Origin of the sequence: Lelliottia sp. F153 (assembly GCF_002870005.1) — a bacterium.
GTDB lineage: Bacteria > Pseudomonadota > Gammaproteobacteria > Enterobacterales > Enterobacteriaceae > Enterobacter > Enterobacter nimipressuralis.
On record NZ_PKFT01000001.1, the window covers coordinates 401,744 to 458,149 of the forward strand.

Sequence of the window (56,406 nt, forward strand, 5' to 3'; positions counted from 1 at the left end):
ATCAGTTTGGGATCTGTCGCCGCCCGCGCCATTTTAGGTAACGCGCGGGTGATTTGTTTTTCTGCGCTGTAAATATCAGAAAGGTCATGAATGAATAAATCTTCGAGAGTCTTGATTGTCATTAAATACTCCTCTCACAATTCGACTTGTGAAAAAGTGATGCGCATCATTCACGCAGTCTTTAAGGGTAGCTGATATTTAGGGCCGGGGCGCAGAGAAAGGATTTAGCAATAAAATGAGAAACTTCCTGGCGGAGGCGTAAATTCAAAAACAGGAGAATGTTAAATATATTATATGCTAACGTTTGAGGGGGAAATACCTCGGATGAAATGACAATCTCTACCGGGATAATAAAGGCTGAATTAACAATCACTCAGAGGCTATCGACAGTGATAAATAAAACGTAAGCGCTGAAGTCACATCAATTTGCTGGATCACGAGCATGTGTTTTTAAGGCCATCACCATGAGCAGACGCATAATGACGGCGTTATCCCCGCAAGTCTCATCAAGCCGGGCAGCGTTGCTTACCCCACCTGGCCTGATTTTGCCAGCAGCGCTAAAACTCTCTCCGTCACTTTATCTTCATATCCTTCCTGCTCGGGATGGTTGAACTTGACCAGTGGTGCCGAGCTTTTTTCCTCCTCGTAAGAAGTTGAAAGAAGGCCAGGATTGCCACTCATGTTATTAATTACCGAGGATAAAACAGTGATGGCAATCTTTGATGCGTGAAGGTCTATTTGTAGCTCATTAATTGTCTGTTCAAGGGTTTCAACGCGTTCGTTTAAGTCAGTCATTTGATCTCCTGATTATCGAGAAGGCCGGTGTTCAATTGAATGTGCGCATACACATTCAATTTTAGCCTAAGCGGAGAAAGAGACAGCCAATGTCTGATATCTATTAAAACCAACAATAAAAGGCGTGTTAATCCGCATCCAGTGCCTGCAGTAATTCACTGAGATGACGCACTATATCGCCGAAATCAAAAATTAATGCCATCCACAGACAGGTTAGCAAAATCAGAGCAGCCAATGTTAAGCGGGTAAGCACGGAAGAAATCCTTTCACGTGGATAGGGATAAGGCTCAGTATACGGTGATTTCCTTAAACTTCCCCTTTACGACGCCATCATAAAAGCGACCTTTTGACACGACCTGCAAAAAATCGTTATAGACACGTACCGGAACCTGCTGATACCGCAGCGTCCGACGATCGAGAAAGCGGATTTCCAGCGTGGCGCTGCGTTCATCATAGCCAATGGAGGCGATACGTGAAGACCTTACAGGATGATGGACCATGATGATTTGTCCCTTACAGCATAAAACAGGAGATTTATCATCTAACAGCAGGGGCGAGCGTGCAAGTGGGTGACGCGTAACACGGGGTGGAAAAATAATCACAATGAATGTAATTCATTGAACTATATAAATTAAAAATTATTCTTTCCTGTTAGTTGAGGGTAAACTTTAAGCCGTTATATGCCTTTATGATTCTTCATCCGTTAATGCACTGAGAGTGTTTTACTGAGCTATCATCCAGAATTGACAGGATATGCCCGGAGCTGACGCTCCGGGCTTTTTTTTATCACTCGCTGGTCGATTTCTCGCCTTTTCCTGCCATCTGCGCCAGGAAGTCATAGCGTTTTTGCAGATCGGCCGCCGCGTCCTTCCACAGTTGCTCGGCCACTTCTGGCTGCTGGGCATTGAGACGACGGAAGCGTTGCTCCTGCATCAACGTTTCTGCCAGCGCATCAGACGGTGGACGTGAGTCCAGCGCCAGCGGCAGTTTCCCTTCATCGGCACGACGCGGATCGAAGCGATACAGCGGCCAGAACCCGGTCGCCGTCAGCTGGCGCATCTGATCGTGGCTCAGCGCCAGATCGTAACCGTGCTCTTCGCAAGGGCTGTAAGCGATGATCAGAGACGGCCCTGGATAGGCTTCCGCTTCCTGTATCGCTTTCACCGTCTGGTTGAGCTGCGCGCCAAGCGAAATCTGTGCGACATACACATGACCGTACATCATCATGCTGACGCCCAGGTCTTTACGCGCTTTGCGTTTACCGTGCTCACCAAACTTGGTGACGGCACCCAGCGGGGTGGCTTTGGACGCCTGACCGCCGGTGTTGGAATAACACTGAGTATCGAGCACCAGAATGTTCACGTTTTCCGTCAGGCTAAGAACATGATCCAGCCCGCCGAAACCAATGTCGTATGCCCAGCCGTCACCGCCAATCAGCCAGATCGATTTTTCGACCAGCGCGTCGGCGTCGGTTAACAGCTGCTGTGCACCTTCCACGCCCTGAAGATGCTGACGCAGTTCTGCCACCTGCTCACGACGCACCTCTGGTGTGGCGTCGCTGTGCAGCGCTGTATTTAATTCAGCCGGAAGTTTATCGGCAAACTGTTCAAGCAGACGCATCACGCGGGCGCGATGCTGATCGACCGTCAGACGGAAGCCAAGCCCAAACTCGGCGTTATCTTCAAACAGAGAGTTTGCCCAAGCCGGGCCACGGCCATTGGCATCGGTGGTATACGGCGTAGAAGGCAGGTTACCGCCGTAGATAGACGAACAGCCGGTGGCGTTCGCGATCAGCATGCGGTCGCCGTACAGCTGAGTGAGCAGCTTGATGTAAGGCGTTTCGCCGCAGCCGGAGCAGGCGCCCGAGTATTCAAAGAGCGGCGTAATCAGCTGGGAAGTGCGGATATCGATACGTTCGAGTTTGCTGCGATCGATTTCCGGCAGGCCGAGGAAGAAGTCGTAATTCACTTTCTCTTCTTCCACGTGTTCCAGGCGCGACATCATATTGATGGCTTTGATTTCCGGATTCTGGCGATCTTTCGCCGGGCATACTTCCACGCACAGATTACAACCTGTGCAGTCTTCCGGCGCGACCTGCAGCACGTATTTCTGCCCACGCATATCGCGGGATTTCACATCCAGCGAGTGCAGGCTGGCAGGGGCATTTTCCATCTCTTCCGGAGAAACCACTTTTGCGCGGATGGCCGAGTGTGGACAGGCCGCAACGCAGTGGTTGCACTGCGTACAGAGATCTTCCTTCCAGATAGGGATCTCTTCGGCGATGTTGCGTTTTTCCCAGCGGGTGGTGCCTACCGGCCAGGTGCCGTCCGGCGGCAGGGCGGAGACGGGCAGGGCATCGCCCAGACCCGCCAGCATCGCGGCGGTCACGGTTTTAACAAAATCAGGCGCGGCGTCAGACACCACTGGCGGCCGGTTTGCACTGGCGGTATTCACCGGCTGAAGCGGGATCTCAGAAATAGATTCACGGGCCAGAGCCAGCGCTTGCCAGTTGCGCTCGACCAGATCCTGCCCTTTGCTGCTGTAGCTTTTGGCAATGGCGCCCTGCAACGCGGTCAGCGCGCTGTCGCCCGGCAGAATATCCGTCAGGTGGAAGAAGGCCATCTGCATGACGGTATTAATGCGTGCTGCCAGGCCGCATTCACGGGCAATTTTCGCCGCGTTGACGGTAAACAGACGGGCTTGTTTCTGATTCAGCACCGCCTGCACTTCCTGCGGCAGTCGCGACCACACTTCGTCAGCATTGTACGGCGTGTTAATCAGGAAAATTCCGCCCGGTTTCAGGCGTTCGGCCATCTGATATTTGTCGATAAACTGCAGCTGGTGGCAGCCAACAAAATCGGCCTGCTCAACCAGATAGGCGGAACGAATCGGTTTTTCGCTGACGCGCAGGTGCGAGACGGTCAGGCCGCCCGCCTTTTTGGAGTCATAGACGAAATAGCCCTGGGCATACCACGGCGTGGAGTTACCGATGATTTTGATATTGTTTTTGGTGGCAGAGACGCTACCGTCACTGCCCAGACCGTAAAACAGCGCTTCCAGCTTCGACGTCGACGGCAGGGTGTTTTCTGGTAGCAGCAGTGACAGGTTAGTCACATCGTCATAAATACCGACCGTAAAGCGCGGTTTCGGTTTTGCGGCGCTCAGCTCATTAAACACTGCCAGCACGCAGTCAGGCCCGAACTCTTTCGACGACAAACCGTAGCGTCCGCCGATGACGCGCGGCAGCGTTTCGCGCTCACCGCTGTTGAAGGCTTCGGCTAGGGCCGTCATCACATCCAGATAGAGGGGTTCTGCGTGCGCGCCCGGCTCTTTGGTGCGATCGAGTACCGCAACGGAACGGACGCTTTCCGGCAACACGGACAGCAGATGCTTCGCAGAGAAGGGACGGTACAGGCGCACTTTCAGTACACCGACCTTTTCGCCGCGAGAAAGCAGCTCGTCGACGACCTCTTCACAGGTGCCAATCGCAGAGCCCATCAGCACGATAACGCGCTCCGCCTGCGGGTGGCCATAGTATTCAAACGGCTTATATTCACGCCCGGTGGCAGCCGAGAAATCACTCATCGCCTGCTCAACGTGATCGTAAACCGCGTTGTACCAGGGGTTGGTGGCTTCACGGGACTGGAAATAGGTGTCGGGGTTCGCGGAAGTGCCGCGAATAACCGGATGCTCAGGATTCAGCGCGCGTGCGCGGTGGGCATCGATCTCGTCCTGCGGCATCAGCTCCAGAATCGTGTTGTCCGACAGCGGGACGATTTTATTGATTTCGTGAGAGGTGCGGAAACCATCGAAGAAATGAATAAATGGCACCCGGCTTTTCAGCGTCGCGATGTGGGAAATCAGCGCAAAGTCCTGGGCTTCCTGCACATTACTGGCACACAGCATGGCGCAGCCCGTCTGACGGACCGCCATCACATCCGAGTGGTCACCGAAAATCGACAGAGCATGGGTGGCAACGGTACGCGCTGCCACATGCAACACGAACGGCGTTAACTGCCCGGCGAGCTTATACAGCGTGGGAATCATCAGCAGCAGACCCTGCGATGAGGTGAACGACGTCGAGAGCGCACCTGTTTGCAGTGCGCCGTGAACCGCGCCGATAGCACCGGCTTCCGACTGCATCTCGACGACCCGGGGAACATCGCCCCAGACGTTTTTTAGCCCGTTGCCCGCCCAGGCATCAGCCTGTTCCGCCATGGTCGAACTTGGTGTAATGGGGTAGATGGCGATAACTTCGCTGGTGCGGAACGCGACGGACGCGGCCGCGCCATTACCGTCAATAGTGATCATGTGACACCCTTACATTGCGCAAAAAAGAGGGACCCGTGAAACGTCGACGAGTCCTGATAGTTATCCTAATAGTATAGGATGTGCGGGTATTCCATTGAAGTTATAAGGCTTTCGAGTGCACAAATTGATCCACAAAAACAATAAGTGGTATCGATGACAATTGACTGTAGTTACTAATTTTAATGGTTTTTTTACATGTTAAGGGTGACATTCTCGGCAACAGATTGGACTTTCCAGACTCCGCCTTCCTGAACCATGCAATCTATAACTGTATGTTTTTTGTTAAAACCAAACGTTACGTAGACTTGGGTACAAACAGCATCGAAATCTGAAGCAACTACTGTGACTTGTTGCCAGTCTTCGTCAAAATCTTGTGATTTAATAAACATATCTGCGTCAGGAATATCAGCTTCATTTGGATCTGCTGAATACAGTGCCTTGAGTGATTTTATCGTCCTGGCGGTTACATAGCGTTTTAGGCCGACATAATTATGAAGTGGTTCTTTATTCCTTAACAGCTGGCTTACGTACCATTTATTAAATTGAAGCGATGCTGATTCCGCCTCTGATGGAGGAAATGATGCGATAGCGAGAGATGGAAATAATACTAAAAAAATGAAGTTTTTTTTCATGGTTAATCCCGTCTGTATATAGCGTAAGTGGATTGCAGTTCTCTGTAACGGCTTCCAGGGTACATACTCCTCTGCTGAAAATCAGAATACCAGGTTCCGGAACCATCATAGATACAAGCATGTCCATGGGGATGCCCAGGGATGGGTTGGATAACAGCTACGTCGCCCTCCTGAGGTTCTCCATAGACTCTTTTGAACCCAACAGCGATAAGATTTGAACCCATATCTCTTGCCTCTGGCGTGTTTCGGATATCTGCTCCACCAGCACGAATAGCATTTGAAACATAATGTGCGCATTTGCTCTGGCTATTGGTGCCAGCATGTTGACGCGCGTAAGTGACTGCTTTGTGTTTATCCCATGACATTCGCTTGTTCCTATTTCAATTAAAAAAATAAAAACATATTTTGCACCTGCCGCTTTAGTAATTTTGTAATTATTCATGAGCGTAAGTTAACCAATATAACTAAAGTAAATGAAAGATAGAGTTGTATTTATGAGTGTCATGATTGCTGGAGTAATTTCTCTGAGTCAGTTCAGCAGTGTCAGCGAGCTAAGGAAGGCTATAGAGACCTATATCCATTATTACAACAACAATTAAGCCTGAAATTAAAAGAACTGAGTCAGGTAGAATACCGAACCCAGGCTCTGAAAACTGCTTAACATGAACTGTTCAACTTTATGGGGTCAGTCCACATTCGTCTGGCGTATAATTAGTTGGCTGGGCACGGAAATTCTTGCGTCAGCGCCAGAACAACAGGAAGTACAGGTGCAATCGTACGTGATTTAGGATGTGTTTTATAATACTCCCCTACGGTATCGAAGGCCTGACTGAATGCAAAGTTGTCATCCACACAAATTTTCTTATCGATAATGAGCATTGCTGTTACTCCTCGCACAAACCCCATATACCCAAAGGCATCATAACTGTTGTATTCTCGATTGTAATCTTTATAGCCTTTGTACAAGTAATTACCATCAAATTCGGCAAGAACGAACGAGGGGGACGCTAAGAGCAGGATTGTCGCTAAGGCTTTTAGTTTCTTCATATATAAATACCTGTATTTTTATCTGTCGCAAGAGTCCAAATCTGTCAAGCTTGCGTAGATTCTGTGTTCAGTAGGGCGGAGCATAAATTTTTTGTCATTGATTCATACTTTGAATGATTCATTAATTCTGATTTAAAAAATCAATACATTTGTTAGGGCCAGACTTCGACTAATAATTTATAAACTCTGATGATATGAAACCTTGCGAAAACGCAAAATTTCACATCGTAAATAAAAATGTTGATGAAAGAGTATTTGAGAAAATGAGTCCTTTAATTTTTCGTGGTTGATTCATGAAGTTTTCTTAAAGATAAACCTCCTTAGGGTAATAACCTTTCCATAAATACGTTTTTGTCATGGCAGGCCAGATGAAGGGGATGATTTCTGCAGAGAAAGCCAAAATCACAACAGACTCTTAGCATCGCTAGCCTTCCCAAACTCACCACATGGATCACCATTCGCAAAAAAATCGCAAGAATTTGTTTCTCAGGTGCATAAATACGCAGTTCCGCTCTCGACGGGGCGGCGCAGGGTGCCTATTATGCTTAGGTTTCGCAATTTGTATGGGGAAGAGAGAATGCGTTCAGCGTTTTGGGTAGGGTGTGCGGCGTTACTGTTGTCTGCGTGCAGCAATGAGCCGGTTCAGCAGGCGACGGCGGCACATGTTTCACCGGGAATGAAAGCGGCAATGTCCAGCTCCGGGCAGGCCAGTTGCGCAATGGTGGGCGGATCGTTGTCTGTCGCTCGCCAGCTTGATGGCTCGGCTGTCGGGATGTGTGCGTTGCCTAATGGCAAACGCTGCAGTGAGCAGTCGCTTGCCGTAGGGTCATGCGGTAATTACTGATTAGGTCATGCGGTAATTACTGATTAGTCTGCGCGTTTAAACATCAGCGTTTTATCTGCTGTCGCCAGCGTCAACTGATTTTCCGTCAGATCGACCTGCGCGCCTTTGCGCAGCATATCGCCTATTGTTGCATCCAGCTCGTTAAGCTGCTGATCGGTGCAGAGTTTGCGCGTCATCGCCATGGCTTTGACCTTCAGCTCGCCTTCCGATAATTTGCCTTCGCCGCTAAAGCGGTTACACATCACGCCGGAAACAGCCATTTTATCGCCAAAGCGTAATTCCGGTGGCACCGCAGTGGGTTTGACCGCCGCGCCGTTTACGCTCTCCAGCACAAAACGGTGCCCTTCGAGTTGGCCTGCCTGAACAGACGCCTTTCCGGGATTAACACAACCTGCCAGCGCCAGGGTCACCAGGCTTAACGCCACGAGCTTTTTCATATTGCTTCTCAAACTATAAATCCGATAAATATATGTGAATATCTTTAACGATACCCTCCCGTTTGTCATGGGTGTTTATCTGAAAGTGCCGAAAGCCGGGCAGGGATATCCACCCGGCTATCAAAACGTTAGTGCGATTTAAAGCCTGCGGCAGTCATCAGGATGCGGAAGAACATCCCCACAGCAGCCAGTGCCAGCACGCTGCCTCCCCAAATAATGACTAACCACATCAGGCGTTTCCAGACCGGCTGTCGCATCAGTGATACCCCTCCCCATGTTGCACTTTTCCGCGAAACACGTAGTAGCTCCAGAACGTATAGACCAGAATAATCGGGATGATCAGCAGGGCGCCGACCAGCATAAAGCCCTGGCTTTGTGGCGGTGCCGCGGCCTGCCAGAGCGTGATGGACGGCGGAATAATGTACGGCCAGATGCTGATCCCAAGCCCGCTAAATCCGAGGAAAATCAGCCCCAGCGTCAGAACGAACGGTGCATTGTGGCTGTCGCTATCGTTCAGTTTTTTCCATGCCCAACCGCTCAGTGCGAGGACCAGCAAAGGCACCGGCAGCAGGAACCACAGATTGGGCAGGGTAAACCAGCGCTCGGCGATTGCCGGATGTGCCAGCGGCGTCCACAGGCTGATGACCGCGATGACCATTAACAGCGTCAGCAGCAGCTTTTTAGATACCCCGCGCATTTTTGCCTGAAGCGGATTTTCACTTTTCATCACCAGCCAGGTCGCGCCGAGCAGGGCGTAAGCAACCGTCAGACCCACGCCACAGAACAGATTAAAGAGCGTAAACCAGTCAAATGGGCCGCCGCTGTAGGCGCGCTCGGTCACCGAAAAACCGTTAATCACCGCGCCAACCACCACACCCTGGCTGAAGGTGGCAAGAATGGAGCCGCCAATAAAAGCTTTGTCCCAGAAAGGCCGGTGTGCGGGCGTCGCTTTAAAACGAAATTCAAAGGCCACGCCGCGGAAAATCAGGCCGATCAGCATCAACGTGAGTGGGATGGTGAGGGCATCGATAATCACTGCGTAAGCCAGCGGAAACGCACCGAAAAGCGCGGCCCCTCCGAGTACCAGCCAGGTTTCATTCCCGTCCCAGACCGGGGCGACGCTGTTAACCATCACGTCGCGATCGTCTGCGTCGCGGGTGGTCGGAAACAGAATGCCGATGCCTAAATCGAAGCCGTCCATGACGATATACATCAGCGTGGCGAATACGATAATCACAAACCAGATAATGGAAAGATCGATGCCCATTATGGTTTCTCCTTAATCACAAATTCAGTGCTGGCGGCAGAGAGCGGGCGAGCCGGACGGCCATTGTTTTCGGTCGGGAAGGATTCGTGTTCCTGCGGACCTTTTTTGATAAGTCGCACCATGTAGCTGTAACCAACGCCGAACACCGAGGTATAGACGACAATAAAGGCCAACAGGCTTACGCTCATATGCAGATCGCCATGGGCAGATACCGCATCTGACGTGCGTTGCAGACCATAAACGACCCATGGCTGACGACCCACTTCGGTGGTGACCCAACCGGCAAGGATGGCGATCAGGCCGGACGGTCCCATCAGCAGAGCGAACCACAGGAAAGGACGCGAGGTATAAACGCGCTGCCTGTAGCGCAGCCAGACGGCGACAACGCCTAGCAGCAGCATCAGCATTCCCAGCCCCGCCATGATGCGGAATGACCAGAAGACGATGGTTGAGTTCGGGCGATCCTCTTTCGGGAAATCTTTCAGCGCTGGCACCTGTTTATCCAGGCTGTGCGTCAGAATCAGGCTGCCGAGCGCCGGGATTTCCAGCCCATAGCGGGTGCGCTCTTGCTCCATATCTGGCCAGCCAAATAACAACAATGGTGTCGGTTCACCGGGCGGATTCTCCCAGTGGCCTTCAATCGCCGCAATTTTGGCGGGCTGATGTTTTAACGTATTCAGGCCGTGCATATCACCGACCATCGCCTGAATTGGCGCAACAATCAGCGTCATCCACAGCGCCATGGAGAACATGTGACGAATAGCGGGCGTGTTGTTACCGCGCAGAAGATGCCAGGCCGCAGATGCACCCACAAACAGGGCGCTGCTCAGGAATGCCGCAATGGACATATGGAACAGGCGATAGGGGAAGGAGGGGTTAAATACCACCGCGAACCAGTCGACCGGGACCACTACGCCGTTGACGATCTCATACCCCTGAGGGGTCTGCATCCAGCTGTTGGACGCCAGGATCCAGAAGGTCGAAATAATGGTGCCCAGCGCCACCATGCAGGTGGAAAAGAAGTGCAGCCCCGGCCCAACTTTGTTCCAGCCAAACAGCATCACCCCGAGGAAACCGGCTTCTAGGAAGAAGGCGGTCAGCACTTCGTAGGTCAGCAGTGGGCCGGTAATGCTCCCCGCGAACTGCGAAAATCCGCTCCAGTTGGTCCCGAACTGGTAGGCCATCACCAGCCCGGACACCACGCCCATGCCAAAGTTGACGGCGAAAATTTTGGACCAGAAATGGTACAGCGAGCGCCAGATGGGGTTTTTGGTCTTCAGCCAAAGCCCTTCCAGCACCGCCAGATAGCTGGCGAGACCAATGGTGATCGCCGGGAAAATAATGTGGAAGGATACGGTAAAGGCAAACTGTATCCGCGCCAGATGAAAAGCATCTAAACCAAACATGCACAGCCTCAATGTCAATCGGTGTGGTGTTATGGTATAGGGGGCGGAATCGAACTATCAGAGGCAGAAATTTGAAATTTATGTATAACAGTTTGCGAAATAATTGGGCTTTAGTCATCTGATATAGTGAACAGTTAAGCGCGACTAACGCATAAAGCCGTTAAACGTTCAGAGCATAAGAATTTTATTTTTATGATTTTTCTTCATTAAAGGGGTTGTTTTGTTCTCTCAGTCATGCGTTAATGGCTCCTCGGTTTGATACCCAAAAAAATATCTGACGTCGTTTCAAAGCATTTCTCATCACGTTGTGCCTCTCCGCAGCCTCTTGGGTCTTCTCTTTACACTCTGACACTCCGATTAGTTTTGTCTCAGACCATCATTGCCTTGAAAGGCCCAATTTGTTATTCACGTATTTACGTGTTCTGGAGATTCATATGGTTTCTTATATCCATTTTCGCTGCCCATGCTGTCATGGCTCGCAATACCGCACATCCGTTTTTGATGTGTCTGAAAAAAACCCACACGGTGCGAAATGCATTTTCTGCAAATCGTCCATGATGACCTTTGACCATCTGGCAACGTCCGCGCCATCTGAGCGTGCACATCTCAGTCATCGTCCGTCATAACACCGCATAAGCTATAACAGTTCATTAAAACTGCCAATTTTCTCCTGCTGATATACTATGGTGTGAAGCAAGGAGAGAACGATGAAAAAATACCAGCGCCTGGCGCAGCAAATCATTTCGCAAATCGAACTTGGCGTGTGGTTGCCGGGAGATAAACTACCGTCGTTGCGTGAGCAAGTTGCCAGCAGCGGCATGAGTTTCATGACCGTTGGTCATGCCTATCAAACGCTGGAAAGTCAGGGGCGAATCGTTGCTCGCCCACAGTCGGGATACTACGTTGCTCCACGCCCGATAAAGCAGCAGCCTGCGCCACCGGCGCAGGTAATGCGCGACGAAGTGGTCGACATCAATACCTATATTTTTGATGTCCTGCAGGCCAGCCGCGACCCCTCTGTTTTACCCTTTGCCTCCGCATTCCCCGATCCTCGGCTTTTCCCACTTCAGCAGTTGAACCGCTCCCTTGCCAACGTCAGCAAAACCGCAACCGCCATGAGCGTGATTGAAAACCTGCCGCCGGGTAACGTCGATCTCCGCCACGCCATCGCCCGCCGCTACGCGCAGCAGGGGATGAATATTTCGCCGGAAGAGATTGTGATCACCGCCGGTGCGCTGGAAGCTCTCAATCTGAGTCTTCAGGCCGTGACCGAACCCGGTGACTGGGTGATTGTCGAAAACCCCTGTTTCTACGGTGCACTTCAGGCGCTGGAAAGGTTAAAGCTCAAGGCGCTGTCGATCGCCACCGACGTGCGCGAAGGGATCGATCTCAACGCCCTCGAGCAGGCGCTGAACGACTATCCGGTGAAAGCCTGCTGGCTGATGACTAACAGCCAAAATCCGCTGGGCTTTACCCTCAGCGCCGAGAAAAAATCCCATCTGGTGGCGCTGCTGACGAAACATAACGTCACCTTGATCGAAGATGACGTCTACAGCGAGCTCTATTTTGGGCGCGAAAAACCGCTGCCCGCAAAAGCCTGGGACCGCCAGGATATGACTTTGCACTGCTCATCTTTCTCGAAATGTCTGGTCGCTGGTTTTCGTATCGGCTGGGTCGCAGCGGGCAAACATGCGCGCCGCATCCAGCAATTACAATTGATGAGCACCCTTTCGACCAGCTCCCCGATGCAGCTTGCTCTGGTGGATTATCTTGCCACCAAACGCTATGACGCCCATCTTCGCCGCCTGCGCCGCACGCTGGCCGAGCGTAAGCAGCAGGCGTGGCAATCGTTAATGCGCCATCTGCCGGCGGAAGTGAAAATTCACCACAACGACAGCGGCTATTTTTTGTGGCTGGAACTGCCTGCACAGCTGGACGCCGGGCTGCTCAGCGAGCAGGCGCTGGCGCACCATATCAGCATCGCGCCGGGCAAAATGTTTTCTACTTCCGACGTCTGGACGCCGTTCTTTCGCTTTAATACCTCCTGGGCGTGGGGGGAGCGGGAAGAACAGGCTGTAATCCAGCTGGCGAAATTAATAAGCGTCATGCTGAAATAAGCGAAAAGGCTTATTTACCGCAGGCGTAATATCCTCGTATAAATAAACAATGCTTATCCTGTGACCGGCGCCGGGTTTATTCCCGGATGTCAGTCATAGGAAATCTGCATACCGCCGCTCGCCGCTAACTCCTTGTCTATAATCCACTTAACAGGGAATGCGCCCTCTGTCACAACCTGATGAAATTTCCAAAGCCCGCAGGGTGCGGCGCATTTGCGCAGTCTACGTTTATTAAGGGAGATATTTTTACGGCACGGCTGCCGCCAAATTTCATTGCGACAGGAGTAAATCAAATGAGCAAAAAATTTGCCCGCAGCAGCCTGTGCGCGCTCGGCATGACCATCATGACCGCGCAAGCCGCAGAGCCGCCGAAAGAGATCGGCAAAGGCGAGGGAAGGCTTGATATCATCGCCTGGCCGGGATACATCGAACGCGGCCAGACGGATAAAAATTACGACTGGGTCACCCAGTTTGAAAAAGAGACCGGCTGTGCGGTGAACGTCAAAACCGCAGCTACCTCCGATGAGATGGTCAGCCTGATGGCAAAAGGGGGCTATGACCTGGTCACCGCTTCCGGCGATGCCTCGTTACGTTTGATTATGGGGAAACGCGTTCAGCCCATTAACCCGGATCTGATCCCCAACTGGAAAACCATTGATTCGCGCATCGTGAAAGGCGAATGGTTCAACGTTGGCGGCAAAGTCTACGGCACGCCGTATCAGTGGGGACCGAACCTGCTGATGTACAACACGAAAACCTTCCCGACACCGCCGGACAGCTGGGCGGTGGTCTTTAAAGAGCAAAATCTCCCGGACGGCAAAACCAACAAAGGCCGTGTGCAGGCCTACGATGGCCCGATCTACATTGCGGATGCCGCGCTGTTCGTCAAAGCCACGCAGCCGCAGCTCGGCATTACTGACCCGTACCAGCTCACCGAAGCGCAATACGCAGCCGTACTGAAAGTGCTACGTGACCAGCACGCGCTTATTCACCGTTACTGGCACGACACCACCGTTCAGATGAGCGACTTCAAAAACGAAGGCGTGGTGGCATCAAGCGCATGGCCTTATCAGGCTAACGCCCTGAAAGGTGAAAACCAGCCTATCGCGACTGTCTTCCCGAAAGAGGGGGTAACCGGCTGGGCAGACACCACCATGCTGCACGCTGAAGCCAAACATCCGATGTGCGCCTACAAGTGGATGAACTGGTCGCTGACACCAAAACTGCAGGGCGATCTGGCGGCGTGGTTCGGCTCTCTGCCGGTGGTGGCTGAAGGCTGTAAAGCCAGCACGCTGCTCGGCGAAAAAGGCTGCGAAACCAACGGCTATAACGAATTCGACAAAATCATGTTCTGGAAAACCCCAATTGCAGAAGGCGGAAAATATGTCCCGTACAGCCGCTGGACGCAGGATTACATCGCCATCATGGGTGGCCGTTAATCGCCCGGGAGCAGACCATGACGTACGCAGTTGAGTTTAACGACGTCTCCCGTCTGTACGGCGACGTACGGGCGGTGGATGGCGTCACCATTGGCATTCGCGACGGCGAATTTTTCTCCATGCTGGGGCCTTCTGGCTCCGGCAAAACCACCTGTCTGCGGCTGATTGCCGGCTTCGAGCAGTTGAGCGGCGGGGCGATCAAAATCTTCGGCAAAGAGGCGAGTGAGCTACCGCCGTGGGAGCGCGATGTGAACACCGTGTTCCAGGATTACGCCCTGTTCCCGCATATGTCGATCATTGAAAACGTCGCCTACGGTCTGATGGTGAAAGGTGTCGATAAAAAGAAACGTCAGGCGCAGGCGCGTGACGCGCTGGAGAAAGTGGGATTAGGGTTTGCGGAAAAGCGTAAGCCGTCTCAGCTTTCCGGCGGGCAGCGCCAGCGTGTGGCTATCGCCCGCGCGCTGGTCAATGAGCCGCGTGTGCTCTTGCTCGACGAACCGCTCGGTGCGCTGGATCTGAAGCTGCGCGAGCAGATGCAGTTCGAGTTGAAAAAACTGCAGCAGGAGCTGGGGATCACCTTTATTTTCGTTACCCACGATCAGGGCGAAGCGCTGTCGATGTCCGATCGCGTCGCTGTGTTTAACAACGGGCGAATTGAACAGGTCGATACGCCGCGCGAACTCTATATGCGCCCACGCACGCCGTTTGTCGCCAGCTTTGTCGGCACATCCAACGTGTTTGATGCATCCGTTGCAAAACAGGTTTGCGGCATGGAGGGCGTTTATTCGCTGCGCCCGGAACATATTCGCCTCAATCAGAGCGGCGATGTTCAGGTACAGGGCGTGGTGCAGGCGGTGCAATATCAGGGCGCGGCTACCCGGTTTGAGCTTCGTCTCGCCGATGGCGCAAAATTGCTGGTGAGCCAGGCCAATCTGAGCGGCGCGAATATCCCTGTGGATGTTGCCCCAGGGCAGCAGGTGCTGGCCTCCTGGTCGCGCGAGGCAATGGTGCCGCTGCATGAGGAAAGGTGAGATGGACATGAGCGTTTCTCCTGCACCGTCCTCCCGTGGCCCGGTCAGCCGGATCACGACGCTGCTCTGGCGTAAACCGTCGCTCGGGCTGTTCCTGCTCCTGCTTGGGCCACTGATGTGGTTCGGGATTGTCTATCTCGGCTCGCTGCTGACCCTGCTGTGGCAAGGTTTCTACACCTTCGACGATTTCACCATGTCGGTGACGCCGGATCTGACCTTTGCGAACATACTGGCGCTTTTCAACCCTGCCAATTACGACATCATCCTGCGCACCTTGTTGATGGCCATTGCCGTCACGATTGCCAGCGCGATTCTGGCCTTTCCGATGGCGTGGTACATGGCGCGCTACACGCGCGGAAAATGGAAAGCTTTTTTCTATATCGCGGTGATGCTGCCGATGTGGGCGAGCTACATCGTTAAGGCCTACGCGTGGACGCTATTGCTGGCAAAAGATGGCGTCGCGCAGTGGTTTCTCGGTTATATGGGGCTGGAGCCGCTGCTGATGTCAGTGCTGACGCTGCCAGCGATTGGCGGTAACACGCTGTCGACGTCCGGCCTGGGGCGCTTCCTCGTCTTTGTCTATATCTGGTTGCCGTTTATGATCCTGCCCGTCCAGGCGGCGCTGGAACGCCTGCCGCCCTCGCTGTTACAGGCGTCAGCCGATCTGGGCGCGCGCCCGCGCCAGACTTTCCGCTACGTGGTGCTGCCGCTGGCTATTCCTGGCATTGCGGCCGGTTCGATTTTTACCTTCTCGCTAACGCTGGGCGATTTTATCGTGCCGCAGCTGGTCGGCCCGCCGGGTTATTTCATTGGCAACATGGTCTATGCGCAGCAGGGGGCGATCGGCAACATGCCGATGGCGGCGGCGTTCACCTTAGTGCCGATTGTGCTTATCTCACTCTATCTGGCGTTCGTGAAACGTCTGGGAGCGTTCGATGCACTCTGAACGCGCGAACGTGTTCCTGAAACTGGCGGCCTGGGGCGGGGTGATCTTCCTCCACTTCCCACTTCTGATTATCGCCATCTATGCTTTTAATACGGAAGATGCGGCGTTCAGCTTCCCGCCGAAAGGGCTGACTCTGAAGTGGTTTAGCGTGGCGGCATCAAGAAGCGATATTATCGATTCAGTGACGTTGTCACTTCAGATCGCGTCGCTCTCCACGGCCATTGCGCTGGTGCTGGGGATCCTTGCGGCGGCGGCACTCTGGCGCAGCGAGTTTTTCGGCAAAAACGCCATCTCGCTGCTGCTTCTGTTGCCGATTGCGCTTCCGGGGATCATCACCGGTCTGGCGCTACTGACGGCGTTTAAAACCATCAATCTCGAGCCGGGCTTTTTCACCATCGTTACCGGCCACGCGACCTTCTGCGTGGTGGTGGTGTTCAACAACGTCATCGCTCGCTTCCGGCGCACCTCGTGGAGCCTGGTCGAAGCGTCGATGGATTTAGGTGCCGACGGCTGGCAAACCTTCCGCTACGTCGTGTTGCCGAATTTAAGCTCTGCACTGCTGGCGGGAGGAATGCTGGCGTTTGCACTGTCGTTCGACGAAATCATCGTCACGACATTTACGGCGGGACATGAGCGTACGTTACCGCTGTGGTTACTCAATCAGCTTGGACGCCCGCGTGATGTGCCCGTCACCAACGTGGTCGCGCTGCTGGTGATGCTGGTAACGACCATTCCGATTCTGGGGGCCTGGTGGCTAACCCGCGACAACGAAAATGTTGTCGAAAGCGGGAAATAACGTTGATTTCAACAGGACAATGCTATGCAAACTCAACTGCTGATTAATGGTGAACTGGTCACCGGCGAAGGCGAAAACCAGCCGGTTTACAATCCTGCCACGGGCGAGGTACTGCTGGAGATCGCCGAAGCGTCCGCTGCACAGGTCGATGCTGCCGTGCGAGCCGCTGACCGCGCCTTTTCACAATGGGGCCGAACCACGCCGAAAGCGCGTTCCGAATGCCTGCTGAAACTGGCCGATATGATTGAGGAACATGCCGACACATTCGCGCGCCTCGAATCGCAAAACTGTGGCAAGCCGCTGCACTGTGTCATCAACGACGAAATCCCCGCAGTCGTGGATGTGTTCCGTTTCTTTGCCGGTGCCGCTCGTACGCTGAATGGACTGGCGGCGGGAGAGTACCTCGACGGTCATACTTCCATGATTCGCCGCGATCCGGTGGGCGTAGTGGCGTCCATCGCGCCGTGGAACTATCCCCTGATGATGGCGGCGTGGAAGCTGGCTCCGGCGCTGGCCGCCGGAAACTGCGTGGTGATCAAACCTTCAGAAATCACGCCGCTGACCGCGCTCAAGCTGGGGGAACTGGCGAAAGGGATCTTCCCGGCAGGGGTATTAAATGTATTGTTCGGTCGCGGCAAAACCGTTGGCGACCCGCTGACGGGGCATGAAAAAGTACGCATGGTCTCCCTGACCGGTTCGATTGCCACCGGCGAGCACATAATCGGCCACACGGCATCGTCGATTAAACGCACCCACATGGAGCTGGGCGGTAAAGCGCCTGTCATCGTCTTTGACGATGCTGACCTCGACGCGGTTGTCGAGGGCGTGCGGACCTTCGGTTTCTATAACGCGGGCCAGGACTGTACCGCCGCATGTCGGATATACGCGCAAAAAGGCATTTACAACGCTCTTGTCGAAAAGCTCGGTGCGGCAGTGGCCACGCTGAAAACCGGCGCGCCGGATGATGAATCCACCGAACTGGGGCCGCTCAGTTCTGCGGCGCATCTGGCGCGGGTTTGCCAGGCGGTGGATGCAGCCAAAGCGCTTGGGCACGTCAACGTGGTGACCGGGGGCAATAAAGTGGACGGCGCAGGGTATTACTTCCAGCCCACGCTGCTGGCGGGAGCAAAACAGGAAGACGCCATCGTCCAGCGCGAAGTGTTTGGCCCAGTGGTCAGCATGACGGAGTTCAGCGATGAAGAGGAAGTTCTGGCCTGGGCCAATGACTCGCAGTATGGTCTGGCGTCATCGGTCTGGACGAAAGACGTGGGCCGCGCGCATCGACTCAGCGCTCAGCTGCAATACGGCTGCACCTGGGTGAATACCCATTTCATGCTGGTCAGTGAAATGCCGCACGGCGGCATGAAACTATCCGGTTACGGCAAAGATATGTCGGTGTATGGCCTGGAGGATTACACCGTGGTCAGGCACGTCATGATTAAACACTAGCGCTGCTTAACGCCCGGTAGCGCTGCGCTTACCGGGCTAAAATCGTTGCCGGGTCAGGCGTTACCGCCACCCGGCAGTGTCTACCAGCCACAGACATCATGCTCATTTTCCGTGTCATAAGCGCGCACGGTATTGACCAAATCTTTCACAACATCGGCGGCGACATCGGGAATTAACAGCTCCATTGGGGCCTGTGTCTCGTAATCGACCGATACGCCGTTGCTGTTATTCGTGACGGTGACGGTATACGTTGCCTTGCCCATCTTCTTACCCCTTATGTGTATTAACGACTTTTCCCAGGCCCGCGCCTTCAAGATTTGCCTGCGGATCGGCGAAGAAATCAATACTGAAGTAGGTATCGTCGGACAGAAGCTCAATGCGGTGCCATTTTTGCGGTGGCGAAATGCCAAAAGAACCCGCTTCGATAATCAGTTCAAGATCGGGTTCAGTGGCTTGCGCATCCGGGAATCCAAAATATTTCACCGCGCCCTGCATAACAGACAGGCGGCCATACACACCCGCTTTGGTGTTGTGATGGGTGAACAGGGCCTTCGGTGCGGAGTCTTTGTTCCAGAATGGAGTGGCGCGGGTGTGAACAAAATTTTCAGGAATACGTAGCATAATAAGTTCCTTACGGGCGTTTAAATGCTCAAAGAGATTTCAAAACTTCCGGTTCAACAAAGAAATCGACGTTAAAAATCGTATCGTCAGTCATCGTTTCAATGTGATGCCATTTTTCAGGCGGAAACACGCCGAAATGGCCAGCCTTGATGATGAGTTCGCTGTCAGGGACCGGCGTGAACTCGTCGGCATAACCTAAGTAACGTATCGCTCCCTGACTTACCGACAAACGGGGATAAACGCCCGGTCGCGTGCCTTTATCAAGATGGCGCTGGAAAATGCCAGCAGGGGCGGTGTCCTTGTTCCAGAAAGGGGTGGAACGGGTATGAATACAACTCTGCGGAATGCGTAACATAGTTTCTCCCTCTTAAGCCTGCTGTTATTACACCACTTATCGGGCACAATCATTGTGCAAAATGTGCATACAAGATGCAACTTTAAAGGGGTAGGAAAAGGGGTAACTCAGGCGGGGAATTAACGTCTACGAAATACTTCATTATTATTAACCATGTGATTTTAGTGGTTAATCTGTAACATTAAAACTTGATCTGTATCAATATATGACGCATATTGCGCGCGGTTATTTTATAGATCGAGTGCACAGAATGACGCTATATCAAAAGATGTTGGTGTTTTACGCAGTCATGGCAGCGATTTGCGCCCTGATTACCTGGTTCCTGTCGAAAGACCGTAAACGCATTCGGTTTCTGAGCGCGTTTCTGGTGGGGTCGACCTGGCCGATGAGCTTTCCTGTGGCACTGTTAATCTCACTTTTCTGAAGCACGCTTCCAAAATTTAAAGACAAAATAGCATTCCGCTACAGGTGACTGTATAAATACACAGTGCATCAACAAAGGAGTGCTTATGAACAGTTTTTACTCGCAGCAAGCCTGCTGCAATGTGCGCTGGCAGGACCTCCCTGGTTCTGGCGATCCCGTGGTCTTTATTCACGGCCTCGGCTGCGCCTCTTCGTATGAATATCCCCGCGTCGTCTGCGACCCGCAGTTTGGTGCGCGTCGGGCCATTCTTATCGACCTTCCCGGCAGTGGCTATAGCGACAAACCTGAACACTTTCTCTATCGCACCAGCGATCAGGCGAAGGTCGTTGTCGAACTTCTGAACCATCTCAATATTGACGCATTCTGGCTCTATGGCCATAGCATGGGCGGCAGCATCGCTATCGAAACCGCCTGTCTTACCGAAAACCGAATTCGCGGGCTGATTGTCTCTGAACCCAATTTCCATGCGGGAGGAGGCATGTTTAGTCGCGGGATTGCCGCGCAGAGTGAGGCCTCATTTATTGAACGTGGCTATCACACTATGCTTGCCGCCGAAGCGTCTGCGTGGGCGGGGTGTCTGCGCAGTAATGCACCTTATGCCGTCTGGCGCGGTGCCGCGTCTCTGGTTGCGGGCGTTACCCCTGACTGGAGCGCACGCTTCTTGGCGCTGAAATGTCCGGTCACGCTGCTGTTTGGCGAGCTCTCGCTGCCAGACGCCGAGGCCGAAGAGATGCGTCAGCAGGGTGTCCAGATTCTGATGATCCCTGCCGCCGGGCATTCCATGTCGTGGGAAAATCCTTCCGCGCTGGCGCGCGCGCTTTCGGATTGTGTCTCAGAAGAGTGACAGCCCGCGCCTTTGCAGGCTGTCATTAGGGTTAACGCAATATCGATTGTAACGCCTGACGTGCGGCTGGCTGGATATCATGCGGGTGCTGATAGCCAATGTTCTCAATCGCGCGGGTATAAAGCGCGACCAGCCAGTCGTACACGTACACCGTGGCGGCGTGAACCGGCTGCTCACCCAGTTGCGTCAGTCTTGGCGTTGCGCTGCTGACGACAGGCGTCACGAAGATGGCCTGGCCTTTACGCACGCGGCTTGCGGGGCGAGTCGCCGCAGGTGTTTCAGCGTAGCCCAGCCAGCCGATGAAGTTACCGATGGCCGCATGCAGCTGTGCGGCACTGCTTTTATCGGCTTCTACGATGCGCTGTAACTGTTGCGGCAGATTCAGGCGGTAGCTACTGATCACCAGCGTATCGGCAATCTGGGGGAGTGCAGCAACGTCAAGCCCCAGCCTGTTCGCGGCGGCTTCGTTACGGCTCCACTGGCGCAGATGGTTGATCCAGACACGATGCGCCAGACGCGCTTTATCTTTGGTCTGGAAGACCTCATGGCCTTCGCCAGCGTTGTCGGCAAAGAGATCAATCGCGTCGGTGAACAAACCGTTAACCTGCTCTTCGCGGGGCTGCTGCACGGTAAGCAGCGTTTCGAAGGCTTTCAGCGGTGGCAGCAGCCCTTCAAGCAATTCACCATGGCGGGCCGCGCTGGATTGTAGCGTGCGCACCATCGCTTCAGCCTGAGTGCGTAGTGCATCAGGCTCAACGGCCATCGGCGCGAGATAGCTTTGCATCAATGCACGAAGCTCGCGTTGCTGAGTGTTCTTCAACGCTTGCAGGCGAGACTGGCGTTGTGTGGCAAGCGTCGCCTGCGACAGCCACTCCACCACGCGCTGCATGCTGTGCGTGTCGAGAGCCTGTAACGTTCCCCAGCGCTGGCCCGGTTTGCCGAGCAGGTGCTGCACCGCCTCATCCAGATTCTGTTTGGTGAGGAAACGCGCGTCGTGCGGCGTAATGGCCCATACCAGGCCAGGCAGGGCGGACTCTTCCGTCGTCTGGGTATCTTTTACCCAGTTCAGCAAGGTTTTCGCCGTTTTTGCCGTTTGCTCGTGGCGGGCGGTAGCGTTGCAAATCACCAGCACGTCGGGCTGCATCTGCTGGCGATAATGCTCCAGCAGCCATGTGCATTTGGCTTCTGCAAGCGGCGAGAGATCCGTCTCCGATGGTGCGGGAATATCAATGATATCGACGTTATCCAGCACGCCGTTTTCAGCGGGTAGAACCAGTTCGCGTGTCAGGAATGCCAGCACATCGACGGGAATGCTAATGGCATTCAACATCTCGCCATTATTCAGCGGGTGCAGCACGGCTTCCTGTGCGTCCGGCGCGGTGAATTCTGCGCGAGTGAGGAACCCTTCGCTGGGCAGGCCGAAATTATCGACCAGCAAACTCAGCGGTGCCGCCAACTGGCGGGCGTGGCTGGTCTGATGCAGCACGTGGGCCAGTTTCAGCCACTGTTGGGTCAGTTCCTGCTGCTCACCCCACAGCAGCGACCAGACGCTGGCGCGAGTGCTTAAATCGAGGGAGGGGATCAGCTGCGCAAACTGATGCCACAGGCTATCGTCCATCTGCTGTTCAGACGCGGGAACGGTGCTGCGCCAGTAGCGGGCAATGGTCGCCACTTCCTGGGCGGTAATCCCCGGAACGCCTTGCGGCTGGCGCAGGGCACGCCATTTTTCGACGCGCGCTTCAATCACCGATTTTTCTACCGGGCGAATCAGCGTATGCAGCGTGGTACGCGCAATAAACAGTTGGACCAGCTCGGCTTCCGTGACCAGGCTCAGGCGCAGCGGGAAAGCATCGTCGCTGGCATCGCTGGAGCGCGGCGTGAAACGCACGGCCATGTTGGTCAGGGCGTGGCCGGGGTTGATATGGGAAAAATAGTCAAAGGTGCGCTGGCCGGGAGAAACATCCAGCCGACCATTTCCGCTGCCGCACAGTGACGCCAGCAGGTGCGCTTTGGCTGCCTGCGAATGGCCGTAAAGGCCAATGCTGCTGTGTCCGGTCAGGGCGCGGTCAAGCGCCTGTCCGCGTGCCTGCGCGCAGGTGAGGCGGGCCAGCAGGGCGTCAGCATCGTTATCCAGCATCGGGGCATGCAGGCGCGTGTCGTTGATCCACTCGATTAACGCCTGAGAGGTGGCAGTCATCGCTGTCATTTGAGATATACGCTCCCGCTGTCGATCCAGTAGTGGCTTCCGCTATGGCGGCGGTCGGCCAGGGTATTCAGTTTAAACGTTAAGGCGTCAGGCGGCACCGGTGTCCCGTCCTGGAGCCAGGCGTCGCTCAGCTCAAACGACTCCGGGCCTTCGTGTTTCGTACCGCCACGCAGCTGCAAGCGAACGTTCAGCACGCCGTCTCCGGCGATGGCTTTTGCCAGCTCTGCTGAGTTAATACTTAGCGTATAGAGCGGAGTGGCGGGCCAGCGGGCGTTAGCCAACTGACGGAAGCCGAGCGTCACGTTACCGCGTAGCGGGAAGTGCAGTCGCGCATCCAGCTTCGCGCCCGGCTTATCGAGGTCGATGTCCTGATACCAGACGTTCTCTTCGCGCAGCGTGTTGACCGAATTATCCAGCACGCCGAGATAACGCACGGTAGAGTAGGCACCGATGTCGGCAGCTTTGAAATTAAAGCGCGGTAAACGCAGGTCCAGGGCGAGGCTGCACAGCATCGCGCCGACGGCTGCCGTAGATTTTGGATTACCGATACGGCCCTGCTGGCTAAACGGATACCACTCATGTACGCGGTATTTATCCAGCCAGACGATGCGGTTGACCGGCACCGGCTGGAGGTGGCGAATCAGCGCCTGCACTCCAGGCAGACAGCCAGGGCGCCCGGTGATCAGCAAAATATCGCAGGCATAATGGGAAATCGCTTCACACACGGCATGCAGCGGAGCGGCCAGCGTAAACTGGCCCGCCAGCATCGCGTCCTGCATTTCCTGGAAGTTGACATGCAGCGGAACCGCAAACAGATCGAACGGTGCCGAACCGGCTGGCAGCGCGTGGTCGATCGCCTGTTGCAGATAGTTCATCACGTTGCGGGTCGGCTGCTGTTTTAGCAGATCGCCGAAGGTTGCGTGTAAACCCGCCAGCGGATCGTCGATATCGCTGCTCTCCCAGGCGGCGAGGATCCCGTGTCCAATCGGCATAAACAGCTGCAGCGCCGTCTGCTGGCGCAGCACTGCCTGAGTATCAATGCGCCCGGAGTCGCCAAACAGCGAAGCCATCAGCAGAGAGGCGTCGGCGATACCGGATTTTTGCAGCTGCGTTTGCAGGGCGGGCAGGACGTAGCGCTGGATAACGTCCAGCAGCGTGTCGTCGCCCGCGACTTTAAATCCTTCGCGGAACAGCAGCTGCGGGGTGATTTTGACGTTGTTGCCAGAGCCGTCATCCAGCTGATAGTGGGTAATTGCCATATCAGTAGTGCCACCGCCAATATCGATGGAGGCCACGCGCAGCGAGCGTCCAGGCTGTGCGCCTGGCTCCACTTCGCGGTCCGGACGGGCGAGAGAGGCGAAGAACGCCTCTGTCTGGCCGCCGAAATGGGAAATGGCTTCGTTGTACAGCCACACGAGCTGTCCGCAGCTGGCTTCGTCCCACTCCATCTGGATGGCGGGAACCGGAACCACGCTCTTATCCTGCTGCTTGCGGCTGGCAAAATCGTCATCCTGCGGGTGCCAGCCCATCGCTTTCCAGACGATAGCGATGGCTTCAAACATGCGGCGGCGGAAAATCTCGCGCTCCTGTTTAGGCATGGCGGAGGGCAAGGTCAGGATCAGGGTACGCAACTGGCGAGGCGAGGCGGGGAAGCCCAAACGCAGACGCGTGGCGACGCTGTTGATCTGGCCGAGAGCCTGAGCGAGGAGTTCGCACAGCATGTGCGTCATCAGCGTGCTGCGGCTGTACTGCGGCGAGAAGACCGGCAGACGTTCATCCGGCGGCAGGGTGAACAGCGGCTGGCCGTCATCGTTCATCAGGTTCATCAGCGGGAAGGCGGTTGCCAGCGGTTCGCGCTGGGTTTTGGCATTCATGCTGCTAAAGCGCCAGTCCTGAACCGTCGGGGTTTCATCCCACAGATAGCGACGCGGGCTGGAGATCCCGCTGTTGCCCTCAGTGCCCAGACGCTGCATCGCCAGTTTGCGCGCTTCATCGCCCACGCGCACGATAGAAGGCCAGACAAACGCATCCTCGCGGCCACTTTCAACGGAGAAGTGCTGCTTGCCAAAGCGGGCTTCAGAAAATTCAAGGCGGCTGGTAAACAGCGGCTCATTCAGGAACTGCGGTTCGCTTAAGGATCGCACCTGCAGTTCGGCGGTCTGGCGTAAGCCGTCATTGGCATCGCCGTGATCTTCAATGATCACCCCGCAAGTGTGGGTGTTGCCGACATCGAGGATCAAATCGACCGGAATGGCGGGCGTACTCAGGGTGTGAGTAACAAATTTCACTTCCGGAACGGTGATCTGCTCGCCCAGCATAGTCATCAGGTTGAGCCAGTGGACCTGATATTCAAAGCCGCGCATCGCCTGGTGCAGGTCGCGCTCGGAGCGGTTTTCGACGCTGGTGGCGTAGCCGCTGAATGCCTCGCGCAGCCAGCCGTCAATCCAGGTTTGATCGAGAAAACTTAGCACTTCGTCGTCGCGCCAGGCCAGCGCAAAACGGGTGCCGTTCAGAATATCGTTTTCGACCGGTGACAGGCCCGGCGTGGCGTGATCGGCTATCTGGCTGTCGAGCGCGAAGGTCACACGGTGAGTGTTACCCGCGCTGTCCGGCGTCTCAAGCTTACGCACCTGTGCGCGCGCCCAGTTATCCGGGCCGTCGACAAAGGTACGCGGCGGATTAAAGCGTAAAAAAGGCACCGGAAGCCAGACGCCATCCAGCACCGCCAGGGACTGATGCAGGGTAAACGTGCTTTCCGGTTTCACCACTTCAGGCTGACCGCCGCGTGCAGCGGGCAGGGTGTAGCGGCCATTGACCAGATCGTAATTAAGGCGCAGCAAAGGGCCATTGGCGGTTTTACGCACGAAACGGCCCAGACTTGCCGTGTCCTGTGGCGTCAGGCCAAAATCAAGAAACTGTACGCCGCTGTTCGCAATCAGCGTGACGCTTTGTTTGTAGTCGCAAAGATTTACCAGCATAGGATCAGGCACCTGCTTTCTTGAACGTCAGCGGAACGACGGTTTTGGCATCATAACGGGCAGTACACTCCGCCACGTCGTTAGTCCCGGCTTTACAGGCGATTTCCGGCATCGGGTAGCGCGAACCGTCCGTGCAGCGGGCATTGCCACGGCTCTTAATCATCAGTTCGCCGTTGCTGTGAAGGCCCGAGAAAATGTCGCTTCGACAAATAACGTTATCGCCCTGAACCACGCGAGCGGTTCCCTTGTTGTTCTGAATTTGATAACGCAGTGACGGTGCTTTCCCGGTGATCGGATCTTTCACGTCCAGCATGGCGCGCCAGGTGCCGTTGAGGAATTTCGTTGAGCCGGTTTTTACCTGAACGGCGTCCATCACCATGGCATCTTTTGGGATCGCGGAAATTATCACCGGTTCTGCGACCGGGGCAGGTGCAGGTTCTGCGGCTTTAACCGGCAGAATTTCGGCCTGATGCAGCGGCAGGTTCATCGCCATCTCGACCGCCGGTTTTACCGGTTTCGGGGCAATAGCAATCGGTGTCGGAGCAGGCGTTGCGACAGGCTCGGCCGAAGGCGCCTGTTTCGGCCACAGCAGCGGAGTTGCGATGGCCGCGACAATCACGGCCGCCACAGGCAGAGACCAGAGCGGAACGCGGCGTTTTTTGCCTACAACCACAGGCGCAGGTACTGCGGGCGCAGACACTTCAGGCATCACCACGGGCGCAGGCTCAGCGGAGTAGAGGTCGTCTTCCGTCACACGAACGACTGGCGGTGGTGCGATGAGTGGCGCGTCGGCTTGCTCAAACACAATCGCCGGAGCGGGTTCTTCAGGCTCAGGCTCTTCAACTGGCGCAGGCATCGGCTCAGGCTTGAGGGATTCACGCAGGCAATCCAGAACATCCTCGCGCGCGTTTTCATTGAGGTTCACAAAACCCCAGAACGCGATAACCGGCTTGCCGTCGACGAGGAACAGGAAATTTTCGCCGGGGAACTGGAATGCTTTTGAAAGCAGGGAACCAAACAGCTGTTGTGCGGTTTTAGGCGACTGGAGGCTTTTTTTGCTCAGCGATTCGACGCTTGAGATGGTGTTCTCCAGATAGCGCAGGGCGCGAAAACGTGCGTCTTCATCGGCGGCATTCCAGCCCAGAACGTCACCGTCCACCGGTGAATACCAGTCGACACGGTCGCCGCCGTCGTTCACCTGCGGGATCGCCAGACAATCGACGATCGTCTGCTGTTTGCGCAGACGCAGCGCTTCACGGATTTGTAGTGCTGATTCAAATACGGCCTGTCCGCCGCCGCCAACGGCCTGAAAATCATCGAGATTGCCGCTGCGTAAAAGTGTTTTTGCCACGATTTGGTCCTGTAGACTTCTTCACCCCATTACTTTAACGAAATCGTTTTGCAAGCAAACGGACGAGGAGACGCTAAAAGCGGCGATTTCTTAGCGGATAGAAAGGTGCATTAGTGATTGACGAAACAGCACACTTAAGGCAAATCACCGGGCGATGGCTGGCTGTTAAACCAGCGAAATTAATGGCTTTAGAATATCCTGATAGTGTTTCGTTATTTGCCACCCGCTCAGGGCTGTGCTGTTATTGACGTTCTATATATAAAAATCAAAAGGCTTATAACCATGACCACAGGGAAAAAGCTGCTCGCGCTTGCGCTGAGTACACTCTTACCGGCAAGCGCTGCCTGGGCGGCAAACACAGATACGATCATTTACTGCTCTGAGGCGTCACCGGAGTCGTTTAACCCGCAAATCGCCAGCTCCGGCCCGTCATTCGTTGCCAGCTCTCAGGTGCTTTATAACCGTCTGATTAATTTTGATCCGGTCAAAAACACCCCCGTTCCTTCGCTGGCGGAATCCTGGACTATCTCTCCGGACGGCAAAACCTATACGTTTACGCTGCGTAAAGGTGTGAAATTTAACAGCAACAAATATTTCAAACCGACCCGTGATTTTAACGCCGATGACGTTATTTTCTCGGTGCTGCGTCAGAAAGACCCTAAGCATCCGTATCACAACGTCTCCCAGGGTAATTACGAATATTTCAATGACGTCGGACTGGATAAGCTGATCCAGGAAGTCAAAAAAGTCGATGATTACCATGTGCAGTTTGTGTTGAGTGAGCCGAACGCGGCGTTCCTCGCCGACTGGGGAATGGATTTCGCCTCGATCCTGTCAGCCGAATACGCAGACGCTATGCTCAAAAAAGGGACGCCGGAAAACGTCGACACCTGGCCAATTGGTACCGGCCCGTACGTGCTACAGCAGTATAAAGTTGATTCTCTGATCCGCTACGTTGCTAACCCGAATTACTGGGACGGCGAGGTGCCGACAAAGCATCTGATTTTCTCGATTACGCCGAACGTCGAAACGCGCCTCGCGAAACTGCAAACCAACGAATGTCAGATTATCCCTGCGCCATCCCCGGTTCAGTTTGACGTGATCAAGAAGAACAAGGATCTGACGCTGCATTCCGTTGATGCGCTGAACGTCGGCTATCTGGCGTTTAACACCGAGAAAAAACCGTTTGATAACGTGCTGGTGCGTCAGGCGCTGAACTACGCGACGGATAAAACGGCCATTGTTAACGCCGTGTTTATGGGTTCCGGTACGGTCGCTAAATCACCGATTCCGCCGAACATGCTCGGTTTTAACAAAGATTTGAAAGACTACAGTTACGATCCGGAAAAAGCGAAAGCGCTGCTGAAGCAGGCGGGGCTGGAGAAGGGCGCAGAAGTGACCCTGTGGTCGATGCCGGTTCAGCGCCCGTACAACCCGAACTCCAAACGCATCGCGGAGATGATTCAGAGCGACTGGGCGAAGGTGGGCGTGAAGGCGAAAATTGTCTCTTACGAGTGGGGCGAGTACCTGTCCGGAATGCGCAAAGGCGAGCACGACAGCGCCCTGTTTGGCTGGATGTCTGATAACGGCGACCCGGACAACTTCGCCGATGTGCTGCTCGGCTGCAACAGCATCAAGACCGGCTCGAATGCCGCACGCTGGTGTGACAAAGGGTATAATGACCTGGTACAAAAAGCGAAGCTGACCAGCGAACCGGCGAAGCGTGCGGCGCTGTACAGCCAGGCGCAGGAGATTTTCTACCAACAGGCGCCGTGGATTGCGCTGGCAAACGGCAAAACGTTCTACGCCACGCGCAGCAATGTGACCGGGTATAGCGTTAGCCTGATGGGCAGTGATTTCTCCAAAGCGAAGCTGAACTAGCCAGATGCCCGGTGGCGTTGCGCTGATCGGGCCTGCGGAACAATGTATGTGTTAGCCGGGTAAGGCAATGCCGCCGCCCGGCGATATGACTCGATGACAAGGAGTGACAATGTCACATTTAGACGACGTGATTGCGCGCGTGGATGCCGCGGTGGAAGAGAGTGTCATCACTCACATGAATGAACTGCTCATCGAACTGAGCGAAGACAGCGAACTGAGCCGCGAAGATCGCTACGCTCAGCAGCAACGTCTGCGTAACACCATTGCGCACCACGGCAAGCAGCATAAAGAAGAGGCCGACGCCCGCCACGATCAGCTGACTAAAGGCGGCTCGATTCTGTAAACGTCAGAACTGGCGCCGCGCAACCAGCCAGGCGCCAATTACCAGCAGCACCGCACCGCAGACCGGGCCAATCAGCGCCCGCAGCGGGATCCCCTGGCTTTTCAGCACGTCCATCACCAGCCCGCCAATCAGCTGACTGGCGACCAGCACCGCAATCGTCGTGGCTGCACCGACATACTGATAGCCGCTGATGCTGGCAAAGACAAAAAATGACCCCAGCAACCCAGGAATCAGCGTCCACCAGCGTATTGTGGACGCCAGCTCGCTGAAGCCCGCCACGCCGTTTTTAATCAGTAATATGCTGACAAACAAGACAATACCGACCAGTGAGTTCAGCAGCATGGCGATCAAAATCGTCGATGACGACTGGGTGATGCGCACCATCAGCGTGTTTTGCACCACCAGACCGATGCCGGCAGCCACCAGAAAGACCAGCGTCAGGGATTGATTCATCCGATCGCGTCCGGTTCGTGGCGATCGTCGAGCTGGAGCTGCATAAAGGTCAGATCCAGCCAGCGGCCAAATTTTGTCCCCACCTGCGGCATCTGCCCGGTGATGATAAAACCGAGGGTCTCATGCAAATGAATAGAGGCCTGATTCTGCGCTTCGATGCCCGCCACCATCACGTGTTTGCCGATAGCGCGCGCTTCAACGATCAGCGTTTTCATCAGTTCGCGGCCAATGCCTTTACCCTGATGGTGGGGATGAACATAGACCGAATGCTCCACCGTATGGCGGAAACCGTCAAAGGCGCGCCAGTCGCCGAAGGAAGCATAGCCTGTGACCACGCCGTTTTCTTCGCTGACCAGCACCGGATAGCCCATCAGCGTGCGCGCTTCAAACCAGGCAATACGGTTCTCCGTATCAACAGTGGTGTCGTTCCAGATTGCTGCAGTATGCAGCACCGCGTGGTTGTAAATCTCGCCGATGGCGGCGCAATCTTCTTTGCTGGCGTGACGGATAATCATCGGAACCTCGGGATCGTTTGTTCACTATAGTGGTACGTATTACTCACAATATTACACAAATGCTGCGCCAGACCGCTACGGCATAAGACATATTTTTTTGTTATGACAACGGCATTGAAATCGGGTCCATACACTATAGTATGACGTCATGAACACTATGCCAGACGATATGAATCAACGGATTAGCGCGCGAATTCGGGTAGAACGCGAATCGCGCGGTTGGTCTCTTAGCGAGCTTGCTGAGCGGGCAGGCGTGTCACGCGCCATGATCCACAAAATTGAACGCAGCGAAAGCAGCCCGACCGCAACGCTTCTGGCGCGGCTGTCGGGGGCGTTCGGTATCAGCATGTCGACGCTCATCGCCCGCGCTGAGATGCAGGAAGGCAAGCTGCTGCGCTTTGCCAATCAGCCGGTGTGGCGCGATCCGCAAACGCATTATCTGCGCCGCCACGTTTCACCGCGTACCGATTTGCCAATCGATCTGGTTCAGGTCGAACTCCCCGGCGGCAGCGATGTGCCGATGCCCGCGTCATCCTACGCGCTGGCGCGACAGCTTATCTGGTTACAGTCCGGTGAACTGGTGTTTCAGGAGGGCGATACCCGCCATGAAATGCAGGCCGGAGATTGTCTGGAGCTGGGGCCACCTAACGACTGCCGCTTTATCAATGAGACGCAAAACCCCTGCGTGTATCTGGTGGTGCGCCTGAATCAGTCTGGCTCGTAATGATAAGGCAGTTGTCGGCAACAGGCGCTAGTCTCTAAGGACATTTGCGTAATAAGGAGCGATCCATGAGTCAATCTGCACACACAAACCGCCGCCTGGTGCTGGCGTCTCGCCCACAGGGTGCGCCGGTCGCGGACAATTTTCGTTTAGAAGAGCAACCGATCCCAACGCCTGCGGACGGGCAAGTTTTGCTGCGTACCGTCTGGCTGTCACTTGACCCGTACATGCGTGGCCGCATGAGCGATGCGCCGTCCTATTCGCCGCCGGTTGAAATTGGCGCGGTGATGGTGGGCGGCACGGTCAGCCGCGTTGAGCAGTCGAACCACCCGAAATTTAAAGCGGGCGAGTGGGTGCTGGGCTACAGCGGCTGGCAGGAGTATGAACTCTCTGACGGCACGGGCCTGGTCAAACTCGGCGATGAGGTGAAACAGCCGTCCTGGGCACTCGGCGTGCTGGGAATGCCCGGTTTCACGGCCTACATGGGGCTGCTGGATATCGGCCAGCCGAAAGAGGGTGAGACGTTAGTGGTTGCAGCGGCAACCGGCCCGGTTGGGGCGACCGTCGGTCAGATCGGCAAAATCAAAGGCTGCTATGTGGTCGGCATTGCAGGTGGCGCGGAGAAATGCCGCCACGCGGTTGAGGTCCTCGGGTTTGACAAGTGCCTGGATCATCGCGCGGACGATTTTGCCGAACAGCTGGCTCAAGCCTGTCCGAAAGGCATCGATGTGTACTACGAAAATGTCGGCGGTAAAGTGTTCGACGCAGTACTGCCGCTGCTGAATACCTCGGCGCGCGTGCCGGTGTGTGGGCTGGTGAGCGGGTACAACGCCACCGGGCTGCCGGACGGGCCAGATCGCCTGCCTCTGCTGATGGCGACGCTGCTCAAGAAACGCATTCGCATGCAGGGCTTTATTATTGGCCAGGATTACGGCCATCGCATTCAGGAGTTTCAGGATGAGATGGGGCGCTGGATCAAAGAGGGCAAAATTCAGTATCGCGAGCAGGTGATCGACGGGCTGGAGAATGCACCTCAGGCGCTGATTGGCCTGCTGGAAGGCAAAAACTTTGGCAAAGTGGTGATACGCGTCGCGAAGGATAACTAATGGTACTCATTATGGCGGGAATCCCCGCCATAATATATTCTTAAAGTTTGACTATAATGTCTTTAATAATACCAGCATAGCTATCGGCCATACCGGATTCGGTGAGCCGAGGGCAAAAAAAATGCATAAATTTTGGTTCTTGAATTTTTTAGCGTCATTCCAATACCAGTGTGAAGATACAGGATATATCGACAGGCACTCGTTCAGGTCAAAACGGGTGGATGAATAGCGCTTATTTTTTAAGCTGAAGGAAATGCACATGCTTGAATTGGAACATTTAGAAAAAGCACAACGCCTGAGCCTTACGATGCAAGTTGAGGTGAGCCTGAAAGGGGCGTTGATTGCCGGAGCGCTCAAACCTGGCGCCAGGCTTATTACCAAAGAGATTGCGGATAAATTAGGCACCAGTATTACTCCTGTTCGCGAAGCACTTTTACGGCTGGTTTCCGCCGGAGCCCTGCATGCCACACCGGCACAGGCTTTTCTGGTGCCGGAGATCACCCTCGATCGCTATACAGAAATAAACGCCATTCGTAAGCAATTAGAGTCGATGGCGGTTGCAGCAGCCTGTGAAAAAATGACAGACAGCAAGCTGCAGGAATTACGCGATCTGGCAGAGAAATTCCACGCTGCAATGCGTAACGGCGAGGCGCAGCGCGCCCTGCATGCCAATCGTGCGTTTCGCTTCAGGCTGTATGAATGCGCCCAGATGCCAACATTAACGGCGATGATTGAGCAACTTTGGGTGCGTATTGGCCCCTGCTTCAATTATCTCTACGAAGATGTACACGACATTTCAAAATACTCGTATCGCTACGATGAACTGCTGGATGCGCTTGAGCGCGGCGATGCAGTGGCCTGTGATAAAGCGATTGATAAACTCATTGACGGGTCGACGGCGCTTTTATTGCAGCAGTATTTTAGTTAAGGAATAGTTTAATTCCTTTTTACTTCTTCACTAAAACTATTGCCCTACTTAACTATTACCCGGAGGAATTTCTCTTCCGGGAATATTATTTCATGTTTATTGATGTAAAAACTCACCATCAAGTTTTGAAGAGGCATGCCGATATTGACTCTACCTTTTTAGACAAGGATAGATGATGAAATATCTGAGCTGGATTTTGATTCCTGTTGCCCTGAGCGTATCAGGCTGCAGCACGTTATTCCCAGAGCCAAAACTGTACACCCCTCCAGCAAACAGTGCTGATGTCGCAAAAATCCGTCTTATCGGGCCTCCTATGAGCTACGGGATTTATCAATACGACCCTTCCGGTAAAGAAACGGGTGGATGGGTTTTAAAGCATAATCGTTACCTGAATCCTTTCCTGGGTTCAACAAAGGATATTGGCTTACCCAAAATAACCGGAAAGAGTTACAAAGATGATTATTTTGAAACGCTGCTAATACCTAATCAAAAAACCATCATTGAGCATTCATTGTATCAGGGCTGCCACGTCACCATTTCATTCGTACCTGAAAAGCAAAAAATCTATGAAGGGCACATCAGCTACGCAGACAAGACGGGCTACTGCGTGCTGTATATGAAGGAAGTCGCATTAGATACCACCAATGGCATCTATGTGGAAAAGGATGTTAAGCAATGAGAGCGGCGAAGGCGTTAGGAATTGTTTTACTTGTCTTAATGAGCGCGTCATGTGCGTCAAATTACGATAAAACGGGCGCAACCAGCTTAGCGCAGTATTCTGAAAAAGAGATCAAACAGAAAATCACTCCTGAGGTGACCACCCGCAAAGATGTTCTGATTGCCTTCGGCGTTCCCGCCAATACACCGGATTACAACAAAGTGAACCACTGGGTATATACCTCAAAAATCGTCGATCGCCGCATCTACCTTATCATTCCGGTGATCCTCGACAGGAAACAATATCTGTCGGTTGATTTCTCTGATCAAGGGATTGTGACCGCGTACCGTTACGTTGAGGAATAAGTGGCCTCTGAAACCCCGCCTTCGTCAGGCGGGGTTTTTGTTGTGTAGCTTCTATTAACCGTTATTCGAAACGATATGACACGGACATCCCCACCCCGTAATTACGCCCCGGAGCCGGTTCGTAGTAGCGGCCGTTGGATTCGTTAACGATGACCGATCCGACATACTCTTTGTCGAACAGGTTATCGACGCGCCCGAAGACGTCCATTCCCCAGTTGCCGTAGTTAAATTTGTAGCCCGTATTCAGGCCGACCACGGTGTAGGAAGGGGCTTTGGCGGTGTTTTCATCGTCCGCCATGATATCGCTCATATAGCGCACATCGGAGCCTGCGTACCAGCCTTCTTCCGGCTGCCAGCCGAACGACGCGTAGCCCATATTGCGGGCGATGCCCGGCATACGGTTACCGTTACAGTCGGCGTCGGAGCAGACGTTGGTGCGGTACGTTGCATCCAGATACGTCCACGCCATTTTCAACTTCCAGTTCTCGGCAAACTGCTGATCGAGGGAAAGCTCCACGCCCTGACGACGCGTTTTGCCGGCGTTTTTATAGCTGGTACGGCCGCCGGAACTGGCGTCTACCACAATCTCATCATCCGTATCGGTGCGGAAAAGCGCCGCCGTCAACAGACCATTGCCGACGCGGGTTTTGCTGCCCACTTCGTAAGTATTGTTGGTGGAGGGTTTCAGGCCGAAGTTCAGCCCGCTTTGATTTCCGGAACGGTAGGAGAGTTCGTTGATGGTCGGCGTTTCAAACCCACGGCCCGCCGCAGCGTAGACGTTCCATCCATCGGTGATGGCGTATTTTAAAGAACTGGCAGGCAGCCATTTGTGATAGCTCGCGTCGCCGCTGTCATCCCCGTTGGCACCTTGCACGTAGTGATCGTTGGAGTCAAACCACACGGAGCTGTAACGCACGCCCGCATCCAGGGAGAGTTTTTGCGTCAACTGCCAGCTGGTCTGCAGATACGGGTCGACGTTCCACATCAGGTTACGTTCGTTACGGCGTTTATCGCCTTTCACACCGTACTCCGGCACGCCGTTGTTCATGACGAAGTTCTCGTAACCGCGACGATCTTCGCTCATGTTTTCGTAGTTCAGCCCAGTGGTGAAGGTCACGGGCACCAGCAGTTCGCCGCGATGCGTCCAGCGGGTGTCCACGCCCTGATAGTGGCGCTGCATATCGATTACGCCACCGGAGTGGGTCTCTTTCAGCTGCGGCTGATAGGGAATCGATTGATACTGCGTCATTTCACGCTCACCGGCGTACATCATCACGCTGAGATCGTCCTGTTCCGTCAGTTGGCGCTCGTAGCGCAGGCCAGCCTGGGTCTGCTTGATGGTTTTGCGGGTGTTGTACTGATCGGCACGCGGAGACTGACGCGGATTGTCGCGCCACTCCTGATAATCCAGTCCGCCCGGATCGTTAGCTTTCATGTCGACGCTGTTGAAAATCAGCGTCAGTTTGCTGGCGTCATCAATGCGCACACCCAGTTTGGCGTTCGCCAGATTTTTACGCGCGCCGCTGTGGTCGCGATAGCCCTTCGTCGTGAAACGGGTCGTCGACACCGTGTAATCCACATCGCCCGCATGGGTGCCGTCACCCATTGCGCCGGTGGCTTTCAGGCCGTAGCGCCAGGTGCCATAGCTGCCGTAATAGCTGCTCGCTTCAATGGTCGGCGGCTGCTGGCCGGTCTGGCTGGCGATATTGATCACGCCGCCGGAGGCATTGCCGTACAGGGCAGAGAACGGACCGCGCAGCACTTCGACGCTGTCGATGCTGGAGAGATCGATATTTGAAGTCTGCCCCTGGCCGTCCGGCATGGTCGCCGGGATGCCGTCGACGTACATGCGAATACCGCGCACGCCGAAGGTGGAGCGGGCACCGAAGCCGCGCATGGAGAGCTGCAGGTCCTGAGCGTAGTTCTGCCGGTTCTGAATTTGTAAACCGGGCACGCTGCCGAGCGATTCAGAAAGGTTGATGCGCGGCGCGGCCTGACGCATGTCATCCCCGTTCACGACGCTAACCGCGGCAGGGGTATCGAGTTCAGAAACGGTCTGCGGCGTGGCGCTGACGATCATCGTTTGTTCTTGTGCAGCCAGTGCCGCTGCGGGGGCAAAGATCGTCGGCATCCACAACAGGGTGAGCGTGGCCTGACGGGCAGAAATGATTTTCATGAATAAAGAGCCGGTTGATGAAGAAAACGAACCAAATGGAACACATGTGCGTATGGTAAATCTTTTGTAAAGGTTTTGAAAACTTTAACAGCACGTTGCGTTAACAGAAGTGTAGATAAAAACGAAGCGGGGCGCGAAAGGGGAAACTAAGGCTCCACATTCAGGTGAATAATGATTACTATTCTCAACAATAAAACAGGATGAAGCGATGACTTCGTCTCAGGGAAGCAATGTCGGCATTACACATTTTTTTATCAAAGGGAGTCGTCATGTCATTACGTCATCTGTGCTCACCGCGTCTGCGTGGTTCTCTGCTGTTGGGTTCACTGCTGGTAGCGGGGTCGTTTAATGTTCATGCTGCAGAAGAGATGCTGCGAAAAGCGGTGGGTAAAGGCGCTTACGAAATGGCGGTCAGCCAGCAGGAAAATGCCCTGTGGGTTGCGACCACGCAAAGCCGCAAAACGGATAAAGGTGGCGTGGTTTACCGTCTTGATCCCGTCACACTTGAAGTGACGCAGGCCATTCATAACGATTTAAAACCGTTCGGCGCCACCATCAACAATGCCACTCAGACCCTGTGGTTTGGTAACACCACCAACAGCGCGGTAACGGCTATCGACGCCAAAACCGGCGAAGTGAAAGGGCGCCTGGTGCTTGACGATCGCAAGCGCAGTGAAACCGTGAAGCCGCTGCAGCCGCGCGAGCTGGTGGCCGATGACACCACCAATACCGTCTATATCACCGGTATCGGCAAAGAGAGTGTGATTTGGGTAGTGGATGGCGAAACCCTGAAACTGAAAGAGACCATTGCTAACACCGGCGCATTCAGCACGGGTCTGGCGCTGGATGCGCAGGCAAAACGTCTCTACAGCACCAACGCCGACGGCGAGCTGATCACCATTGATACGGCCACCAACAAAGTGCTGAGCCGCAAAAAAGTGCAGGACGACGGGAAAGAGCATTTCTACCTGAACCTGAGCCTGGATACCAAAGGGCAACGCGCGTTCCTGACCGACTCCAAACAACCGGAAGTGCTGGTGGTGAACCTGAAGGACGCAAGCGTGATCGAGAAAATCGCAGCCCCTGAATCGCTGGCGGTGCTGTTTAACCCGACGCGCAACGAAGCTTACGTGACGCACCGCGAAGCGGGTAAAGTCAGCGTGATCGACGCGAAAACCTACAAAGTCACGAAAACCATCGATACGCCAACCTTCCCGAACAGCCTGGCGCTCTCCGCTGACGGCAAAACGCTGTATGTGACGGTGAAACAGAAATCCACCCGTCAGCAGGAAGCCACCCAGCCTGACGACGTGATCCGTATCGCGCTGTAAAGCGTGTGTGCTAGCCCTGCGTAAATCTGGCGCTGTGGGTAAAAAAAAGGAAGGCCCAGGCCTTCCTTTTTTATTGTTGCCGGTGAGCGGTGTCGCCTGGCCCGGCCTGTAAAACCTTAACGCGACGTCTCTTCAATCAACGGCGCATCGTGCTGCACATCATCCGCCAGTACCGGCGCGGTGCTGTGGATTTCGTTTACACGCTTACGCACGCCAAACCAGCCAGCAACCAGCAGCACCGCCAGCAGCGGAATGGTGGCGATGGTGTAGGTGCCGTTTGGATAGTCAAACGCCATCAGCACCAGCACGCTCAACAGGAACAGCAGGGTCAACCACGAGGTCACCGGTGCGCCCGGCATCTTGAAGCTCACATCCGCCGCTTTACCTTCCTTGATCGCTTTGCGCAGGCGCATCTGGCACACCACGATAAACGCCCAGGAGGCGATAATGCCGATTGCCGCGACGTTCAGTACGATCTCAAACACCTGAGACGGCACCAGATAGTTCAGGAACACGCCAAAGACATACACCACCAGCGTTGCCAGAATCCCCGCGTACGGCACCTGCTGTTTGCTCATTTTCGACATGAACTTAGGCGCAGAACCGCCCATCGACATGGAGCGCAGGATACGGCCCGTGGAGTACAAACCGGAGTTCAGGCTCGAAAGCGCGGCGGTCAGTACCACGATATTCATGATGCTGCCCACGTAAGGCACGCCGAGCTTCGAGAAGAAGGTCACGAACGGGCTTTGACCCGCCTGATAAGCATTCCACGGCAGTAACAGCACCAGCAGTACCACCGAGCCCACATAGAACAGACCGATACGCCAGATGACGCTGTTGATCGCTTTTGGCACCATGGTCTGCGGATCTTTACATTCACCCGCGGCGGTCCCGACCAGTTCGATAGAGGCGAAGGCAAACACGACGCCCTGGACCAGCACCAGCGCAGGCAGCAGGCCGTGCGGGAAGAAGCCGCCGTTATCGGTTATAAGATGGAAGCCGGTTGCGCCGCCGTCGAGCGGTTTACCGCTGCCGAGGAACACCGTACCGACCACCAGGAAGATCACAATCGCCAGGACTTTCACCAGCGCGAACCAGAACTCCATCTCGGCGAACCACTTCACGCCAATCATGTTCATGGTGCCGACAATCGCCAGCGCGCCAAGGGCAAACACCCACTGCGGCACATCGCCAAACGCGCCCCAGTAGTGCATATACAGCGCGACCGCGGTGATATCCACGATCCCGGTCATCGCCCAGTTGACGAAGTACATCCAGCCCGCCACATAGGCTGCTTTTTCGCCGAGAAACTCACGGGCATAGGAGACAAAGCTGCCGCTGGAAGGGCGGTGCAATACCAGCTCGCCGAGCGCACGCAGAATAAAGAAGGAGAAGATACCGCACACCAGATAGACCAGTGCGAGAGCCGGGCCAGCCATTTGCAGACGCGCGCCTGCACCGAGAAACAGCCCCGTACCGATAGCGCCACCGATGGCGATCATCTGTACCTGACGGTTGCCCATCGCCTTGTGATAGCCCTCTTCGTGAGAGTTCAACCAGCGACGTTTCGCAGCGTGATGATCGGCTGCGTTTTTATTGCTTGTTTTCATTGAGATACCTGTTTACCTGTCTGAATCATCTTAGGGATGCCCGTACATGGCTGTCAGCAGACCAAACGATTGCTTCTGTGCAGCCAGATGTCGCCTTTCCAGTCATTCTGCGTATGGATAAGGCAAAACATGGCGAAGCATCCTACCCGCAATCCATAAGCGACGCAAAATATAACCGGTCTGAAAGTGATACGGATCGAATGAAATGGTGTGGTCAGAGCAGACGGGGATCACAACATGCTGAATAGTGACCAGTTTGCAGAGAAAATGACCCGTTAACTGCTGCTTTAATCATCAGGTGTGCTTAATAGTTGCGCAATGGCATTGATGAACTGAATTCATAAGCACAAGCTTTTCTGCGCTGTAGTGCTCATGAACCAATCCCTCTACAGTAAAAGCGTTAATCACTAAAACCCATGAGGAAAAGAGATGCAACAGCGACAACTCGGACAAAATGGTTTAACGGTTTCCGCACTGGGGCTGGGGTGTATGGGTTTAAGCTTCGGTTACGGCCCGGCGACGGACAAGGCGCAGGCCATTTCCCTCATCCGCGCAGCGGTAGATCGCGGCGTCACCTTTTTCGATACCGCCGAAGTTTATGGCCCGTATATTAACGAAGAGGTGGTCGGCGAAGCGCTGGCACCGGTGCGCGACAAAGTGGTGATTGCGACCAAATTTGGTTTTGACTGCGATCAGCCGGGCCAGGTACTTAACAGCCGCCCTGAACATATTCGCACAGCGATTGAAGGATCGTTAAAACGCCTGAAAACAGAGGTGATTGACCTCTATTATCAGCACCGCGTCGACCCGGACGTGCCGGTGGAAGAGGTCGCGGGAACGATTGCCGATCTGATTGCCGAAGGTAAAGTGAAACACTTTGGCCTGTCAGAAGCGGGCGTCGACACCATTCGCCGCGCGCATGCGGTCTGCCCGGTCACCGCGCTGCAAAGCGAATATTCCCTGTGGTGGCGCGAGCCCGAGCAGGCAATTCTGCCGCTGCTGGAGGAGTTAAACATCGGTTTTGTTCCGTTCAGCCCGTTGGGTAAAGGCTTCCTGACAGGGGCGATCAACGCCCAAACCACCTTCGACAGCAGCGATTTCCGCAACGTGGTGCCGCGCTTTAGCGAAGCCTCACGGCAGGCCAACCAGCAGCTGGTGGATCTGGTGCAGCGCCTGGCCGCCGAGCAGGGCGTGACAGCGGCGCAAATCGCGCTAGCGTGGTTACTGGCGAAAGCGCCGTGGATTGTGCCGATTCCGGGTACCACCAAACTGCATCGTCTGGAGGAGAATCTGGGAAGCGTTAACGTGACACTGTCACTGGAAGCGCTCGCCCGTATTAATCAGGCGCTCGCGAGCATTGATGTGGTCGGCGATCGCTACCCGCAGCATTTGCAGGCGCGCGTCGGCAAGTAATTTAGGTCTTACGCAGGGCGTCGACCAGCAGCGAAAATGCGGTGGTGTGCTGGCGGCGGCTCGGGTAGTAAAGGTGGTACCCGTCGAAATACGGGCACCATGCCTGCAGGGCCGGGATCAGTCGGCCCTTCGCAATGGCATCCTGCACCGTATCTTCCGGCACATACGCCAGCCCCAGACCTGCCTCGGCGGCATCAATCCGCTGCGGCAGGTTATTTAACGTCAACTGCCCCTCCACCCGCACGCGTATTTCTCGCCCGTCTTTTTCAAATTCCCAGGCATACAGCCCGCCAAGGGTAGGCAGGCGCATATTGATGCATGAATGGTTTGCCAGCTGCTCCGGCGTTTCTGGCATGCCGTGGCGCGCAAAATAGTCTGCCGAGCCCACCACCGTCATCCGCATATCCGGCGCGATGCGCACCGCAATCATGTCTTTGGCGATCTGTTCGCCGAGGCGCACGCCCGCATCAAAACGACCATCAACGATATCCGTCAGGCCGTTGTCGACGGTGACCTCAACGTGAATATCCGGGTATTGCAGCATAAAGGGTTTCAGCACCGGCCACAGCACTGCCGACATGGCGTGTTCCCCGGCGGTAATGCGAATGTTCCCGGCGGGTTTGTCACGCATCTCGCGCAGGGCCGTCAGTTCCTGTTCGATCTCCAGCAGGTGTGGGCTTAAGCGCATAAAAAGCTGCTCGCCGGCTTCGGTCGGGGCCACGCTGCGGGTGGTGCGCGTGAGCAGGCGCATATCCAGACGCGCTTCAAGATTGCGCATTGCGTGGCTCAGTGCCGACTGCGACACGCCAAGCTGGGCAGCGGCACGGGTAAAGCTCCGCTCGCGAGCGACTACCATAAACGACAACAAATCGTTGAAATTGTCTTTCAGCACGGCGAGGCTCCCGATATATGAATTTGGCTCATGGTTCCTTTCAGATTATGCAGTCTAATGCTGCTCCCAGGTTTGCGCTACTGTTAACGCATCAGCAAAACAGGAGACAACATGAAAATTATCCGAAGTGGTTCGTTACCCTCAGCCCGTGGCCCTGAAGCGTGGTTTAGCGGAACTGTGCGCATCGATGCGCCGTTTCAGGCAACGGAACCTGCGTCCGTCGGCGGCGCGACGGTGACTTTCGAGCCGGGTGCGCGCACCGCCTGGCACACCCATCCGCTGGGACAGACTCTGATTGTGACGCAGGGACGCGGCTGGTTACAGGAGTGGGGCAAAGACGCCGAGGCGCTGAACCAGGGCGATATCGCCTGGATACCGCCTGGCGTAAAACACTGGCACGGGGCCAGTTCACAGACCGCGATGACGCATATTGCCATCGCCGAATCCGTGAACGGCAGCCCGGTGGAGTGGCTGGAAAAAGTGAGCGACGAAGAGTATCAGGGGCGTTAACCGCCAAATACCGCAATCGCCTGTTGCAGCCGTGTGGTGCGCTCCGTCAGGTGATTAGCGGCGCGGGTGACGTTATCGACCATCCCCGTATTGTTGTGGGTCATCACGCCGATACGGGAAATAGACTCGTTGATGAGCGTCAGGGCCAGCGTCTGTTCCTGCGTCGCATGGCCGATCTCTTTGATCAGCGACGTCACCTGTAACACATTGCCAATCATCGCCGTAAGGTGGGTTTCCGTCTGTTCGACCATTGCCACACCGGCGTTGACGCTGGCGACGTTCTTCTCTATCAGCGTTTTGATCTCTTTTGCCGCTGAGGCCGAGTGCTGCGCCAGGTTGCGCACTTCGGCGGCCACGACCGCAAAACCACGGCCCGCTTCGCCCGCGCGCGCCGCTTCTACGGCGGCGTTGAGCGCCAGAATATTGGTCTGGAAGGCGATTCGGTCGATCACGCCAATAATATCGACAATCTGACTGTTATCTTTTGAGACCGACTGCATCATGCCGATGGTCTGCTTCATGGCGGTTTCGCCGCTGTGGGCGCTGCTGCTGGTGCGGTCGGCCATATGGATTGCTTCCCCGGCGGTTTGCGCGGTTTGCTCTACGGCGCTGGCGATCTCCTCCACGGCGGCAGCGGTTTGCTGCAAATCATCAGCCGTCTCTTCAGAGCGCGCCTGTAACGCTGCACCTTCTTTCGCCACCTGCTGGCTGATGGTGCTGATCCCGGCAATTTGCGTTCCGACGTCATCGACCAGAGAATTTAAATTCAGCCCCGACTGGTTGACCAGGCGCATCATCATGCCCACGTCATCGACACGATCAAAATGAAAATAAGCGGGTTTTCGCCCGGAAACGACCTGTTGCATCTGGCGGACAATCTTTTTAAGAGGGCGGCAAACCTGCGCATTCAGATATAACCCCAGCACAATAAAGAGCGCCATCAGCCCGGCGATTTGCATCACACCTTTTGGTAATAAAAGGGATACCAGTAACGAAAGCAGAGCGGTAACGGCAATACCGTAATTGACTCTTTTTGCCGTGCTTATTTTTTTAAAGAGTGAAAGAAAAGAGAATAACCCGCGACGAACCAGTAAGCCTTTATAAAAACGATGGCGGGTAAGCTGGTTATTTCTGACTCGCTGATAGAGATGTTCAGCGGCGTCTATCTCATCGCGCGGGGGGATATTTCGCACGGAAATATAACCGGTGAGGGTTTCGTTTTGATACACCGGCGTGACGTTGGCACGCACCCAGTAGTGATCGCCGTTGTGGCGGCGGTTCTTGACCAGCCCCGTCCAGCTCTGGCCCTGCTGGAGCGTAAACCACATATCCCCAAAGGCGTCAGGCGGCATATCCGGGTGACGAATGACATTGTGCGGCTCGCCAATAAGATGTTCTTCTTTATAGCCGCTGGCTTCAATAAACGCAGAGTTGGCATAGGTAATATGGCTCTGCGTATTGGTGGTCGACATCAGCGTCGACCCTTTGTTAAGCAAATACTCGCTTTGTGTAACAGGAGTGTTATTTCTCATGAAAAACTCCATGGTGATGTCAAAAAAACAGAAAAGCCGCCCGAAAAATATTCAGGCAAGACAAAAGTTATTGTTGTGTTTATTACGGCCTGCGCATTCTTCCACAAAACAGGGTGAACAAGAAAGCACCTGAATTAACTATTTTTTATCTATTAAACATTGCTTATGTAATGAATTTGCAAAAAAAGAGTGCCGCCATTTTTAATGGCGAATGAAATTCTCTCCTTAAGTTAAATATTAAGTGAAATATGAATAAACCACGGAAATTGAACTCCCGAAATACACTTTCGTTAACATGGACAGAACGCGGCGGCTAATCTGTTCTGCGCGATAGGCTTATGAAGAGAAGGGGGATGCATTTCTGATTTCCGGCAAACTAAATGTAAATTAATTGTTTCTCAGAGGTGAAATCCGCCTTTAATAATGGCGACATGTTAAGTCAAACGAGAACACAACATGTCCTGGCGAATCAGCATTCTGGATAAAAGCCCTGTGGCGGTGAACGAAACGGCCGCCGACGCGCTGGCGCGTACCCTGAGTCTGGCAAAACAGGCCGAAGCGCTGGGTTTTCACCGCTTCTGGATTGCCGAACATCACAATACCGCTCAGCTGGCCAGCCCCTCGCCTGAGCTGCTCATTGCCTGGATTCTGGGACAAACCAAACACATCCGCGTCGGTTCTGGCGGCGTGATGCTGCAACATTACAGCCCGTACAAAGTGGCAGAAAACTTCAATGTGCTGGCGTCGATTGCCCCTGGCCGCGTCGATTTGGGCGTCGGGAAAGCGCCCGGCGGTTTGCCGCTCTCCACACGCGCCCTGCAACAGGGGCTGCATCAGGACGAAAAGGGGAGTTTTGCCGATCAGCTGACCCAGCTCGATCGCTGGCTTACCCCATCAACTGACGTGCAGGACGACAGCGTCAAAGCCACGCCATTGCCCTCTGCGCCCGCGGAGAAATTCCTGCTCGGCACAAGCGTTGAAAGCGCGCAGCTGGCGGCGAAACTCGGCTGGAACTTTGTCTTTGCCGCCCATCTTAACGGGGATGTGAATCTCCTGCGCGACGTGCTGGAAACCTGGCGCACTTACAGCGCGCTTAACGCCATTGTGGCGGTTCAGGCCATCGTCGCGCCGACTCAGGTGCAGGCCGATGCGCTGGCGGAAAAAGTGGAAGTGTGGGGCGTTGAGCTGGCGAACGGCCAGCGGGTGACGGTCGCCAGCGAAGAGCAGGCCTACGCCTTTGCGCGACAGGCCGAAAGCGAACCGCTGCGCATTGCCCGTCGCGCCCAGTCGCTGATCAAAGGCACGCCGGAATCGGTGCTCAATGAACTGGAAAACCTGCACCAGACCTGGGGTATCGACGAATTTATTATTGATACGCCCGTGGCGGACGGACTCGCCCGCACGCAATCGCTGCGCTTACTGGCGCAGGCCAAATTTGCCGGGGAGGTGCTGGTATGAGCCTCGGACAACAGCTGATCGACTGGCGCCGTGAACTGCACCGCCATCCTGAACTGTCAGGGCAGGAAGTCGAAACCACCGCCCGTCTGCGCCAGTGGCTGTCGGGGGCCGGGATCACCGTGCTGCCGTACGATCTCCAGACAGGGATCGTCGCCGAAATTGGTCAGGGCCAGAAACAGATTGCCCTGCGCGCAGACATCGACGCGCTGCCGATTGAGGAGCGCAGCGGTGTGGAATTTAGCTCGCAGAATCCGGGTGTAATGCATGCCTGCGGTCACGATATTCACACCAGCGTGATTCTGGGCGCAGCGTTGCAGCTCAAAGCCCGCGAAGCCACGCTGCCCGGGCGGGTGCGCATTCTGTTCCAGCCCGCCGAAGAGAATTTTGGCGGCGCGAAAAGCCTGGTCCGCGCCGGTGCGCTTCAGGATGTCAGCGCGATTTTTGGCATGCACAACGAACCCGGTTTACCGGTGGGGGCCTTCGCCACGCGCGGCGGGCCGTTTTACGCCAACGTCGACCGCTTTGTGATCCGCGTGACCGGTAAAGGGGCGCACGCCGCCCGTCCGCACGAAGGCTCTGACGCCATTCTGCTCGCCAGCCAGCTCGTCACCGCGCTGCAAAGTGTCGCCAGCCGTAACGTCAATACGCTGGATTCCGTGGTGCTGAGCGTGACGCGCATCGAAGGCGGCAACACCTGGAACGTACTGCCGGAGAGCGTGGAGCTGGAAGGGACGCTGCGCACCCATCGCATTGAAGTGCAGCAGAACGTCAAAGCCCGTGTCGGCGAGATCGCCGCCGGTTTTGCCAGCGCCTTTAACGCGCAGATTGATATCACCTGGTACGCCGGACCGACCGCGCTGGTGAACGATGAACGCTGGGCCGATTTCGCCACCTCCGTGGCGCGCGAAACGGGTTACGAAACACAGCACGCAGAGCTGCATATGGGCGGTGAAGATTTTGCCGTCTATTTGCAGCACATTCCCGGCGCGTTCGTCAGCATTGGCAGCAACAGTCCTTTCGGTTTGCACCATCCGGGTTTTAATCCGGACGAAGCCTTAATCGAACCCGCCGCGCACTATTTCTCGCAGCTTGCAGAAAAAGCATTACATCAAATTTAACCAATAAGGGGTGACTATGTCTGCAACACGACAATTGCGTCTTGGAACCATATTGCATGGCGCATCGGGAAATATGTCCGCCTGGCGTCATCCGGCAGCCGTGGCTGATGCCAGCATTAATTTTAATTTCGTCAAAGAGACGGCGTTAAAAGCGGAAGAGGGGAAACTCGATTTTTTATTCGTCGCCGATGGACTTTATATTAATGAAAAGTCGATCCCGCATTTTCTGAATCGCTTTGAGCCGTTAACCGTTTTATCCGCTCTGGCGAGCATGACTTCGCGACTGGGGCTGGTTGGAACGCTGTCGACCTCTTACAGCGAGCCGTTTTCCGTCGCGCGGCAGTTTGCCAGCCTCGACCATCTGAGCAACGGGCGCGCGGGCTGGAACGTGGTGACCTCACCGCTGGAAGGCTCAGCGAAAAACTTCTCCCGCGAAAAACACCCCGAGCACGCTCTGCGCTATCGCATCGCCGATGAGTATCTCGACGTCGTGAAAGGGCTGTGGGACTCCTGGGAAGAGGACGCCTTTGTGCGCAATAAAGCGAGCGGGCAATTCTTTAATCCACAGAAATTACACACGCTGGATCACCACGGTGATTTCTTCCAGGTCGCCGGGCCGCTGAATATTGGCCGCACACCGCAGGGCCGCCCGATTGTGTTTCAGGCGGGGGCCTCGGAAGACGGCAAAAAACTGGCGGCGAAACATGCCGACGCCATATTTACGCATCACGAAACCTTAGACGAAGCCAAAGCCTTTTATCGTGACGTGAAATCTCAGCTGGAATTAAACGGCCGCCGCGCGGATGAACTGCATATTTTCCAGGGCGTGAGCGTGATTGTCGGAAAAGATGCCGCAGACGTGGAAGAACAGTATCAAACCACCGCCGCGCTGGTATCGATAAACGACGCGCTGAATTACCTCGGACGCTATTTCGAGCATCACGATTTTAGCCAGTATCCTCTCGACGAACCTTTCCCGGATATCGGCGAGTTAGGGCAAAACAGTTTCCGCAGTACCACCGATGAGATCAAACGTAACGCCCGCGAGCGGAACCTGACGCTGCGCCAGGTGGCGCTGGAAGCGGCCTCCCCGCGCCCGCGTTTTTCGGGCACAGCGGAAGAGGTGGCCGATGGCCTGCAGCAGTGGTTCGACGCCTACGCCGCAGACGGTTTCATCATTCAGGGCGGTACGCCAGACACCTTCCCGCGCTTTGTCGATCAGGTGGTGCCGCTCCTGCAGGCCCGCGGACTGTTCCGCACCGACTATCCGGGCACCACGCTTCGCGAAAGCCTGGGGTTAGACCAGCCAAAAAATCAGTTCACACAACAATAAGAGAAGACACGCTATGCAGAAAACCTCGCTCGTTCTGGCGCTCGCGCTGGCATTTACCCCTGCCGTCTGGGCAGAAAATGTGAACATTAACGGCACCGGTGTGAGCATCGAGGCCAATAAAACGCCGGTGAATACCGTCAAAAACGGCGATGCCGTGGCGCAACTGCCGAAGGATTATCGCTTTGCGGTGCCGGGGAAATTCACCGTCGCCGTGGCGGGGCTGAACCAGCCGCCGCTTACCGTGTTCTCCGATGACAACAAAACCCTGCTGGGCAGCGAAGTGGACGTTGCGCGTCTGGTGGCCGACAGCCTCGGGCTGGAGCTGAACGTGGTGCCGACCTCCTGGGAGGACTGGCCGCTCGGCGTGGCATCCGGAAAATATGACGCGGCGATCAGCAACATCACGGTGACCAAAGAGCGCAAAGAGAAGTTCGATTTTGCTACCTATCGAAAAGACTCCCTCGGTTTCTACGTCAAATCGACCAGCCCGATTAAATCCCTTGAGAAGGCTGAAGACATCGCCGGGCTGCGCATTATTGTCGGCTCCGGTACCAATCAGGAAGCGATCCTGCTGGCGTGGAACGCGGAAAACCTCAAAAAAGGGCTGAAGCCGTTTACCCCGGTCTACACCAAAGACGACGCGGCGCAAACCCTGGCGCTGCAGTCCGGGCGGGCTGATGCGTTCTTCGGGCCGAATGTGATTGGCGCATGGAAAGCGGCCCTGACCGGCAAAACCAAACGGGTGGGCAGCGTGGATGGCGGCTGGCCGAAAGCGGCGCACATCGCCGTGACGCTGAAAAAAGGCTCCGGGCTGGTTGAACCGGTGCAAACGGCGCTCAACGGTGTGATCAAAAACGGGGATTACGACAAGGTGCTCAACCGCTGGGGCGAAGGTGTCGAGCGTATTCCGAACTCAGAAGTGAACCCGGCCGGGCTGGGCGACTAAGGAGGCCACATGAGCGATCTTTTTCGCGACGTTTCGCCGGAAGATGCCGATCTTCAGCCCATCATTGACGGGCTGTTCGGAGAGTACGCCGCCCGCTACGGCGACTACTTTTCCAAAGACGCGGAAATCGAACTGACCGAGTGGTATCTGCCGCCGCAGGGGCTGTTTATCGTGCTGGAGCGCGACGGCCAGATCATCGCCACCGGTGCGTACAAACCCTTTGACGCGCACACCGCCGAGATCAAACGCATCTGGACGAACAAAACGCTGCGCCAGCAGGGGCTGGCCGCGCGCGTGGTGCAGGAGCTGGAGCGCAGGGCGGTGCTGGCGGGGTACAGCGGTATCTACCTCACTACCGGTTTTCGTCAGCCGGAAGCGGTGAGGCTCTATCTGAGCCAGGGCTACGCGCCGCAGTTCGATCTCGATCGCGATCCGGAAGAGTACAGCCAGCCCCCCTTTGACGGGCGTCTGCGCTTCACCAAAACGCTGGTTCGCGAAGCGTTCAGTAAATCCGCATGAGGAACGACGATGAACAACAACGTTGAAACCATCAAAGTGGTCCCGGCGCGCTATCCCTGGCGCACCGTCGGAGCGATTGCCGCGCTGTTTGTGCTGGCGGTCGTCGTTCAGTCGGTGGCCTTTAATCCGCGCTGGGAGTGGGGCGTGTTTGCACGCTGGTTCTTCGATCCGGTGATTCTGGAAGGGGTGGGGCAAACGCTGCTGCTGACCTTAATCGGCACAGCGTTGAGCGTGGTGCTGGGCGGCATGTTAGCGCTGGCGCGACTCTCTTCGTCGTGGCTGTTAAGCACGCTGGCGTTTGGCTATATCTGGCTGTTCCGCTCGCTGCCGCTGATTGTGGTGCTGATCATCCTCTACAACTTCTCGTATCTGTACGACACGCTCTCCCTCGGCGTGCCTTTTACTCAGATAACCTGGGGCAAATTTGAGACCATCAACGTGCTGGGGCAGTTTTCTACCGCCGTGGTAGGTCTGACGCTGGTGCAGAGCGCTTACACCGCCGAAATCATTCGCGGCGGCTTTTTAGGCGTCGATCATGGTCAGTACGAAGCGGCTGCCGCGCTGGGTCTACCGGCCTGGCGTCGCACGGTGCGCATTATATTGCCGCAGGCGCTGCGCACCATTTTGCCATCCGGGTTTAATGAGATTATCAGCCTCGCCAAAGGCACCGCCATGGTGTACGTCCTGGCCATGCCGGAGCTGTTCTACACCATTCAGATGATCTACAACCGCACGCAGGAGGTGATCCCGCTGCTGATGGTTGGCGCGGCCTGGTATCTGGTGATCACCACCGTGCTGTCGGTCATTCAGCATGTGGTGGAGCGCGGTCTTGCCCGCAGCGAGCGCCGCTCGGCGGTGAATCAGTCTCGCGCCAGTCAGCGCACTCGTTCCGTTACCCCATCACAGGAGCCTATCCATGCCAGCCTCTCCTGAAGGACATATTTCGATTACCGGCGTCAGTAAATTCTTTGGTCGCCATAAGGCGCTGGATAACGTGTCGCTGGAAATTCCACCCGGTTCGGTGACGGTGATCCTCGGCCCGTCCGGCTCCGGTAAATCGACGCTGCTGCGCACCATTAACCACCTGGAGCGCGTCGATGAAGGCTTTATCCAGATCGACGGGGATTACATCGGCTATCGCCGTCAGGGCGACAAACTCTATGAGCTGAAAGAGAAAGAGATCCTCAAGCAGCGCGTCAACGTCGGCTACGTGTTCCAGAACTTTAACCTCTTCCCGCATCTCACGGTGCTGGAAAACCTGATTGAAGCGCCGATCGCGCATAAGCAGCTGAGCCGTAAAGCGGCGGTAGAGCGAGCGTACGGCCTGCTGGATGTGGTCGGGCTTCGTGAAAAAGCCGACGCCTGGTCGCGTCATCTTTCCGGCGGCCAGCAGCAGCGCATCGCCATTGCCCGTGCGCTGGCCCTGCGCCCGCGGGTGATGCTGTTTGATGAGCCGACGTCAGCTCTTGACCCGGAACTGGTGGGCGAAGTGCTGGACGTGATCAAAAAACTGGCCCGATCCGGCACTACGCTGGTGGTGGTGACGCATGAGATCGGTTTTGCCCGCGAAGTGGCCGATCAGGTGGTGTTCATGGTCGATGGCAAAATAGTCGAGCAGGGCAGTAGCGACGAGGTATTAAACCGTCCGTCCCACGCCCGAACGCGTCAGTTCCTGTCGAAAGTGCTGTAAGGAGAGGGTATGAAATACGGATTGCTGGCGCTGCTGGGCGTCGTTTCAGTGAGCCAGGCCAGCATTGATTTAAAGGCTAATGAACAGCCGCTGCCGGTGACGGTGGATCAGGCAGCGATCGCGAAGATCCCGCAGGGCTACAAATTTGTTGAGCCGGGTACGCTGACGGTCGCCATTTCTGCCCTTAATTCGCCGCCGCTGGCGCTCCTCGCCAGCGATAACCGTACCCGCATTGGCAGCGATCCGGATATCGCCCGGCTGCTGGCGGGGAGCCTGGGGTTAAAACTGAAACTGGTACCGACCGCCTGGGAAGACTGGCCGCTCGGGATCAGCTCCGGGCGTTACGACGTGGCGCTGGTGAACATTGCAGTGACCGAGCAGCGTAAAGAGAAGTTTGATTTTGCCACCTATCGCGTCGATTCACTGGCGTTTTCGGTGAAATCCACCAGCGACGTGCAGGCGATCAAAAATGCTGAAGATCTGGCGGGTAAAAAGGTGATTGTCGGCTCCGGCACTAATCAGGAGCGCATTCTTCTCGGCTGGAACGAGGAGAACAAAAAGGCCGGGCGCGAGGCTGCGCTGCCGGTCTATCTGACGGATGACGCTTCCGGCAATTTGTATATTCAGTCCGGGCGCGCGGATGTGTTTTTCGGCCCGCAGTCGGTTTCCGCCTATAAAGCGGCGCTGACGGGCAAAACCCGGGTAGTGGGGCTTGGGCCGAAAAAAGCCTATGTTGCGACCACCACCAAAAAGGGCAACGAACTGGTGTATGCCCTGCAGGCTGCGCTCGATGGGGCGATTCAGCGTGGGGAGTATCAGCAGGTGCTGGCGCGCTGGGGTGAGCAGGGCGAAGGCGTCGCGCGCTCCGAAGTCAATCCGCCGGGCATCACCTACTGATGTTCTACACTTAGAATTTGTTCTGAGTGGGGGCAGTATGATTAACGTGTATGGCGTACCCGGCTGGGGATCGGCAATCAGCGAAGTGATGCTAACCCTGGCCGATATTCCCTATCGTTTTATCAACGTCGAAGGGTTTGATTCGCCAGGCCCGCAGCGCGCTCTGCTGGAGAAACTCAATCCTCTGTGCCAGGTGCCGACGCTGGAGCTGGAAAATGGCGCAGTGATGAGTGAAACGGCCGCCATCGGCCTGATGATTCTGGACCGTTGTCCGGAACTCGCCCCACCCGTGGGCCATCCCGACCGGGCGCAGTTTCAACGACTGCTGATCTGGCTGGTGGCCAATGTCTATCCTACGTTTACCTACGCCGATTACCCTGAACGCTGGGCGCCGGACGCACCGGAACAGCTGCGTGAAAATTGTATCGCCTGGCGTAAGTCGCTCTACCTGTGGCTGGATAATCATCTTAAAGCCGCGCCCTATGCGCTCGGCGAGCAACTCACGCTGATTGACGTCTATGTTGCGGTGATGCGCACCTGGGGCCCGCGCCACGCGTGGTTTACCGCCAATACGCCGCGTATCACCGCCATCGCCGATGCTGTCTGTCAGCGGCCAGAACTGCACAAGGTGTTAAAGGCGAACGAAATTATCTGATAAGTTGAAACGCTCACAACAACAGGAGCCTGCAATGCCACACGTTGATATCAAATGTTTTCCCCGCGATCTGAACGATGAACAAAAAACCGCCCTGGCGGCGGATATCGCGGAGGTGATTATTCGTCATTTTAACAGTAAAGACAGTTCAGTCTCTGTTGCCCTGAATCAGGTGCAGCAGGAAGACTGGAAAGCGCAGGTCTGGGATACGGAAATCGGACCGAAGCTGGATGAACTCATCAAAAAGCCTGGATATTCGATGTAAGATTTCGGCCGGGTGGCGTCTGCGCTTACCCGGCATAAAACGTTAGCCCATCACCCGCAACAACGTATCCAGCAGCCCCGGAAAGCGGGCATCCAGATCTTCTCTTCGAAGCGAAATCATATTCTCGCGCCCCTGCGGGCGCTGCCAGATCACGCCGCTATCGCGCAGCACGCGCCAGTGGTGGGTCATGGTTGATTTGGCAATGTCTTCCGGGCGCAGGGCGTTGCAGCTCAGTTCACTGCCATCGGCGAGCAGGCGGAGGATCTCCAGTCGCAGCGGGTTACCGAGGGCTAACAGCACATTTTCCAGCGTGATTTGTTCAGGTTCGGGGTGGTTGGCGATCATAGACTTCCTGGGTTAGCGGGAAGGTGAGCTATCTTAATGATAGGCCCATCCTTAAAAAAATAGTTCGTATATACTCGTACAATAGGACTATTATAGCAGACGAACACACAGACGACCATTCCGGTCGTTCTACTCAAGTCAAACTGACTAAGGATTTATCATGCCCCGACCCATCCCTCTTGAGCGTTATCGCAACATCGGTATCTCCGCGCATATCGATGCCGGTAAAACGACCACCACCGAGCGCATTCTGTTTTACACCGGAATGAGCCACAAATTGGGTGAAGTCCACGATGGCGCGGCAACAACTGACTGGATGGCGCAGGAGCAAGAGCGCGGGATCACCATTACGTCCGCGGCGGTGAGCTGCTTCTGGCCCGGTATGGATCGTAATTTTGAACCGCACCGGATCAACATTATCGACACCCCAGGGCACGTGGATTTCACCATTGAAGTGGAACGATCCATGCGCGTGCTCGACGGTGCGGTGATGGTTTATGACTCCGTCGGTGGCGTCCAGCCGCAGTCGGAAACCGTCTGGCGCCAGGCGAACAAATACCACGTCCCGCGCCTGGCGTTCGTCAACAAAATGGACCGTCCGGGAGCCGATTTCTTCCGCGTAGTGCAGATGATGATTGATCGCCTGAAGGCCAATCCGGTACCGATTGTCATCCCTGTTGGCGCTGAAGAGCACTTCAGCGGGGTTGTCGATCTCATCAAAATGCGCGCCATTTTGTGGGACGACGCCACCCAGGGCATGACCTTCAGCTATGCGCCGGTCCCGGACGATTTGCTGAGCACCGCCAAAATCTGGCGGGAAAAAATGGTCTCGGCCGCCGCGGAAACCAGCGATGCGCTGATGGATAAATACCTGGAAACGGGCGATCTGGATGAAGCGGAAATCATCGACGGGCTGCGCATACGCACGGTCAAAGGTGAAATCCAGCCGATGCTGTGCGGCAGTGCCTTTAAAAACAAAGGGGTACAGCGCATGCTCGACGCGGTGATCGAACTGATGCCATCGCCCCTCGACGTGCCGGCTATTGATGGCGTGGATGATAAAGGGCAACCGGCGGAGCGTCACCCAAGCGATGACGAACCCTTCTCGGCGCTGGCGTTCAAGCTGATGACCGACCCGTACGTCGGCCAGCTGACCTTTATCCGCGTCTATTCCGGCGTGCTGAGAAAAGGCGATGCGGTATATAACCCGGTGAAAGGGAAGAAAGAGCGTATCGGGCGTATTGTGCAGATGCATGCCAACGATCGTCATGAGGTCGATGAACTGCGCGCGGGCGATATCGCCGCCTGCGTGGGGCTGAAAGATGTCACGACAGGCGACACCCTGAGCGATCCGGATCACCTGATCACCCTGGAGCGTATGGAGTTCCCGGACCCGGTGATTTCTCTGGCGATTGAGCCGAAAACCAAGGCCGATCAGGAGAAAATGGGGATCGCGCTGCAGCGCCTGGCGGCAGAAGATCCGTCGTTCCGCCTGCACACGGACGAAGAATCCGGCCAGACGATTATCTCCGGGATGGGCGAGTTACACCTGGAAATTATCGTCGACCGCATGAAACGCGAGTTTGGCGTTGAAGCGAACATTGGCCGTCCACAGGTCACCTACCGCGAAACCTTGCGTAAAGCGGTGAAAGAGATCGAGGGCAAATTTGTCCGTCAGTCCGGCGGTAAAGGGCAGTACGGCCACGTCGTGCTAAGCCTTGAACCGCTTGAGCCAGGCAGCGGCTTTAAATTTGAAGACGCCACCAAAGGCGGCGTGGTACCGCGCGAGTACATTCCGTCCGTGGAAAAAGGCTTGCGTGAAGCCATGAACAGCGGCGTGCTGGCGGGTTATCCGGTGGTAGACGTGAAAGCGACCCTGACTTTTGGTTCGTATCATGACGTCGACTCCTCGGAAATGGCCTTCCGCATGGCGGCGATCTTCGGCTTTAAAGAGGGCGCGCGCAAAGCGGACCCGGCGATTCTGGAGCCGGTGATGCACGTGGAGGTGGAGACGCCAGAAGAGTACGCCGGGAATATCATGGGCGATCTCTCTTCCCGTCGCGGGATGGTGCAGGGCATGGAAGAGCGGTTCGGCAGCCAGATTATTCGCGCTGACGTCCCGCTGGCCGAGATGTTTGGTTACGCGACCACCCTGCGATCGATGTCGCAAGGGCGTGCAACCTACAGTATGGAGTTTCACCATTACGCCGAAGCGCCGCGCAACGTGGCCGATGACATTATTGCCAGTCGCGCGAAAGGCTAGCGCAGCCCGTTAAGCAGGAAAAATGCCCGGTGAGCCGGGCCGACAAAATCAGCGCCGGAATTTATTCCGGCGCTTTTACGATCTTCCCGCTCGTCACAAAAGTTCCCGCCCCCAGGTGATGCAGCGTATTCAGCTTCTCCTCATCAAACTGCCAGCGTCCGGCGACAAACGCGCGTGAATCCGCTGCCGCAGCCACCACTTCGCCAAACAGCGTATCGTACTTTTCCGCCGCTGAGGTCGCGGGGAGTAAGCGACACTCCATCCATGCCAGACACCGCTCCTCTATCACCGGCAGGCCCAGCACCGGGCCGCTGACTGCCGGAATACCGTAGGCGTTAAATTTATCCTCATCGCGACCGCTGACGCTGCCCACGGCGTAGGTCCAGTTCGCGGCGGCGATGCCCGGAATGACGATACCAAACATGCCGCTGCGCTCAATCAGTTCGCGCGACCACGCGCTTTTATCCACCACAATCGCAATGCGCGGTGGCTCGAATTCGACGGGCATCGACCAGGCCGCAGCCATCACGTTGCGTCTGTCGATTTGCTCATCGCGGCTGGTGATAAGCACCGTCGGGCCGTGATTGAGAAGGCGGCTCGCATGTTTTAATTCAACGGGACGGAAATGGTTCACAGGAACTCCTCATACAGGGGCAATACGGCATTAAACGGCTGAAACGCAGGTGAAATCAAGCTGCAACATGCGTGTCATGCGTTCGTCATACAGGCTCCCTACAGTGGCGAACACGAAATCCCAAAGAGGATAACAAGATGTACAGCACTATCACGCTCAACGGCGTGTCGTACGCGTTTGGTGCGAACACCGTGTTAAATCAAGTCGATCTGCATATTGATGCGGGTAGCGTCGTCGCGCTGCTCGGCCCGTCTGGCTGTGGGAAAAGCACACTGCTGCGACTGCTCGCCGGGCTTGCACAGCCCGCACAGGGCGAAATCTTCTTTGGTGACCGACGGGTGGCGAAAGCAGGCTGGTCGCTGCCGCCGGAGGCCCGTGACATCGGCATGGTCTTCCAGGATTACGCCCTCTGGCCACACATGACGGTGGCCCAAAACGTGGCCTTCCCCCTGAAAATGCGCCACATCCCGCGCCGTGACATCGGCACGCGCGTGGCGCAGGCGCTGTCACGGGTTGGCTTAAGCGATTTTGCCGACCGCAAACCGGCGGG

55 protein-coding genes and 2 pseudogenes (2 of these 57 only partly in view) are annotated in these 56,406 nt (G+C 55.4%); 33 read left to right on the plus strand and 24 right to left on the minus strand.

Features of this window, described 5'->3' with window-relative positions; genetic code table 11:
- The 5 genes from F153LOC_RS01895 to F153LOC_RS01915 all read right to left on the minus strand — a co-directional run.
- A protein-coding gene (locus F153LOC_RS01895) for a ferritin-like domain-containing protein (protein ID WP_100780020.1) crosses the window boundary here: on the minus strand, positions 1-122 show its start. The gene continues 355 nt to the left of window position 1, outside the view; the window shows 122 of its 477 coding nt (coding positions 1-122); it begins with the start codon at positions 120-122; its stop codon lies beyond the left edge, outside the window.
- A gap of 403 nt (positions 123-525) precedes the next feature.
- Positions 526-795, minus strand: coding sequence for a hypothetical protein (locus tag F153LOC_RS01900; RefSeq protein WP_102103816.1), 270 nt, complete (start codon positions 793-795; stop codon positions 526-528).
- Positions 796-1,082: 287 nt separating this feature from the next.
- Positions 1,083-1,295 carry a KTSC domain-containing protein gene (locus F153LOC_RS01905; RefSeq protein WP_100780022.1) on the minus strand — a complete coding sequence of 71 codons (213 nt, stop codon included), beginning with the start codon at positions 1,293-1,295 and terminating at the stop codon, positions 1,083-1,085.
- Between the two features lie 286 nt (positions 1,296-1,581).
- A complete protein-coding gene (gene nifJ / locus F153LOC_RS01910; RefSeq protein ID WP_102103815.1) occupies positions 1,582-5,106 on the minus strand; it encodes a pyruvate:ferredoxin (flavodoxin) oxidoreductase in 3,525 nt (1,174 codons plus the stop codon).
- Between the two features lie 191 nt (positions 5,107-5,297).
- Positions 5,298-5,738: a DUF3828 domain-containing protein gene (locus F153LOC_RS01915; protein ID WP_102103814.1), complete on the minus strand. Its 441-nt coding sequence runs from the start codon at positions 5,736-5,738 to the stop codon at positions 5,298-5,300.
- A 530-nt stretch (positions 5,739-6,268) separates the two neighbouring features.
- Between F153LOC_RS01915 and F153LOC_RS21845 the strand changes: the two are divergent.
- Positions 6,269-6,399 (plus strand): annotated as a pseudogene (locus tag F153LOC_RS21845) (IS3 family transposase); the annotation flags it as partial.
- 50 nt (positions 6,400-6,449) lie between these two features.
- On the opposite strand, the gene F153LOC_RS01930 reads toward F153LOC_RS21845, so the two are convergent.
- Positions 6,450-6,785, minus strand: a complete 336-nt coding sequence (locus tag F153LOC_RS01930) for a Rap1a/Tai family immunity protein (RefSeq protein ID WP_102103811.1) — start codon at positions 6,783-6,785, stop codon at positions 6,450-6,452.
- A gap of 577 nt (positions 6,786-7,362) precedes the next feature.
- Between F153LOC_RS01930 and F153LOC_RS01935 the strand changes: the two genes are divergently transcribed.
- Entirely contained in the window at positions 7,363-7,629 is a 267-nt protein-coding gene (locus tag F153LOC_RS01935; RefSeq protein WP_100780875.1) for a DUF333 domain-containing protein, read from the plus strand.
- Between the two features lie 23 nt (positions 7,630-7,652).
- Here the strand turns inward: F153LOC_RS01935 and hslJ are convergent, their stop codons facing one another.
- The 4 genes from hslJ to F153LOC_RS01955 all read right to left on the minus strand — a co-directional run bounded on the left by hslJ (position 7,653) and on the right by F153LOC_RS01955 (position 10,739).
- Complete coding sequence (hslJ, locus tag F153LOC_RS01940) at positions 7,653-8,066, minus strand: heat shock protein HslJ (protein WP_102103810.1); 414 nt, start codon at positions 8,064-8,066, stop codon at positions 7,653-7,655.
- Positions 8,067-8,194: 128 nt separating this feature from the next.
- Positions 8,195-8,323, minus strand: a complete 129-nt coding sequence (locus F153LOC_RS01945) for a DUF2474 domain-containing protein (RefSeq protein WP_102103809.1) — start codon at positions 8,321-8,323, stop codon at positions 8,195-8,197.
- A complete protein-coding gene (cydB, locus tag F153LOC_RS01950) occupies positions 8,323-9,333 on the minus strand; it encodes a cytochrome d ubiquinol oxidase subunit II (RefSeq protein WP_102103808.1) in 1,011 nt (336 codons plus the stop codon). Before cydB ends, F153LOC_RS01945 begins: the two co-directional genes overlap by 1 nt.
- Complete coding sequence (locus tag F153LOC_RS01955; protein WP_102103807.1) at positions 9,333-10,739, minus strand: cytochrome ubiquinol oxidase subunit I; 1,407 nt, start codon at positions 10,737-10,739, stop codon at positions 9,333-9,335. The genes cydB and F153LOC_RS01955 overlap by 1 nt, the downstream gene beginning before the upstream one ends.
- Before the next feature lie 434 nt (positions 10,740-11,173).
- Between F153LOC_RS01955 and F153LOC_RS01960 the strand changes: the two genes are divergently transcribed.
- The 7 genes from F153LOC_RS01960 (at position 11,174) to patD (ending at position 18,517) form a co-directional block, all read left to right on the plus strand.
- Complete coding sequence (locus tag F153LOC_RS01960) at positions 11,174-11,365, plus strand: cold-shock protein (protein ID WP_100780028.1); 192 nt, start codon at positions 11,174-11,176, stop codon at positions 11,363-11,365.
- Positions 11,366-11,446: 81 nt separating this feature from the next.
- Positions 11,447-12,856, plus strand: a complete 1,410-nt coding sequence (locus F153LOC_RS01965) for a PLP-dependent aminotransferase family protein (RefSeq protein ID WP_102103806.1) — start codon at positions 11,447-11,449, stop codon at positions 12,854-12,856.
- A gap of 293 nt (positions 12,857-13,149) precedes the next feature.
- Positions 13,150-14,295 carry a putative ABC transporter substrate-binding protein YdcS gene (gene ydcS, locus F153LOC_RS01970; protein WP_102103805.1) on the plus strand — a complete coding sequence of 382 codons (1,146 nt, stop codon included), beginning with the start codon at positions 13,150-13,152 and terminating at the stop codon, positions 14,293-14,295.
- Positions 14,296-14,312: 17 nt separating this feature from the next.
- Positions 14,313-15,326: an ABC transporter ATP-binding protein gene (locus F153LOC_RS01975; protein ID WP_102103804.1), complete on the plus strand. Its 1,014-nt coding sequence runs from the start codon at positions 14,313-14,315 to the stop codon at positions 15,324-15,326.
- A gap of 7 nt (positions 15,327-15,333) precedes the next feature.
- On the plus strand, positions 15,334-16,272 hold the full coding sequence (locus F153LOC_RS01980) for an ABC transporter permease (protein WP_369804784.1): 939 nt from the start codon (positions 15,334-15,336) through the stop codon (positions 16,270-16,272).
- On the plus strand, positions 16,262-17,068 hold the full coding sequence (locus F153LOC_RS01985; protein ID WP_102103803.1) for an ABC transporter permease: 807 nt from the start codon (positions 16,262-16,264) through the stop codon (positions 17,066-17,068). Before F153LOC_RS01980 ends, F153LOC_RS01985 begins: the two co-directional genes overlap by 11 nt.
- A gap of 24 nt (positions 17,069-17,092) precedes the next feature.
- On the plus strand, positions 17,093-18,517 hold the full coding sequence (gene patD / locus F153LOC_RS01990; protein ID WP_102103802.1) for an aminobutyraldehyde dehydrogenase: 1,425 nt from the start codon (positions 17,093-17,095) through the stop codon (positions 18,515-18,517).
- 80 nt (positions 18,518-18,597) lie between these two features.
- Here patD and F153LOC_RS01995 read toward each other — a convergent pair whose 3' ends face one another.
- The 3 genes from F153LOC_RS01995 to F153LOC_RS02005 are packed head-to-tail and all read right to left on the minus strand — an operon-like array spanning position 18,598 to position 19,493.
- Positions 18,598-18,780: a DUF1869 domain-containing protein gene (locus tag F153LOC_RS01995; RefSeq protein ID WP_095282123.1), complete on the minus strand. Its 183-nt coding sequence runs from the start codon at positions 18,778-18,780 to the stop codon at positions 18,598-18,600.
- Between the two features lie 4 nt (positions 18,781-18,784).
- Entirely contained in the window at positions 18,785-19,138 is a 354-nt protein-coding gene (locus F153LOC_RS02000) for a DUF1971 domain-containing protein (RefSeq protein WP_102103801.1), read from the minus strand.
- A gap of 28 nt (positions 19,139-19,166) precedes the next feature.
- Positions 19,167-19,493 carry a DUF1971 domain-containing protein gene (locus F153LOC_RS02005; RefSeq protein ID WP_100780036.1) on the minus strand — a complete coding sequence of 109 codons (327 nt, stop codon included), beginning with the start codon at positions 19,491-19,493 and terminating at the stop codon, positions 19,167-19,169.
- 250 nt (positions 19,494-19,743) lie between these two features.
- On the opposite strand from F153LOC_RS02005, the gene F153LOC_RS02010 reads away from it, so the two are divergent.
- Positions 19,744-19,917 (plus strand): GhoT/OrtT family toxin, encoded by a 174-nt coding sequence (locus F153LOC_RS02010; RefSeq protein ID WP_095284283.1) that lies wholly within the window; start codon positions 19,744-19,746, stop codon positions 19,915-19,917.
- A gap of 85 nt (positions 19,918-20,002) precedes the next feature.
- On the plus strand, positions 20,003-20,761 hold the full coding sequence (locus F153LOC_RS02015) for an alpha/beta fold hydrolase (RefSeq protein ID WP_102103800.1): 759 nt from the start codon (positions 20,003-20,005) through the stop codon (positions 20,759-20,761).
- 31 nt (positions 20,762-20,792) lie between these two features.
- On the opposite strand, the gene F153LOC_RS02020 is transcribed toward F153LOC_RS02015, so the two are convergent.
- The 3 genes from F153LOC_RS02020 to F153LOC_RS02030 are packed head-to-tail and all read right to left on the minus strand — an operon-like array spanning position 20,793 to position 27,296.
- Positions 20,793-22,967 (minus strand): virulence factor SrfC family protein, encoded by a 2,175-nt coding sequence (locus F153LOC_RS02020; RefSeq protein ID WP_102103799.1) that lies wholly within the window; start codon positions 22,965-22,967, stop codon positions 20,793-20,795.
- Positions 22,964-25,945, minus strand: a complete 2,982-nt coding sequence (locus F153LOC_RS02025) for a virulence factor SrfB (RefSeq protein ID WP_102103798.1) — start codon at positions 25,943-25,945, stop codon at positions 22,964-22,966. The genes F153LOC_RS02020 and F153LOC_RS02025 overlap by 4 nt, the downstream gene beginning before the upstream one ends.
- Positions 25,946-25,949: 4 nt before the next feature.
- A complete protein-coding gene (locus F153LOC_RS02030) occupies positions 25,950-27,296 on the minus strand; it encodes an SrfA family protein (RefSeq protein ID WP_102103797.1) in 1,347 nt (448 codons plus the stop codon).
- Between the two features lie 282 nt (positions 27,297-27,578).
- Between F153LOC_RS02030 and F153LOC_RS02035 the strand changes: the two genes are divergently transcribed.
- Positions 27,579-29,177 (plus strand): ABC transporter substrate-binding protein, encoded by a 1,599-nt coding sequence (locus F153LOC_RS02035; RefSeq protein ID WP_102103796.1) that lies wholly within the window; start codon positions 27,579-27,581, stop codon positions 29,175-29,177.
- Between the two features lie 109 nt (positions 29,178-29,286).
- Positions 29,287-29,520, plus strand: coding sequence for a YdcY family protein (locus F153LOC_RS02040; RefSeq protein WP_102103795.1), 234 nt, complete (start codon positions 29,287-29,289; stop codon positions 29,518-29,520).
- Positions 29,521-29,523: 3 nt separating this feature from the next.
- On the opposite strand, the gene F153LOC_RS02045 is transcribed toward F153LOC_RS02040, so the two are convergent.
- Entirely contained in the window at positions 29,524-29,973 is a 450-nt protein-coding gene (locus F153LOC_RS02045; RefSeq protein ID WP_102103794.1) for a DMT family transporter, read from the minus strand.
- Positions 29,970-30,488, minus strand: a complete 519-nt coding sequence (locus F153LOC_RS02050; RefSeq protein ID WP_102103793.1) for a GNAT family N-acetyltransferase — start codon at positions 30,486-30,488, stop codon at positions 29,970-29,972. Before F153LOC_RS02050 ends, F153LOC_RS02045 begins: the two co-directional genes overlap by 4 nt.
- Before the next feature lie 148 nt (positions 30,489-30,636).
- On the opposite strand from F153LOC_RS02050, the gene F153LOC_RS02055 reads away from it, so the two are divergent.
- The 5 genes from F153LOC_RS02055 (at position 30,637) to F153LOC_RS02075 (ending at position 34,266) form a co-directional block, all read left to right on the plus strand.
- Positions 30,637-31,212 (plus strand): helix-turn-helix domain-containing protein, encoded by a 576-nt coding sequence (locus F153LOC_RS02055; protein WP_100780044.1) that lies wholly within the window; start codon positions 30,637-30,639, stop codon positions 31,210-31,212.
- Positions 31,213-31,277: 65 nt separating this feature from the next.
- Positions 31,278-32,315 carry an NADP-dependent oxidoreductase gene (locus F153LOC_RS02060; protein ID WP_102103792.1) on the plus strand — a complete coding sequence of 346 codons (1,038 nt, stop codon included), beginning with the start codon at positions 31,278-31,280 and terminating at the stop codon, positions 32,313-32,315.
- 259 nt (positions 32,316-32,574) lie between these two features.
- Positions 32,575-33,243 carry a GntR family transcriptional regulator gene (locus F153LOC_RS02065; RefSeq protein WP_100780046.1) on the plus strand — a complete coding sequence of 223 codons (669 nt, stop codon included), beginning with the start codon at positions 32,575-32,577 and terminating at the stop codon, positions 33,241-33,243.
- A 172-nt stretch (positions 33,244-33,415) separates the two neighbouring features.
- Positions 33,416-33,922 carry a hypothetical protein gene (locus tag F153LOC_RS02070; protein WP_233210345.1) on the plus strand — a complete coding sequence of 169 codons (507 nt, stop codon included), beginning with the start codon at positions 33,416-33,418 and terminating at the stop codon, positions 33,920-33,922.
- Positions 33,919-34,266: a hypothetical protein gene (locus tag F153LOC_RS02075; protein ID WP_129035244.1), complete on the plus strand. Its 348-nt coding sequence runs from the start codon at positions 33,919-33,921 to the stop codon at positions 34,264-34,266. The genes F153LOC_RS02070 and F153LOC_RS02075 overlap by 4 nt, the downstream gene beginning before the upstream one ends.
- Before the next feature lie 61 nt (positions 34,267-34,327).
- On the opposite strand, the gene pqqU is transcribed toward F153LOC_RS02075, so the two are convergent.
- A complete protein-coding gene (gene pqqU, locus F153LOC_RS02080) occupies positions 34,328-36,442 on the minus strand; it encodes a TonB-dependent receptor PqqU (RefSeq protein WP_102103789.1) in 2,115 nt (704 codons plus the stop codon).
- 269 nt (positions 36,443-36,711) lie between these two features.
- Between pqqU and F153LOC_RS02085 the strand changes: the two genes are divergently transcribed.
- Positions 36,712-37,773 carry a YncE family protein gene (locus F153LOC_RS02085; protein WP_102103788.1) on the plus strand — a complete coding sequence of 354 codons (1,062 nt, stop codon included), beginning with the start codon at positions 36,712-36,714 and terminating at the stop codon, positions 37,771-37,773.
- Positions 37,774-37,889: 116 nt separating this feature from the next.
- On the opposite strand, the gene ansP is transcribed toward F153LOC_RS02085, so the two are convergent.
- A complete protein-coding gene (gene ansP, locus F153LOC_RS02090; protein WP_100780049.1) occupies positions 37,890-39,386 on the minus strand; it encodes an L-asparagine permease in 1,497 nt (498 codons plus the stop codon).
- Between the two features lie 429 nt (positions 39,387-39,815).
- Here ansP and F153LOC_RS02095 point away from each other — a divergent pair, with 429 nt between their 5' ends.
- Positions 39,816-40,799, plus strand: a complete 984-nt coding sequence (locus tag F153LOC_RS02095; protein WP_102103787.1) for an aldo/keto reductase — start codon at positions 39,816-39,818, stop codon at positions 40,797-40,799.
- A 1-nt stretch (position 40,800) separates the two neighbouring features.
- Here F153LOC_RS02095 and F153LOC_RS02100 read toward each other — a convergent pair whose 3' ends face one another.
- On the minus strand, positions 40,801-41,691 hold the full coding sequence (locus F153LOC_RS02100) for a LysR family transcriptional regulator (RefSeq protein WP_100780051.1): 891 nt from the start codon (positions 41,689-41,691) through the stop codon (positions 40,801-40,803).
- A gap of 111 nt (positions 41,692-41,802) precedes the next feature.
- Between F153LOC_RS02100 and F153LOC_RS02105 the strand changes: the two genes are divergently transcribed.
- Positions 41,803-42,201 (plus strand): cupin domain-containing protein, encoded by a 399-nt coding sequence (locus tag F153LOC_RS02105; RefSeq protein ID WP_100780052.1) that lies wholly within the window; start codon positions 41,803-41,805, stop codon positions 42,199-42,201.
- Here F153LOC_RS02105 and F153LOC_RS02110 read toward each other — a convergent pair.
- Positions 42,198-43,733, minus strand: coding sequence for a methyl-accepting chemotaxis protein (locus tag F153LOC_RS02110; protein ID WP_102103786.1), 1,536 nt, complete (start codon positions 43,731-43,733; stop codon positions 42,198-42,200). The two genes, F153LOC_RS02105 and F153LOC_RS02110, sit on opposite strands and share 4 nt — an antisense overlap.
- Between F153LOC_RS02110 and F153LOC_RS21820 the strand changes: the two genes are divergently transcribed.
- From F153LOC_RS21820 to pptA, 10 genes and pseudogenes are all read left to right on the plus strand, one after another.
- Positions 43,732-43,866: a hypothetical protein gene (locus F153LOC_RS21820; protein WP_255409570.1), complete on the plus strand. Its 135-nt coding sequence runs from the start codon at positions 43,732-43,734 to the stop codon at positions 43,864-43,866. The genes F153LOC_RS02110 and F153LOC_RS21820 overlap by 2 nt on opposite strands.
- A 323-nt stretch (positions 43,867-44,189) precedes the next feature.
- Positions 44,190-45,191: an LLM class flavin-dependent oxidoreductase gene (locus F153LOC_RS02115; protein WP_102103785.1), complete on the plus strand. Its 1,002-nt coding sequence runs from the start codon at positions 44,190-44,192 to the stop codon at positions 45,189-45,191.
- Positions 45,188-46,309, plus strand: a complete 1,122-nt coding sequence (locus F153LOC_RS02120; RefSeq protein ID WP_102103784.1) for a M20 peptidase aminoacylase family protein — start codon at positions 45,188-45,190, stop codon at positions 46,307-46,309. Before F153LOC_RS02115 ends, F153LOC_RS02120 begins: the two co-directional genes overlap by 4 nt.
- Before the next feature lie 16 nt (positions 46,310-46,325).
- Positions 46,326-48,588 (plus strand): annotated as a pseudogene (locus F153LOC_RS21715) (NtaA/DmoA family FMN-dependent monooxygenase).
- 9 nt (positions 48,589-48,597) lie between these two features.
- A complete protein-coding gene (locus tag F153LOC_RS02135) occupies positions 48,598-49,107 on the plus strand; it encodes a GNAT family N-acetyltransferase (RefSeq protein ID WP_102103781.1) in 510 nt (169 codons plus the stop codon).
- 9 nt (positions 49,108-49,116) lie between these two features.
- The gene (locus F153LOC_RS02140; RefSeq protein WP_100780059.1) at positions 49,117-50,040 is read left to right on the plus strand and encodes an amino acid ABC transporter permease; all 924 of its coding nucleotides are present in this window, start codon (positions 49,117-49,119) and stop codon (positions 50,038-50,040) included.
- Positions 50,024-50,797 (plus strand): amino acid ABC transporter ATP-binding protein, encoded by a 774-nt coding sequence (locus tag F153LOC_RS02145; RefSeq protein WP_100780060.1) that lies wholly within the window; start codon positions 50,024-50,026, stop codon positions 50,795-50,797. Before F153LOC_RS02140 ends, F153LOC_RS02145 begins: the two co-directional genes overlap by 17 nt.
- A gap of 9 nt (positions 50,798-50,806) precedes the next feature.
- Positions 50,807-51,694 carry a transporter substrate-binding domain-containing protein gene (locus F153LOC_RS02150; protein WP_102103780.1) on the plus strand — a complete coding sequence of 296 codons (888 nt, stop codon included), beginning with the start codon at positions 50,807-50,809 and terminating at the stop codon, positions 51,692-51,694.
- Between the two features lie 37 nt (positions 51,695-51,731).
- Positions 51,732-52,349, plus strand: coding sequence for a glutathione S-transferase family protein (locus tag F153LOC_RS02155; protein WP_102103779.1), 618 nt, complete (start codon positions 51,732-51,734; stop codon positions 52,347-52,349).
- Between the two features lie 34 nt (positions 52,350-52,383).
- Complete coding sequence (gene pptA, locus F153LOC_RS02160; RefSeq protein ID WP_012017474.1) at positions 52,384-52,614, plus strand: tautomerase PptA; 231 nt, start codon at positions 52,384-52,386, stop codon at positions 52,612-52,614.
- A 42-nt stretch (positions 52,615-52,656) separates the two neighbouring features.
- On the opposite strand, the gene F153LOC_RS02165 is transcribed toward pptA, so the two are convergent.
- Positions 52,657-52,959, minus strand: coding sequence for a helix-turn-helix transcriptional regulator (locus tag F153LOC_RS02165; protein ID WP_100780063.1), 303 nt, complete (start codon positions 52,957-52,959; stop codon positions 52,657-52,659).
- A 160-nt stretch (positions 52,960-53,119) separates the two neighbouring features.
- On the opposite strand from F153LOC_RS02165, the gene fusA reads away from it, so the two are divergent.
- On the plus strand, positions 53,120-55,222 hold the full coding sequence (fusA, locus tag F153LOC_RS02170) for an elongation factor G (protein ID WP_102103778.1): 2,103 nt from the start codon (positions 53,120-53,122) through the stop codon (positions 55,220-55,222).
- A 61-nt stretch (positions 55,223-55,283) separates the two neighbouring features.
- On the opposite strand, the gene F153LOC_RS02175 is transcribed toward fusA, so the two are convergent.
- Positions 55,284-55,856 carry a flavin reductase family protein gene (locus F153LOC_RS02175; RefSeq protein WP_102103777.1) on the minus strand — a complete coding sequence of 191 codons (573 nt, stop codon included), beginning with the start codon at positions 55,854-55,856 and terminating at the stop codon, positions 55,284-55,286.
- 137 nt (positions 55,857-55,993) lie between these two features.
- Between F153LOC_RS02175 and F153LOC_RS02180 the strand changes: the two genes are divergently transcribed.
- Positions 55,994-56,406 carry the 5' portion of an ABC transporter ATP-binding protein gene (locus F153LOC_RS02180; protein ID WP_102103776.1) on the plus strand. The gene runs 280 nt beyond the window's last position, so the window shows 413 of its 693 coding nt (coding positions 1-413); the start codon lies at positions 55,994-55,996; its stop codon lies beyond the right edge, outside the window.

Bases quoted from the DNA above. Each gene is read 5' to 3' on its own strand.
- F153LOC_RS01900 (WP_102103816.1), bottom strand. From the start codon at position 795: ATGACTGACTTAAACGAACGCGTTGAAACCCTTGAACAGACAATTAAT.
- F153LOC_RS01905 (WP_100780022.1), bottom strand. From the start codon at position 1,295: ATGGTCCATCATCCTGTAAGGTCTTCACGTATCGCCTCCATTGGCTAT.
- nifJ (WP_102103815.1), bottom strand. From the start codon at position 5,106: ATGATCACTATTGACGGTAATGGCGCGGCCGCGTCCGTCGCGTTCCGC.
- F153LOC_RS01915 (WP_102103814.1), bottom strand. From the start codon at position 5,738: ATGAAAAAAAACTTCATTTTTTTAGTATTATTTCCATCTCTCGCTATC.
- F153LOC_RS01930 (WP_102103811.1), bottom strand. From the start codon at position 6,785: ATGAAGAAACTAAAAGCCTTAGCGACAATCCTGCTCTTAGCGTCCCCC.
- F153LOC_RS01935 (WP_100780875.1), top strand. From the start codon at position 7,363: ATGCGTTCAGCGTTTTGGGTAGGGTGTGCGGCGTTACTGTTGTCTGCG.
- hslJ (WP_102103810.1), bottom strand. From the start codon at position 8,066: ATGAAAAAGCTCGTGGCGTTAAGCCTGGTGACCCTGGCGCTGGCAGGT.
- F153LOC_RS01945 (WP_102103809.1), bottom strand. From the start codon at position 8,323: ATGCGACAGCCGGTCTGGAAACGCCTGATGTGGTTAGTCATTATTTGG.
- cydB (WP_102103808.1), bottom strand. From the start codon at position 9,333: ATGGGCATCGATCTTTCCATTATCTGGTTTGTGATTATCGTATTCGCC.
- F153LOC_RS01955 (WP_102103807.1), bottom strand. From the start codon at position 10,739: ATGTTTGGTTTAGATGCTTTTCATCTGGCGCGGATACAGTTTGCCTTT.
- F153LOC_RS01960 (WP_100780028.1), top strand. From the start codon at position 11,174: ATGGTTTCTTATATCCATTTTCGCTGCCCATGCTGTCATGGCTCGCAA.
- F153LOC_RS01965 (WP_102103806.1), top strand. From the start codon at position 11,447: ATGAAAAAATACCAGCGCCTGGCGCAGCAAATCATTTCGCAAATCGAA.
- ydcS (WP_102103805.1), top strand. From the start codon at position 13,150: ATGAGCAAAAAATTTGCCCGCAGCAGCCTGTGCGCGCTCGGCATGACC.
- F153LOC_RS01975 (WP_102103804.1), top strand. From the start codon at position 14,313: ATGACGTACGCAGTTGAGTTTAACGACGTCTCCCGTCTGTACGGCGAC.
- F153LOC_RS01980 (WP_369804784.1), top strand. From the start codon at position 15,334: ATGAGCGTTTCTCCTGCACCGTCCTCCCGTGGCCCGGTCAGCCGGATC.
- F153LOC_RS01985 (WP_102103803.1), top strand. From the start codon at position 16,262: ATGCACTCTGAACGCGCGAACGTGTTCCTGAAACTGGCGGCCTGGGGC.
- patD (WP_102103802.1), top strand. From the start codon at position 17,093: ATGCAAACTCAACTGCTGATTAATGGTGAACTGGTCACCGGCGAAGGC.
- F153LOC_RS01995 (WP_095282123.1), bottom strand. From the start codon at position 18,780: ATGGGCAAGGCAACGTATACCGTCACCGTCACGAATAACAGCAACGGC.
- F153LOC_RS02000 (WP_102103801.1), bottom strand. From the start codon at position 19,138: ATGCTACGTATTCCTGAAAATTTTGTTCACACCCGCGCCACTCCATTC.
- F153LOC_RS02005 (WP_100780036.1), bottom strand. From the start codon at position 19,493: ATGTTACGCATTCCGCAGAGTTGTATTCATACCCGTTCCACCCCTTTC.
- F153LOC_RS02010 (WP_095284283.1), top strand. From the start codon at position 19,744: ATGACGCTATATCAAAAGATGTTGGTGTTTTACGCAGTCATGGCAGCG.
- F153LOC_RS02015 (WP_102103800.1), top strand. From the start codon at position 20,003: ATGAACAGTTTTTACTCGCAGCAAGCCTGCTGCAATGTGCGCTGGCAG.
- F153LOC_RS02020 (WP_102103799.1), bottom strand. From the start codon at position 22,967: ATGACAGCGATGACTGCCACCTCTCAGGCGTTAATCGAGTGGATCAAC.
- F153LOC_RS02025 (WP_102103798.1), bottom strand. From the start codon at position 25,945: ATGCTGGTAAATCTTTGCGACTACAAACAAAGCGTCACGCTGATTGCG.
- F153LOC_RS02035 (WP_102103796.1), top strand. From the start codon at position 27,579: ATGACCACAGGGAAAAAGCTGCTCGCGCTTGCGCTGAGTACACTCTTA.
- F153LOC_RS02040 (WP_102103795.1), top strand. From the start codon at position 29,287: ATGTCACATTTAGACGACGTGATTGCGCGCGTGGATGCCGCGGTGGAA.
- F153LOC_RS02045 (WP_102103794.1), bottom strand. From the start codon at position 29,973: ATGAATCAATCCCTGACGCTGGTCTTTCTGGTGGCTGCCGGCATCGGT.
- F153LOC_RS02050 (WP_102103793.1), bottom strand. From the start codon at position 30,488: ATGATTATCCGTCACGCCAGCAAAGAAGATTGCGCCGCCATCGGCGAG.
- F153LOC_RS02055 (WP_100780044.1), top strand. From the start codon at position 30,637: ATGAACACTATGCCAGACGATATGAATCAACGGATTAGCGCGCGAATT.
- F153LOC_RS02060 (WP_102103792.1), top strand. From the start codon at position 31,278: ATGAGTCAATCTGCACACACAAACCGCCGCCTGGTGCTGGCGTCTCGC.
- F153LOC_RS02065 (WP_100780046.1), top strand. From the start codon at position 32,575: ATGCTTGAATTGGAACATTTAGAAAAAGCACAACGCCTGAGCCTTACG.
- F153LOC_RS02070 (WP_233210345.1), top strand. From the start codon at position 33,416: ATGATGAAATATCTGAGCTGGATTTTGATTCCTGTTGCCCTGAGCGTA.
- F153LOC_RS02075 (WP_129035244.1), top strand. From the start codon at position 33,919: ATGAGAGCGGCGAAGGCGTTAGGAATTGTTTTACTTGTCTTAATGAGC.
- pqqU (WP_102103789.1), bottom strand. From the start codon at position 36,442: ATGAAAATCATTTCTGCCCGTCAGGCCACGCTCACCCTGTTGTGGATG.
- F153LOC_RS02085 (WP_102103788.1), top strand. From the start codon at position 36,712: ATGTCATTACGTCATCTGTGCTCACCGCGTCTGCGTGGTTCTCTGCTG.
- ansP (WP_100780049.1), bottom strand. From the start codon at position 39,386: ATGAAAACAAGCAATAAAAACGCAGCCGATCATCACGCTGCGAAACGT.
- F153LOC_RS02095 (WP_102103787.1), top strand. From the start codon at position 39,816: ATGCAACAGCGACAACTCGGACAAAATGGTTTAACGGTTTCCGCACTG.
- F153LOC_RS02105 (WP_100780052.1), top strand. From the start codon at position 41,803: ATGAAAATTATCCGAAGTGGTTCGTTACCCTCAGCCCGTGGCCCTGAA.
- F153LOC_RS21820 (WP_255409570.1), top strand. From the start codon at position 43,732: ATGAAAAACTCCATGGTGATGTCAAAAAAACAGAAAAGCCGCCCGAAA.
- F153LOC_RS02110 (WP_102103786.1), bottom strand. From the start codon at position 43,733: ATGAGAAATAACACTCCTGTTACACAAAGCGAGTATTTGCTTAACAAA.
- F153LOC_RS02115 (WP_102103785.1), top strand. From the start codon at position 44,190: ATGTCCTGGCGAATCAGCATTCTGGATAAAAGCCCTGTGGCGGTGAAC.
- F153LOC_RS02120 (WP_102103784.1), top strand. From the start codon at position 45,188: ATGAGCCTCGGACAACAGCTGATCGACTGGCGCCGTGAACTGCACCGC.
- F153LOC_RS02135 (WP_102103781.1), top strand. From the start codon at position 48,598: ATGAGCGATCTTTTTCGCGACGTTTCGCCGGAAGATGCCGATCTTCAG.
- F153LOC_RS02140 (WP_100780059.1), top strand. From the start codon at position 49,117: ATGAACAACAACGTTGAAACCATCAAAGTGGTCCCGGCGCGCTATCCC.
- F153LOC_RS02145 (WP_100780060.1), top strand. From the start codon at position 50,024: ATGCCAGCCTCTCCTGAAGGACATATTTCGATTACCGGCGTCAGTAAA.
- F153LOC_RS02150 (WP_102103780.1), top strand. From the start codon at position 50,807: ATGAAATACGGATTGCTGGCGCTGCTGGGCGTCGTTTCAGTGAGCCAG.
- F153LOC_RS02155 (WP_102103779.1), top strand. From the start codon at position 51,732: ATGATTAACGTGTATGGCGTACCCGGCTGGGGATCGGCAATCAGCGAA.
- pptA (WP_012017474.1), top strand. From the start codon at position 52,384: ATGCCACACGTTGATATCAAATGTTTTCCCCGCGATCTGAACGATGAA.
- F153LOC_RS02165 (WP_100780063.1), bottom strand. From the start codon at position 52,959: ATGATCGCCAACCACCCCGAACCTGAACAAATCACGCTGGAAAATGTG.
- fusA (WP_102103778.1), top strand. From the start codon at position 53,120: ATGCCCCGACCCATCCCTCTTGAGCGTTATCGCAACATCGGTATCTCC.